Source organism: Mycolicibacterium xanthum (assembly GCF_019710635.1).
Classification (GTDB): Bacteria; Actinomycetota; Actinomycetes; order Mycobacteriales; family Mycobacteriaceae; genus Mycobacterium; species Mycobacterium xanthum.
In genome coordinates, this window is record NZ_JAIFZS010000011.1 from 1 (window position 1) to 57671 (window position 57671).

Below are 57671 nucleotides of genomic sequence, written 5' to 3' on the forward strand. Positions count from 1 at the left end.
TCCGTTGTGCACGGCCTGCGCCACCACCGCCAACTCGGCCGGCAGCGGCGGGCCGGCCAGTTGGCGGCGCGGGGTGATCCGGGCGGCGGTCTTGATGCGGCGTTTGACCTCGCGGGTCGGCACCCGCAGCCGGGCCGCCAGGCGCGGCACCAGATCCGGGACCGGGCCGGTCTCGTCGGGCGGGTCGGCCAGCTCATCGACCACCCGATACATCAGGGCGCGGTTGACCCGCTGCTGGCGCTCCAGGCGTTCGGCCATCTCGAGGCGAAACCCGTGACCGACCGCATCCGAGGGCACGGCCCGCAGCTCGGCCTGGGCGGCGTCGACCGCATCCAGCAACGCGCCGAGTCGCTGGCGCGCGGCCTCTGCAGTGACGAACTGACCCATGACCCCACGCTATCGAACACCTGTACGAACAGGAGCCTCCGAGGCTCGAACCCAGGCCGATCTGTGGATGAAACCGCAATTGGGGATAACTCGGGCCCGAGTGCCCCTGAGTGCCCCGGAGCCCCTGAGTGCCCCGGTGCCCCTGAGTGCCCCTTAGTGCCCCAACGCGTCCTCGATGCGGGCCACCTTGGCGGTGAGCTGACCGGTGTACCCGGGCCGGATGTCGGCCTTCAAGACCAGGCTGACCCGCGGCGAAGCGGCCGCTACCGCATCCACGGCCTGTTTGACCACGGCCATCACCTCGTCCCACTCGCCCTCGATGTTGGTGAACATCGCGTTGGTCTCGTTGGGCAGGCCGGATGCGCGCACGACCCGCACCGCCTCGGCGACCGCGGCGCCGACGCCGCCGGTCTCGTCCGCGCCGGAGGGGCTGATGCTGAACGCGACGATCATGCGCCCAGTGTGCCCGGACCGGGCCCTCTGCTCATCGCTTGGTGCCCGGACCGGGCCCGCTGCTCACTGCTTGCTGAACCCGGTGGGGCGTACGACCACGACCACCCGGTCGGCTTTGTCGGCGGGCGGTTCGGTCATCGGCCCGCCGTAACGGTTGTTGAGCTGCACGAAGAACTCACCGTTCGGATCCGGCACGATCTTGTCGACCACGCCGCGCACCTCCAGGTAGCGGTACGGGTTGTCCGGGTCGCTGACCGACATGGCCACATGCGGGTTGGCCGAGATGTTGCGGAACTTCTGCCGCTTGGTGGTATGGGTGAAGCGCAGCACCTCGCCGTCCCAGTCGAACCACATCGGATTGACCTGCGGATCACCATTCGGCCGGGCGGTGGCCAGGTGGCCGTAGAGCGGGCGTTCCAGCAGCGATGCGTATCCGTCGGGGATCGTCGTCATGCGAACAGACAACGCCGCGAGCCGCGCACCGCATTCCGGGTGCTTCGCGCAGCAGTAACGGCACCGGCCCGGATGGCGATAAACGTGCAGTTCAGTGCCCTCGGCCGGATCGGCCGGGCACGCTGGTCGGGAAATCGCGCTCGAACGCTGTGCCACACTGGGTACTGGCTGCTCAACGGGAGGTAGATCCATGCGGCAACGTAATCGAAGCTGGTTGGTCGCCCTGCTGACGGCGGCGGCCGTCATCACGGGCCTGACGCTGACCGCGCCGTCGGCACTGGCCCAGCCGGGTGTGCCGCCGGCGCCCGCCCCGGTCGATCCGGTGCCGCCGCCGAACCCGTTCGTCATCCCGAACCCGTTCGCGCCGCCGGCCGCCGATCCGCTGGCCGCCGCGCAGCCGTCCACCATCCCCGCAGGCACCCCCGCCGGCCAGAACCCGACACCCTACGTCGGCGAGCCGGTGTTCCTGCCGCCGTCGTTCAATCCGGTCAACGGATCCATCGTGGGCGCCGCGAAGCCGATCTACATCAACTTCCAGCGGCCCATCGCCAACCGGCAGCTGGCCGAGGACGCGATCCACATCTCGTCGGTGCCACCGGTGCCGGGCCGGTTCTACTGGACCACCGACACCCAGGTGCGCTGGCGACCCCAGGACTTCTGGCCCGCGGGCACGGTCGTCAACATCGACGCCGGTGGCACCAAGTCGAGTTTCACCGTCCCCGAGCAGCTGGTCGCCACCATCGACAACGACACCAAGCAGATGGAGATCATGCGTGACGGCGAGCTGGTCAAGACCTTCCCGGTCTCGATGGGCAAGGCCGGATACGAAACCAAGAACGGCACGTACTACGTGCTGGAGAAGTTCGCCGACATCGTGATGGATTCGTCGACCTACGGGGTGCCGGTGGATTCGCCGCAGGGCTACAAGCTCAAGGTTCAGGACGCCGTGCGCATCGACAACAGCGGCGCGTTCGTGCACAGCGCTCCCTGGTCGGTCGGTTCGCAGGGCTCCAGCAACGTCAGCCACGGCTGCATCAACCTGAGCCCCGAGGACGCCCAGTGGTTCTATGACAACTTCGGCAGCGGTGACGCGGTGGTGGTCAAGAACAACGCCGGCGGGTGGTACGACCAGCCCGACGGCGCGTCGGACTGGCAGATGTTCTGAGCGAAGCCCCGGCCGCCGGGGTGTGCGCCGTGCCACGATGTGAAAAGGCCGATGGCCGTTCCGGGCGTCGGCGCGCACGCCGAGGGTGGGTGGGATGCCCGGTGATGACAAGGTGGTTGGTCGCACGGTTGCGGTGACCGTGCTGATGCTGGTCGCCGTCGTCGCGCTGCGCGGATATCTGCCGGGAGCACAGCCCGCCGCCGAGCCCGCGGAGCCCCGGCCCAGTGGCGGGGCGGGCAGCCTGGTTGCCGTCATCGCGATGCTGGCGGTGTCGATGTCCGTCATCGCGATCGCGATCCTCACCCAGTCCCGCAGCCGGATGCCCGCCCCGGGCGTGCCGGAACGGCGCCGCCGAGGCGGGTGGGATACCGGCGGGGTGCCGTGGCGGATGCTGCTGATCGCCGCGACCGCCCTGTTCGCCTGGCTCACACTGCTGGCCTTCCTCGCGCGGTGGATGCCGCAGTTCGGCCCGGACGGGCTGGCCCCACCCGACGCGCCCCCGGACACGCCGACGGACGCCGGCGGGGTCGGGCCGCCGGAGGCGGCAGACGGACCGGCCGAAGGTGGGGATGTGTTCGGTTACCTGGCCGGCGCCACCGCCCTGCTGATCGTCTTGTCGGTGATCGCCACCGCGACCAGACGCCGGACGGCGCCCGGCGAGGCACCGCCCGACACCGCAGCCGCCGAGCCCGCCGAACCCGACCTGGCCAGGGCCACCGAGCGGGGCCTGGCCGAGATCGGCGACCCCAGCCGCGATCCGCGGGAGGCGATCATCGCGTGCTACGTGGCGATGGAGCGCGAACTGGAGAAGACGCCCGAGAGCATCCCGCAGGCCTCCGACACGCCGTCGGAGGTGCTGGCCCGGGCCGTGCGGAGCCAGACCCTGCACGCCGACAGCGCGCAGGTTCTGGTCGACCTGTTCGAGGAGGCCCGATTCAGCCCGCACGTGATGGACGAGGGACATCGAGCCGACGCGGTCCGCGCGCTGCGGCTGGTCCAACAGGATCTGCAGTGCGTACCGTGACGAAGACGATCGCCGTCGGCATCGCGCTGGTCGTGCTGGTGCAGCTGTTCGCCGTCGCGTGGCTCGACCGGGACGTCGTGATGGTGGTCTCGGGGGTGGCGCTGGCGGGCGTGCTGCTGGCGGTGCTGCGCAGTCTTACGCACCTGCCCATCGTCCACGAAAGCGCCGCCGACGACGGTGCGACGTCGTTGCGCCGCTGGTTGTCGCGGACCGAAACGACGATCTCCTGGTCGGAATCCTCACGCGCGGACTGGGACCGGCGGCTCCGGCCGATGCTGGCCCGCCAGTTCGAGCTCGCCGCCGGACAGCGCAGGGCCAAGGATCCCCACGCGTTCGCGGCCACCGGCCGGATGCTGTTCGGCGAGAAGCTGTGGCGGTGGGTGGACCCGGACAACATCTCGCGCTCCGGGACCCGCGAGCCCGGGCCCGGCCGCGACACCCTGCACGACATTCTGCAACGGCTGGACCAGCTGTGATCCTGCAACCAGCGGTGACGACGTCGAACTGCACGGCGGTGCTCGACGAGATCGGCCGCGTCGTGGTCGGCAAGCGCGCCGCGCTCGAGCTGATCCTGACCACCGTGCTGGCGCGGGGCCACGTGCTCGTGGAGGACCTGCCGGGGCTCGGCAAGACCCTGATCGCCAAGTCGTTCGCCGCCGCGCTCGGGCTGGAGTTCACCCGCGTGCAGTTCACCCCCGACCTGCTGCCCACCGATCTGCTCGGTTCGACGATCTACGACATGCAGACGGGGCGATTCGAGTTCCGCCGCGGCCCGGTGTTCACCAACCTGCTGCTCGGCGACGAGATCAACCGGACCCCGCCCAAGACCCAGGCGGCGCTGCTGGAGGCGATGGCCGAGGGACAGGTCAGCATCGACGGGGTGACGTACCGGCTGCCGGAGCCGTTCCTGGTGTTGGCCACCGACAACCCGATCGAGTACGAGGGCACCTACCCGCTGCCGGAGGCGCAGCTGGACCGGTTCGCGATCAGGCTCGAGCTGAAGTACCTGTCGCAGGACGAGGAGACCGCGATGCTGCGCCGCCGCCTCGACCGGGGCTCGGCCCGGCCGACCGTCGACCGCATCGTCGACGCCCACGACGTGCTGAACATGCAGGAGTCCGTCGAAGCGGTCACCGTGCACGACGACATGCTGCAGTACGTGGTGTCGCTGGCCGCGGCGAGCCGGCATCATCCGCAGGTCGCCGTCGGGGCCAGCCCGCGAGCCGAACTGGACCTGGTGCAGTTGGCCCGTGCGCGGGCCCTGCTGCGGGGCCGCGACTACGTGATCCCGGAGGACGTCAAGGCGCTGGCGGTTCCCGCGCTGGCGCACCGGGTCAGCCTGCGGCCCGAGATGTGGGTGCGGCGCGTGCAGGGCGCCGATGTCGTCGAGGATCTGCTGCGCCGCACCCCGGTTCCGCGGGGATCCCGGTGAGCCCCGAGCCTCCGGGCGGCGGGGCCGTCACCGAAATCAGCTGGCGCGCTTCATGGTTGACGACGGCCGCCGCGACCTGTGCCGCGGCGGCCGTCGTCGCGGCCGTGGCGGCCGGACGCTGGGAGCTGGTGGTGTTCGCCGCGCCGCTGCTCGGTGTGTTGTGCTCGCTGGGCCGGCAGCGGCCGGTGCCGGCGGTGACGGTCCACGGGTGGCCGGCAGTGCAGCGCTGCTTCGAGTCCGAACAGGTCACCGTCGGGGTCGACGCCCGCGCCGACGACGGCAGTGTGGTCACCGTGCGGTGCGCGGCGGTGCCCGGCATGGAGCTCATCGCCGGCGAGCACGGAACCGTCACCGTCGGCGCCGACCGGTGGGGCCGCTACCCGGTCCGGGCCACGGTCGGCGTCGCAGGCCGCGGCGGGCTGCTGGTGGGCACCGGCACGGTCGACGCCGCCGAGGTGTGCGTGTTCCCCGTCGCCGCTCCGCACCCCACACCGATCCCACGCACCGAACTCCTCGACCGCCTCGGCACCCACCTGACCCGGCACATCGGCCCCGGGGTCGAGTACGCCGACATCCGCCCCTACATACCGGGCGACCAACTGCGTGCCGTCAACTGGCCGGTCAGCGCCCGCCGCGGCGCCCTGCACGTCACCGAGCGGCTCACCGACCGGGCCGCAGACGTCGTCGTCCTGGTCGACACCCACCCGCAGCCACCCGGCCCGGCCAGCGTCGCCACCGAGCGAACCGCCCGCGGCGCGGTGCAGGTGGTGCAGAGCGCGTTGCGCTACGGAGACCGGGCCGGCCTGGTCACGCTCGGCGGCGGCGCCACCCGCTGGCTGGGCGCCGACATCGGGCAACGGCAGTTCTACCGGATCCTGGACACCGTGCTCGGCGGGGTGGGCGCCTTCGAGACCGCTGCGGGCACGCTGGCTCCGCGACCGGCGGTACCGGTCGGGGCGATCATCATCGGGTTCTCCACCATGCTCGACACCGAGTTCGCGCTGGCGCTGATCGATCTGCGCAAGCGCGGTCATCCGGTTGTCGCGGTCGACGTGCTGGAAGGCTGCCCGGTCGACGGCGAGCACGACGCGCTCGTCGAACGGATGTGGTCGCTGCAGCGTTCGTTCATGTACCGCGACATGGCCACCGTCGGCGTGGACATCGTCGGCTGGCCGGCGACGGCCACGCTGGACCAGGCGCTGGCCCCGGCGCCCGATCGGCGACGCGGGGCACGCCGGTGAGCGGGCCCGCGAAGATGCTGCTGCCCACCCTGTTCGGTGTCGGGATGGTCGCCGCCGCGGCCCGCGGCGCAGACGGCCCCGCGCTGGCGGTGGCGGCGTGCGCGCTGATCGCGGTGCCCATCGGCTGGTGGCTGCGGTCGGCGGCGGTCGCCGCGGTGCTGCTGGCGGTCGCGACGATCGCGCTGGCCGACCCCGCTCCGATGTTCACCGCGGTTGCCGGGCTGTGCGCGGCCGGCTACCTGGCGCTGCACCACGGCGCGGGCAGAACCACGGTGCCGACAGCGCTTTTCGCCGTCGGGTTCGCGGTGACGGCGGCGACCGTCGTGGCGTTGCCCGTCGCGCTGCCCTGGCTGCCGCTGGCCGCACCGCTGGTGCTGCTGGGCGCCCTGCTGGCGGCGTTGTGGCCCTACCTGGCGCTGGTCAGTTCCAGATCCGTACCCGCTGGTGCGGATCGAGATACAGCTCATCGGATTCGCTGACGTCGAACGCCTCGTAGAACGCGTCCATGTTGCGGATCACGCCGTTGCACCGGAACTCCGGCGGGGAGTGCGGATCCACCGCGAGTCGCCGGATCGCCTCGGCCTCACGGGATTTGGTACGCCACACCTGCGCCCACCCGTAGAAGACCCGTTGCTCACCCGTCAATCCGTCGATGACCGGACCGGCGGCACCGCCAAGCGACAGCCGGTAGGCCAGCAGCGCGATGGACAGCCCACCCAGGTCGCCGATGTTCTCGCCGACGGTGAACGCCCCATTGACATGGTGGCCGTCGGCATCGACATGGTCGCCGTCGGCCAACTCCCGCGGCACGAACTGTTCGTACTGCTCGATCAACGCCTTGGTGCGCACCCCGAACTCGGCGCGGTCGTCGTCGGTCCACCAGTCGACGAGGTTGCCGTCACCGTCGTACTTGGCGCCCTGATCGTCGAACCCGTGCCCGATCTCGTGACCGATCACCGCGCCGATGCCGCCGTAGTTCGCGGCGTCGTCGGCGTCGGCGTCGAAGAACGGGGGCTGCAGAATGGCCGCCGGGAAGACGATCTCGTTCATACCCGGGTTGTAGTACGCGTTGACCGTCTGCGGCGTCATGAACCATTCGTCGCGGTCCACCGGACCACCCAGCTTGGCCAGGTCGCGGTCGTACTCCAGCGCGTAGCCGCGCCGGTAGTTGCCGTACAGGTCGGCGCGGTCGATCACCAGCGACGAGTAGTCCCGCCATTTGTTCGGATAGCCGATCTTCGGGGTGAATTTGTCGAGCTTGACCAGGGCCTTCTCCCGGGTCTGCGGCGTCATCCAGTCCAGGGTGCCGATGCTGACCCGGTAGGCCTCACGCAGGTTGGCCACCAGCTCGTCCATGCGCGCCTTGGCGTGCGGCGGGAAATGGCGGGCGACGTAGAGCCGGCCCAGCGCGTCACCCATCAGGTTCTCGACCACCGACACGCCCCGCTTCCAGCGGGCGCGGATCTCCTCGGTGCCCGACAGCAGACGCCCGTAGAACGCGAAGTCCTCGTCGACCAGCTCGTCGGTCAGCAGCGCGGCCCTCGCATGGATGACCCGCCAGCGCAGCCAGTTCTTCCAGTCCTCGAGGTCTTCACCGGTCCACAGCCCGGCGAACGCGGTCAGGTAGTCGGGCTGGCGCACCACCAGCTCGGCGGCCCGTTCCGGAGTGCTGCCCAGGGCGGTCAGCCAGCCGGCCCAGGCGAAGCCGGGGGCCTGCTCGGTCACCTCGGCGAACGTGCGCAGGTTGTAGCTCTTCTCGGCGTCGCGGCGGCTGACCACGTCCCAGTGGGCGGCGGCGATCCTGGTCTCCAGCGCCACGATCGAGGCGGCGGTGGCGGCGTGCTCGTCGGCGGTGCCGCCGCAGGCCAGCCCGAACATCGCCGCGATGTGCCGGGGGTAGGCGGCCAGGATCTCGGCGTGTTTGTCGTCGCGGAAGTACGACTCGTCGGGCAGGCCGATGCCGGACTGGCTCAGGTGCAGCAGGTAGCGGCTGGAGTCCTTGGAGTCGGTGTCGACGTACGGGCCGACACCGCCGCCGACGCCGGTGCGCTGCAGCTCGCCCAGCACCTCGGCCAGCGCGTCGGGCCCGTCGGCGGCGTCGATCGCGGCCAGCTCGTCGATCAGCGGGGTCAGGCCGCGGTCGCGGATGCGCTGTTCGTCCATGAAGCTGGCGTAGAGATCGCCGATGCGCTGTTCGTCGCTGCCGGACCCGCCGCCCGAGGCCGCGGCCTCGGTGATCAGCTCGCGGATCTGCGCCTCGGCCCGGTCGTGCAGGGTGCGGAAGGCGCCGTCGGTGGCCCGGTCGGCGGGAATCCGGTACTCGGTCAGCCAGCGGCCGTTGACGTGACCGAACAGGTCGTCCTGGGGGCGGGCGGTGTCGTCGACGTAGCGCAGATCGATTCCGGAGACGAGGTTCGACACGTTCGATGTGGTTTCTACCGTCACCCCGACATCCTTCCAGAAACCCCCGGGTACCCTCACGCGCATGCCCGACGACGCGCGCGAAACGCCACGTGGCGGCGTGTTCAGGGGCGTCTTCACTGGCTATGGTGTGGTCTCGGCGGTGCTCGGGCTGATCGCCGTGGTCGCGGTGGCCGCGGCCGCGGTGATCTCGGTCCAGCACCGTTCCGACACCGACGAGCTGGCCTACCGAACCCGGGTGTTGCAGGCCGCTGCGGACTGGACCGGGGTGCTGATCAACATGACCGCCGACACCGTCGACGCCGACCTGGCCGCGCTGCACGAAGGCACCGTCGGCGCGCTCAACGCCGACTTCGAGGCCGTGGTCGGGCCCTACCGCAAGCTCGTGCAGACGCTGAAGTCGCGTACCACCGGCCAGGTCGACTCGGTGGCGCTCGAGACGCTTCACCACGACCTGCCGGGTGCCCCGCCGGCGGCGCCCCCGGAGGAGCTGTCGCGGTTGACGTCGCGCACCGACACCGTGCTGGTGGTCGCGACCTCGGTCAGTGAGAACGCCGGGACCGAGCAGCCCCGTACGGTGCGCTGGACGCTGCGCCTGGACGTCTCCGACGTCGACGGCAGGCTGCTGATCTCGCGGTTGGAGCCGATCCGATGAGGAACCGGTTGCGCGTCGCCGCATTCGACGTGCTGGCACCGATCGCGGTCGTCGTCGCGCTGCTCTACATCGGGGTGGCGCTGGCCTGGCCGCTGTGGTGGGTGTCGGTGTGCTCGGTGCTGTGCGTGCTGGTCGTCGAGGGAATCGTCGTCGACTTCGTGCTGGCCCGCCGCGACGCCGTCACCGTCGGCACCGACGACGACGGCCCGGGGCTGCGGCTGGCGGTGGTCGGCACCGCGGCCGGTGCGCTGGTGGCCGCTGCGGTGGTCGGCTACCTGCAGTGGACGCTGCCCGACCGGCAACTGCGCGACGACAGCGCCGAGGTGACCGGCATCGCCAGCAGCGTCGCCGAGGCGTCGGCCACGTTCACCCCGCAGAATCCGACGGCGTCGATCGACCGGGCCACGGCCATGATGAGCCCGGACAGCGCCGGGCGCTTCGAGGACGAGTTCGCCGGTGTGGCAAAGGACCTGGCCGGCCGCAACGTCTCCGCGCAGGCGAGCACCGTCTCGGCCGGCGTCGAGGCGATCGGCCCGCAGGACGCCAGCGTCGCGGTCATCCTGCGCGGCACCCAGACCTCGCCGGGCCGTCAACCGGACACCGCGGTGCTCGCGCTGCGGGTGCTGCTGGCCAAGACCGACGGCGGCTGGCTGGTCGAGGACGTGTCGCCGATCCACTCCCGATAGCCGCACATCGCGAGCGAGAAGCCAGGGCTGCGGCCGGGGTCCGATCGCGATCCGGAACGCTGTTCCGCGGGTCAGTCGCCTTGGGCGGCGCGCTGGGCGCGCATCTTCGCGAAGCGGTCCGACAGCCGGCGCATCCGGATCATCAGCGACGCCGACGGGCTGGTGGCGCCGCGTAGATAGGCGGCGAAGTCGTCGGCGGGCACCCCGATGCGCGACGCGAACTCCTGCTCACCGAGGCCGGAGCGTTCGAGCAGCAGGTGCACGTGTTTGGCGACCTCGGCGCACTCGTTGGCCTCGAGGTGTTCCCGGGTGCGGACCAGCACCTCCGACATGGCGCGCGACACCCCGTACGGACGGGCGGTCTCGAGGACCTCCTCGACCTGCCGCGCGGTTCTGCCGTAGGGGTCGCGCTTCATCGCCGCCACGATGCGCTGCCACACGCCGAGGTCGTCGCTTTCCAGCGCGGCGCGGATCGCGGCGGTCGGCCAGAACTCCACGGGACGGCCGTCGGCGGGGATCGGCGCGGCCGGGGCGGCGTTGCGGTCCAGCGCCTCCGCCGCCTTGAAAGCGTCGGAAGGGCCGGCAGTCCCATCACGGTTGGTGCCCCGCACGTCGGAGCTCACCGTCACCTCGCCTCCTCCAGCATCGCCACCGCCACCGACAGGCACCGCTGCCTCACCCCGGCCCACTCCGTCTCCGCACCGGCCCCCGACGCTGCGATGTCGGGTCCGTCGGACGGCTGCGGATCGGCCAGGCGGCGCACCAGTTGGGTGGCGACCCAGTGAGTGCGTGCCGATTGACCAGAGTAGTACCGGTCCATGCCCGCGAGCACTTCCGCGGCGGTGTGTGAGTCATCGGCGTCCATCAAATCCGCCAACTCGGCGAACTCGGTGTAGTCGTGCGTGCTGTTGCGCGCCAGGATCAGAAAGCCCTTCAGGCGCAGCGTCTCGGCGCCCGTCGGGATCTGCAACCGGTCCCCGGTGGGTAGCAGGACATTGGTGGTCTCCATCGGGCTGCTGCGCCGGATGCCGCCCGGCGACGCGTTCTGCACCGCCAGTGCGTCCAGCGCGACGTCGAGCCTGCCGCGCCACAGGGTCACCGGATGCTTGGGCAGCTTCACCGCGACGGTCTTGCCGTGCGCACGGTTGCCGACCACACCGTGGGCGCGGGCCTCCCGGCCACTGCTCAGCAACTTGGCGCATGGCTGGCAGCCGCTGAACGCCAGCGGGTCTGCCACCGTGATCGCCTGTGGGGCAAGAGTTTTGAGCTTAGCCGCGGATCTCACCACGGTGCGCAGGTCGGCGCCGGTCGGTGCGAGTGCGGAGATGTCGTCGGGGATGATCACCAGATCCCCGATGTCGGCCTTGGGCAGCGGCTTCTCGAAGTCGACCGACGGTAGGACGCGGTCCAGCCAGCGCGGCAGCCACCAGTTCCACTGGTCGAACATCGCCATCAGTGCGGGCACCAGCACCAGTCGCACCACGGTGGCGTCCACCGCAATCGCCACCGCGCATGCCACCCCGAGCTGGGCCACCAGCGGCATGCCGGCGAAGGCGAACCCGATGAACACCGCGATCATGATCAGCGCCGCGCTGGTGATGGTGCGCGCGCTCGTCGACACGCCGTAGCCGACCGCGTCGCGGGTGTTTCCGGTCTGCAGGAACCGCTCCCGGATCCGGGTCAGCAGAAAGATCTCGTAGTCCATCGACAAGCCGAAGGTCATCGCCAGCACCAGCGGCGGGATGGTGCTGTCCAGCGACGAGATCTGCTTGAAGCCCAGATCCTCGAGCCAGCCCCACTGGAACACCACCACCAGGCTGCCGTAGGCGGCCGCCACCGACAGCACGGTCATCAGCACGCCCTTGAGTGCCAGGAACACCGACCGGATCGAGATCAGCAGCATGACGAACGCGATCAGCGCGACGAAGCCGAACACCAGCGGCTGGGTGGTGGACACCCGGTCGTCGAAGTCCTTGATCAACGCGGTCGGGCCGCCGACGTCGATACGGGCGTTGCCGCCGGCCACCGCGGGCAGCTCGGCGCGCATCCAGTCCACGGTCTCGCGGGCGGGCAGATCCTCGGGGTCCACCGAGAGCACCGCCGACAGCAGCGCGCTGCGATAGTCGTTGCCGAACACCGGCGGTGTCACCGACACCGTGTTGGGTGCCTGGGTCATCTTCTGCCGGATGGCGTCGAGCACGGGCTCCTTGACCGGGGCCGAGGCGGGGTTGCCGTCGGGGAAGGTGACCAGCACCCGCACCGGGCCGAGCGCGCCGGGCCCGAGCGCCTCGGCGGCGGCGTTCACCCCGCCCCGGATCTCGTGGGTCGGCTCGAACTGACGCTGCATGCTGTTGCCGAGCACCATCGAGAACGCCGGCACCGCCAGGGTCAGCAGCAGCGCGGCCGCCGCCAGCGCCGACAACCACGGACGGCGCATCACCCATCCGGTCCAGCGGGTCCAGAACTTCGACTGGGTGGCCTCCACGCCGCGGCCCCAGTGCAGGTATGACGATCGTCTGGCGGCGCGGCGGCCGAAGGTGGCCAGCACCGCCGGGGTGAGCGTCGTCGACGTCAGAACGGCCACCGCGACGGCCAGGATCGCGCCGGTGGCCATCGACTGCAGCACCGGGGTGTTGATCAGGTAGATGCCGGTGACCGACGCGATGACGGTCAGGCCGGACAGCACCACCGCCAGTCCGGAGGTCGCCATCGCGGCGTCGACGGCGTCCTCGGGCTCACGTCCGGCGCGCAGTTCCTCGCGGAACCGCATCAGGATGAACAGCGAGTAGTCGATGGCCACGGCGATGCCGAACATCGACACCGTCGACGTCACGAACACCGACATCGTCATGTACATCGACAGCAGATAGACCACGCCCATCGTGACCACCACGGTGCAGATGCCCAGCAGCAGCGGCATCGCCGCGGCGGCCAGCGAACCGAACACCGCCAACAGCACGATCAGCACGATCGGCAGATTCCATTTCTCGGCCTGAGCGATGTCGTGTTTGGTGGCCAGCGTGGCGGCCGCCCCCAACGCGCCCTGCCCGATCACGTAGAGCCGGACCTTGCCGTCGGCGGTCTCTCCGGGCTCGTCGCCGTCGATACCGATCTTGTGCCGCAACTGCTTGGCCACGTCGACGGCGCCGGTGTTCTCGAAGTCCAACTGCAGGGTGACGACGTAGGGCCGGTCCGGCTGCGGGGGTGGCTGCGTGGGGTTGGGCGCCACCGACACGCTGGGCACCTCGGCGGTCACCCGTTCGAGGAACGACACGGCCTGGTTCATGTCGTCGAACGAGGCGTCCGGTCGTGGTGCGGCCACCAGCGCGAGCGGGGAAGCGCCCTGATCGGGGAACTGCGCCTCCAGCTCACGCTGGACGTACAACGACTGCGAGCCCTCGACCTCGAACCCGCCACCGGTCAGGTTGCCGGACTGGTTGAGGGCCAGAAAGACCGAGGGCACCAGGAGCAGGAGCCACGCCGCGAACACCGCCCAGCGATATCTGCGCAGGGTGGTGCTCACGCGCATCATGAACTGCTGGATGGGGACTCCCCACTTTCTGCCGGGGTTTCGTAGCGAGAGCGTACAGCAGCAAGCTACGGGTCGACGGCCCTCCGAGACGCCTGTGGAACTGCCTCATCCGGGCCTTATCCGGCTCTAACGGCCTGCGCGTTCATCCGCTGGATTGGTCAGCCGGCCACCTCCGATGACAGTATGTCCTCGACCGCATCGTCGTCGGGGATTTCTTTGCTGATGATCGCAGCGAGCTTGCGGATGCGTCAATTGGTTGGGCGGGCTGTTAGCGGTTCGTGATGCGCCCACTGTCAACATCCATCCCGGCCGCCCGGCGTTCGCGGTTTGCCATCGCATTAGCTGTGATCGCAGCATCCGGGGTCGGTGCGCTCATCCTGGGCGGTCCGTCGACGCCGGCGCCTGCCTCGACGCGCACCCGCAGACCAACCAGGCGCTGACCACGATCTCCCGACAGCAGGCCGGGCCGCAGCAGCCGCTGGCCTCGCTCTCCCCGCCGCCTTCCTGACCCTCCCCGTGCCCGACTTCTCATGAACGGTTAACCGTTGGGCAAGAAAGTGGGCAGCCATTCTGTTTAGCTTTCTAGGATGGTCGTGACCGGTGACCGCTTCGGGTCCGGTCTTGCCTACCTCTACGAAGGAGCCTCCATGTTGTTCACGGCCCCTACAGCGCGTCGCGTGGTCGCGGGTGCGCTGGGTGCGAGCGCGTTGGCCGGTGCGGCGCTGTTCGGCGTCGCGCCGATGGCATCCGCGCAGCCCCTCCCGCCGAACTGCACCGCTGCCGACTTCGCCGGTGTGGCCGCCGGCGTCTCGGCCGCCTCGTCGGCCTACCTGTTCACCCACCCGGACGTGAACGCGTTCTTCACCGGCCTGCACGGCAAGCCGCGGGACGAGATCAAGTCCGACGTCATCGGCTACATGGACCGCAACCCGCAGATCGCTGCCGAGATGACCGGCATCCGTCAGCCGCTGATCGACATCAAGAACCGCTGCGGGTTCGCCGGCCTCGGTAACCCCGACTCGCCCGCCGCATAGGCCCGGTGCGCGACAGGGTGGACGCTCCGCCCGATCGCGAGGGGGAGCTGTCCACCCAGGACGGCGCGGGTCGGACGGTGTTGATGGTCGACGATGACCCGGATGTCCGGACCTCGGTGGCCCGAGGTCTGCGACATTCGGGGTTCGACGTGCGCGTGGCGGCGACCGGTAAGGAAGCGCTGCGGCTGTTGTCGAGCGAAGCGCACGACGCGCTGGTTCTCGACGTGCAGATGCCCGAACTGGACGGCGTCGCGGTGGTGACGGCGCTGCGCGCGCTGGGCAACGACATCCCGATCTGCGTGCTGTCCGCGCGCGACACCGTCAACGACCGGATCGCCGGTCTGGAGGCGGGCGCCGACGACTACCTGACCAAGCCGTTCGATCTGGGCGAGCTGGTGGCCCGGCTGCACGCATTGTTGCGCCGGGCCCACAGCTCGGACCCGACCTCGGACACCCTGACGGTCGGTTCGCTGACCATCGACACGGCGCGGCGGCTGGTCTTCGTGGCGGGTGAGCGGGTCGAGCTGACCAAGCGGGAGTTCGACCTGCTGGCCGCGCTGGCCGAGAACGCCGGAGTCGTGCTGAGCCGGCAGCGCCTGCTGGAGCTGGTGTGGGGCTACGACTTCGACGTCGACACCAACGTCGCCGACGTGTTCGTCTCCTATCTGCGACGCAAGCTGGAGCGTGACGGCCTGCCCCGGGTGATCCACACCGTGCGGGGCATCGGCTACGTGCTCCGGGAAGAACCGTGACCAGCGCCGTGGTGCCGAACCCTTCGTGAAACTGCGACTTCCCAGGGCACTGCGGTCGGCGTCGCTGCGTACGCGGGTCGCCATCGCGTCGGCGGCCGCCGCATCGGCGGTCGTCGCGGCGTTCACCATCCTGACCTCGTTGGTGCTGGCCAACAACGACGCGGTCCAGCTGGACCGCCGGCTGGACGCCATCGTCGACGCCAGCATGTTTCCAGAGCAACTCTCCGATCCCCGCCGCGGCGTGCTGACCACCGGCCGGGACCGCTCCACCGGCCAGGTGGTGTTCCAGCGCGGGCTGCAGCTGCCGCCGTTACCACCCGGAACCGAGACCGCGCTGGTCAACGGCGTGGAGTACCGGGTGCGAACGGTCCCGGTGGATCAGGAAAGTGGGCTTCTGATGTCCATCGGGATCCGTGCGGACAGTGTGCTGCTCAACCGGGCCCGGATCCCGGCCTACATCGCCGTCGGTGTGCTGACGGTGCTGATCGCCGCCGGGCTGGGTTGGCTGCTGGCTGGTCCGGCGATCCGGCCGCTGCGCAAGCTGACCGAGCACACCAAACAACTACGCAGGGAATCCGAGGAGATTCCCGCGGTGCGTGGGGTGCGCGAGGCCGAGGACCTGTCCGAGGCGATGAGCGGGATGCTGAGCCGGCTGGCCGCCGCACAGCGTGCCACCTCGAACTCGCTGCAGGCCGCGCGGGACTTCGCCGCCAACGCCGCCCACGAGCTGCGCACGCCGCTGACCGCGATGCGTGCCGACCTCGACACCCTGCGCATCCACAACCTGCCCGACGACGAGCGCGACGAGGTGGTCGCCGACCTGTCCCGGGCCCAGCGCCGGGTCGAGGGCATCATCACCGCACTGGGGCAGTTGGCGTCGGGTCAGCTGGCCCAGGCCGAGGACCGCGAGGTCATCGATGTGGCCGACATGCTCGACCGGGTGGCCCGGGAGAACATGCGGGGCAGCCAGGATGTCCAGATCGACGTGGATTTCGACGACGACCTCGGTACCGTGCTGGGCTGGCCCAGCGGCCTGCGGCTGGCGGTGGACAACCTGGTGCGCAACGCCATCACGCACGGGCAGGCCAGCCGCATCCGGCTCGCCTCGCACCGGCACAACGGCGTGGTGACCATCGTCGTCGACGACAACGGCGGCGGACTGCCCGCCGACGAGCATGCGGCGGTGCTCGGCCGGTTCTCCCGGGGCAGCAACGCCGCACCGGGCGGTTCCGGGCTGGGCCTGGCGCTGGTGGCCCAGCAGGCCGAGCTGCACGGCGGCGCCATCGAGCTCTCCGACGGGCCGCTGGGCGGTCTGCGGGCGACCCTGACCGTCTCGGCGGTGCCCGCCGCGCCGCCGGATTCGGAGCTGTGAGAACGCCGCTCAGCGGCGGGTGACCGCCGCGGCCACGGCGCGCCAGCCGAGCAGCAGCGCCGCGGTGGTCAGCGAGGCGACCACGATGAAGCTCGGTGCGGTGCCCTGCGAGGTGGCCTTGCGCAGCACCATCGCCACCACCACGGTGGCGGCCCACACCACGATGCCGGTGGGCGCCAGCGAGGCCGGGCGGTGCCAGCCCCGCGCCAGCAGCCAGCCCACCCCGGTCCCGGTGAGGAACGGCCAGGCGGTTTCGGCGATGCCGCCGACGGTCAGGCCTTCGGCATGGCTGCGGCGCCCGATCGCGCAGAACGCCAGCACGCACACCACGTCGGCGCCGAGCGCCCACAGGGCGGTCCGGGCCGGCGGTCGGTCAACGGTCGGCATAGGTCATCACGTCGTCGACCAGTGGCGCGGTGTCGGTTTCGTCGCGCGGTGCGAACCCCGGCTCGAGTGCCGCGGGTTTGCCGTCGAAGAGTGGATCGAGGCCGTCGGTGATCCGCGAGTCCAGCCGGAACGACCGCAACACGAACGGCAGCCCGTTGGAGCGCAGCGGGTCGGGCGTGCTCATGACGTGGAAGTGCAGGTGCGGTGCGGTGGTGTTGCCGCTGTTGCCCAGCGACGCGATCGCCTGACCGGTGGTCAGCTGGTCGCCCGGCTTGACCTTGACCGATCCGGTCTGCAGGTGGGCGTAGAACGCGTAGTTGCCGTCACCGAGATCCTGCACGATGTAGTTCCCCCCGTACTCGTCGAGCGCCAGCCCGGTCGGCGTCGCGCCGGGAACCTGCTCGGGCCGGCCGTCCACGGAGCGCACCACCGGCCCGTCGCCGACCGCCAGGATGTCGGTGCCGAAGTACGGGAAACTGTCCAGCTTGCCGAGGTCGCCGGTGAAAAGCCGGCCGTCCGGGCCCAGCTGGATGTAGTCGACCGCGAATCGCTCGGCGGCCCACAGCTCGCCGTTGATCGGGTTGAGTGCCATCCGGTGGGGCGTCATGTCGCAGCACCCGTTGGCGTCCAGCCAGTTCGGCCCGGCCAGCGGCGGTGCGATCACCACCGGTGCGCGGGTCTGCACCGTGACCGGTGCGACGTCTTCGGTCAGGTCCTCCGGGATCAGCGGTGGCATCGGTTCGGAGACCTTGACGCCGACGGCGTGGGTCAGCTCGGTGGGCACCGGCTCGTCGGCGTCGAGCGCGACGTCCAACCACACGAACGCGGTCTGGGCCGGACCGATCGTGGTGGTCGGATCGTGGTTGCCGGCCAGCCTGGTCCAGTAGGCCAGCCGGTCACCGGGCAGGTCGAGCAGGGTGCGGTCACCGGCCCGCACGCCGACCGAGGTCAGCGTCACGTCGTGGGGCATCGTGTTGGTCAGCGCCAGCTCGTAGGCCAGGTGGGTCTTGCCGTCGGTGCCGGGCACCGGGATCGGCGCGGCGAGCACCCGAGCGATCACCGGGGTGGCGACCGACTCGGCCCCCGCCGACGGCGCGGGCGTCGTCGCAGGAGTCGAAGTGGCCTGCGCAGGTGCACTCTCGGTGGTCCCGTCTTCGGGTGCGTTCTCCGACGGCTTCTCCGATGGCGGCGAGCAGGCCGCGCACAGCGTGAGCGCGATCAGTGCGGCCGAGGCGATCAGGGGGCGAATCGGCATGCGGCGGTGACTCTTTCGATGTCAGTCGGACTGGCCGGGCGGGTGGGGTGCCTCGGGGTCGGGGCTGAACAGCGCGGGTGTGCCGGGAGGCTTCGGCGGCGCCGCGGCGGATCCGTTCGCATCGGGGTCGACGTCCTTCTCGGTGCGGAACATGAAGAAGAACACCACCCAGCCGATGGCGGCAATGAAGATCCAGCTGATCAGACGGTAGATCAGCATCGCCGAAATCGCTGCAGCCAGCGACATTCCGCTCGACACCAGACCCGGTACCAGGACCGCCTCGACGACCAGCAGCCCGCCCGGCATCAGGGGGATCGACCCCACCGCACGGGCGGCGGCGTAGGCGACGGTCACGCCGGCGATCGACGGGTGACCGCCGGTGGCGTAGCACGCCGCCAGCAGGCAGCCGACGTCGGCGATCCAGTTGAACAGCGACCAGCTGAACGCCACCCCGAGGACCCGTCGGCTGAGTTGCACCGACTCCAGCTGGGCGAGGGTCTCCCGCCACCTGGCCAGCCCGGTGTCGGGCGGCTTGCCCCGCACCGAGTTGACCCATGACAGCACCCGCACGCCGATTCCGTCGATGAGCTCGGGCCGGGTCGCCACGGCCTGCGCCAGCAGCACCAGCGCCACGAAACCGCCGAGCGAGAAGATCAGCGACAGCGGGTTCTTGCTCGCGCCGAGCATGAAGGCGCCGCCGAGGCCCAGCAGGGCCAGCCCGATCACCTGCAGCGCGCCCGACATCACCAGCTGCCACGAGGCCACCACCGGGGACGCGCCCCAGATCCGCTGCTGGCGGTAGATGAAGGTCGCCGAGAGCACCGGACCGCCGGGCATCGTGGTGGACAGCGCGTTTCCGGCGTAGAACGCGGCCTCCGAGCGCCACTGCCGCACGTGCACCCCGGCGGAGCGCAGCAGCGTGCGCTGGATCTGCGCGAAGCTGTGCATCGACGCCATCGCGGCCACGATCGCGACCCCCACCCACAGCCAGCGCGCCGAGTACATGCTCTTCCACGCCTTGGCGAGCTGGTCGTGCACCAGCACGATCTCGACCGTCAGCACGATGACCGCGAGCGCGATCACCACCCAGCGCAGCCACCAGTACTTTCCGCGGCCGTTGGGCACCCGTCCGGTGCCAAGGGCCCGGATGCCACTCGCGGGAGCGTCGTGTGACACGCCCTACAGGGTAAGCCGTCAAGCAAGGGATTCCGCAGATCCGGGGCCGTTACGCTACCGGGATGTCAGCCGGTCCGTCCCTTGGCAGCTCACTGGATTCCTTCGCCGACCGGTCGGTCAGCCCGCTGGTCCGCAAGACCGCTGCGTGGTCGTGGCGGCTGCTGGTGATCTTCGGCGCCGTCCTCGCGGTCGGGTGGGTCTTCTTCCGCCTGGAGATCCTGTTCGTGCCGGTCGCGCTGGCCACCATCGTCGCCGCGTTGCTGCTGCCCGTCGTCGACTTCCTGGACCGCCACGGCGCGCCGCGCAGCGGTGCTGTCGCGCTGGTCCTGCTCAGCGGGTTCGCGCTGTTCGGCGGGCTGCTGGCGTTCGTGATCACCCAGTTCGTCGACGGCGCGCCCGCGCTGGTCGCGCAGGTGTCGACCAGCATCGAGGGCGTCGGCACCTGGCTGACCGACGGGCCGCTGCACGTCAGCGAGCAGCAGATCAACCAGTTCCGCGACGCCGCGATCGAGGCGCTGCGCAGCAATCAGGAGAAGCTGACCAGTGGGGCGCTGTCCACCGCGGGCACGGTCACCGAGATCGTCACCGGTGCGCTGCTGGTGCTGTTCACGCTGATCTTCCTGCTGCACGGCGGCCGCAACATCTTCGGATTCGTCACCAGGGTCTTCCCGGCCGACGCGCGCGTGCGGGTTCGCGACGCCGGGCGTGCCGGGTTCCGCTCGCTGATCGGCTATGTGCGGGCGACGTTCCTGGTCGCCCTCGTCGACGCGCTGGGTATCGGGGTGGGCCTGGCGATCATGGGGGTGCCGCTGGCGCTGCCGCTGGCCTCGCTGGTGTTCATGGGTGCGTTCATCCCGCTGGTCGGTGCCGTGATCACCGGGTTCCTGGCCGTCATCGTCGCGCTGATCGCCAAGGGCTGGATCTACGCGCTGATCACCCTCGGGTTGATCATCGCGGTACAGCAGCTGGAGGGCCACGTGCTGCAGCCGCTGGTGATGGGGCGTGCGGTGTCGATCCACCCGCTGGCCATCGTGCTCGCCATCGCCGGCGGCGCCGTGCTGGCCGGCATCATCGGCGCGCTGCTCGCCGTGCCGGTGCTGGCGTTCCTCAACAGCGCGATCCGGGTGCTGCTCGCCGAAGACCCCGCCGCCGAGGAGGCGGCGCTGGAGGCCGACATCGGGCCGGTGGTGCTTGCCCATCCCGACGACGTCGATGCGCCGCCGGGGTGACGGGGAATTCGCGCCCCGAGATTGCGCGGAGAGGGTCGTCACCGGGTCGCACGGCGCGCCCAGCAATCTCGGCGTACCCGGTGGGCTACAGTCGTCCCTCGCGCCGCAGTAGATCCTGTGCGCTGACCCCGTTGCCGCCACGCCGCTGACGTTCCTCGTCGGCGCGGGTGTTCAGCTTCTCCGTGGCGGCCTCGGCGTCGGGCTGACGCGCGGTCGGGATCGCCCGGGTCTCCTCGGCGGAGCCGTCGGCCTGCGGAGCGGACTCCCGCTGTGCCGGGATCGCCGTGGTCGGCTCGTTGCCCGGACCCTGGCCGGGCATCGCGTGGGTCGGTTCGGCCGACGGCTTCGGCGGTGGCGGTGGCGGTGGCGTCGCCGCGCCGGTGCCGCGCAGGTCACCGAGCCAGGACTCGATGGCGCGGTCTTCGTGCCTGGGTGCGTGGGACGGCGGCTGGGGTGCCGCGCGCTGGGTGCGCTGCGTCACCGCGGCCGCATTGCTCACCACGTTGCGGACCGCGTTCTTAGCGATCGACAGCCGGGTGGTCTGCGGTTCGTCCCGGGGCGCGGCCGGCGGGACGGGAGGACGCGGCGGCGGGCCGGGCAGCCTGTTGGTCCCCGCGGCCGACGGCCCGGTGGGGCGTGGCGGGGCGCCACGGCCCGGCCCGGGTGTGGCCCCGGGAGCCGGATGGGTCGGATCGTGGGGCGGCGCCACCCGGCCGGCCGGCAGCATCGGGGGCCCGCCCGCGCCGACCAGCGCCTCCGGGTGGGACTCGTCCCGCTGATCGCGCACGGCCGGGCGCTTGCGCTCGTCGGGCAGTTCGGTCTCGCCGAGGCCGAGCTTCTCCTGGATGCGCTTCATCCACCGCGGCGCCCACCAGCAGTCGTCGCCGAGCAGCTTCATGATCGCCGGCACCAGGAACATCCGGACGATCGTCGCGTCCAGCAGCAGCGCGATGAGCAGGCCGAACGCCAGGTACTTCATCATCACCAGGTCGGAGAACACGAAGGCGCCCGCGACCACCGCCAGGACCAGGGCGGCACCGGTGATCAGCCGGCCCGTGGTGGCGGTGCCGATGCGGATCGCCTCGGCGGTCGACATCCCGCGCTCGCGGGCCTCGACCATCCGGGAGACCAGGAACACCTCGTAGTCGGTGGACAGACCCCAGATCACCGCGATGATCAGGCCGATCATCGGCGCCATCAGCGGCTGCGGGGTGTAGTTCATCAGGCCCGAGCCGTGGCCGTCGACGAACATCCACGTCAGGATGCCCATCGTGGATCCGAGCGTCAGCGCGCTCATCAGTGCTGCCTTGATCGGCAGCACCACCGACCCGAACGCCAGGAACATCAGGATCGTCGTGGTGGTGATCAGCAGCACCACCATCAGCGGCAGCTTCTCGAACAGGCTGTGGATGCTGTCCTGCTCGAGCGCCGGGGTTCCGCCCACCGAGATCTCCAGCCCGCGCGGCGGGTTGATGGACCGCAGCTCGGCGATCTTGGCCGCCGCGTCGTTGCGGTCGATGAGACCGTTCTGGATGACCCGCACCGATTCGTCTTCGTTGGCGCCGCCGCGCGGCTGCCACATCTTGGACGGCTCGCCGTCGGGCTCGATGAACCCACTGACGGCCATCGCCTTGGCCTTGATCTCGGCGACCTGCTGGTCGGTGACCGGCTGCCCGTCGGTGCTCTGGATCACCAGCGTGATCGGCTCGGTGCGGAACGTGGGGAAGGTCTTGTCGAACTCCTCCTGGGCCAACCGCACCGAATTGTCCGGCGGCAGGTACTTCTCGCTGATGCCGCCCAGTGCCAGCTGACCCAGCGGGATGACCAGCAGGATCATCCCGATCAGGATCGGTGCGGCGAACGCGATGGGCCGTTTCATCACGACGTTGACGAGCTTGCCCCAGAAGCCCTTCTCGACCTCGGCGCGCGTCTTGGTCTTCTGTGTCTTCTCGGCCAGCCAGTTGAGCCACCACACGATCGGCGTGCGCGCGAGCGGGACGTAGCGCGCCAGCACCATCCCGGCGACGACCACGGCGACGAAGATGATGATGCCGAGCAGCACCCAGTACAGCCCGGTGCCCAGGGTGTCCTTGTTGGTGACGACGAGGTACGTCAGTCCGCCGAGCGTGCCCAGGTAGCCGAGGGTCAGGCCGATGACCGTCAGCGGCAGACCCTGCTCGCCGGTGTAGCGGATACGTCGGCGCGCAACGTGTCCCAGCGCGATGCCGATGGGCGGAACCAGGAGCCCGGCCGGGATCGACGCGATGGCGAGGGCATTGGTCTTCCGGTTGGCCGGATCGGAGCCGCCGGGAAGATCGCGAATATCGTGAATATCACTGTCGGGCTGGGCGAACTTCAGCAGCCAGCGCACCCCGAGCGCGTCGACGCGGGGTCCGAGGATCGCCAGCGTGGCCGGTAGCACCGAGACCGACAGGAACGCCGCCAGCAGGACCGACGCGATGATCGCGTAGGTAATGGACTTCAGGAAGCCCTGCGGGAACAGCAGCAGCGGCAGCGACGAGGCCACCAGGATCACCGCGGAGAACATGATGGTTCGCCCGGACGTCATGACCGCGCGGCGCACCGCCGTCTCGCTGTCGTAGCCCTCGGCGAGCTCCTCACGGAAGCGGCTCACCATGAACAGGCCGTAGTCGACGGCGATGCCCAGGCCCATCAGCGTGACCACCGGCTGGGCGAAGAAGTGCACCGGCATGAACTCGGCGGTCATGCGCACGATGCCCAATGCCCCGGCGATGGTGAGGCCGCCGATGATGGCGGGCAGCGCCGCGGCGATCACGCCGCCGAACACGAAGAACAGCACGACGGCCACCAACGGGATGGCGGCCACCTCGGCGCGCCGCTGGTCCTCGCCGATGGTGCCGGTGAGCTCGCTGGCCAGCGGGTTGAGGCCGGCGAGCTTGATGTCGCCGCCGTTGACCTGCCGAAGTTCGGGTTCGATGGCCTGGTAGTTCTTCAGGATCGAATCGTCGTCGTCGCCCTTGAGCGGGATGCTGACGAAGGTTTTCGACAGGTCGTCGGTCTTCATCTGCTGGACGGTCTCGAGTGTCGTGGTGGGCGCCTTCAGCCAGCCCACCCAGGCTTCGATCTGGTCGGGATGATCGGACACCAGCTTGTCGAGTTCGTCGGTGGTCTTCTTCATCCACTCCGGATCGTCGACCTTCGTGCCGTCCGGCGGTGTGAGGATGGCGACTACGTGGCTGGTCCGGTCACGCCCGTACGCTTCGTCGGCCACGATCGACGCGTGCACCGACTGGCTGCCCTCGTCGTAGAACCCGCTCTGGGTGACATGCTGTCCCAGGCTCATGCCGTAGATGCCACCGCCAAGGCACAGCGCCACCATGACACCGATGACGATGTACCTGAACCGGTACACCGTTCGACCCCACCAGGCGAACACGTGTGCTCCTATCGGTCTTTGCGCGTCGTGGTCAGCGGCCGCACGTCAGCATCCGGGCTTCAGTTGTCTAGGCCCGTGAGGCCAGTAGCGAGGACAGCGGCCGGAACGGCTGTAGCCATGCCCCCTGCTCGGGCAGCGAATCGAGGTTGATCCGCGGTAGCGGTTCCCGGAAGACGCCGGGGATGTCCTCCAGGTCGACGAACTCCAAGGTATCCGACGCTAGCGCCCAACTGGCATGTTCGCGAAATCCCAGCACCGCGACGTCGACGCCCTCCGCGGCGATCTCCTCCAGGGGCTGTTTGAAGGCCTGACCGTCGGCGGAGGCGACCAGCAGGCCGGCCAGGCCTTCCGCACGCCGCACGGCGATGTGGTCGAGCATGTCGGAGTCGACGTCGCTGTCCTCGTCGATCTTGGGCTTGGCGAACACCGCGAAACCGACGTTACGCAGCGCCTCCACCCAGGGGCGCACGACATCGGCGCTGCCCGGGGCGATGTTGGTGAACACGGTCGCCTCGGGTTCCAGGGCCACCGAGTGTCCGGACCGGCCCAGTTCGGCCGACAGGTCCGCCGTGCGGGACAGCAGCCAGCGACCCAGGGCGTCGAACCGGGGGCGGTGCGCGGCCGTCGGGCGCCCGCCCAGGATCGAGCCGAGCCCCATGTCCAGGTTGGGGGCGTCCCACACCAGCAGCACACGTCGCGCGGTGCTGCCGGCCCCGTTTCCGTAGCCGTCGGCCTGGCCCGGGACGGTGCCGATCTCGGGCATGGCCGGCATGTCGTCGGTCAGGCTCATGGCGTCCGCTCCCAGAGCAGTTCGGCCACCTCGGTGCCGGCCAGCGCCTTCCGCTCGTACTTGGTCACCGGCCTGTCCGCCGACATCGGAAGGCGGTCGGCGGTGGTGACCCGGCGCAACCGGGGTTCGGCGTCGCCCACCTGCGCGATGTGTTCGGCGTAGCCCAGATGGTCGGTGGCCGCGTGCAGCACGCCGCCGGGGCGCAGCCTGTCGGCGATCAGCGCGACGGTGTCGGGCTGCAGCAGCCGGCGCTTGTGGTGGCGCGCCTTCGGCCACGGGTCGGGGAAGAACACCCGCACACCGGCCAGCGATGCCGGTGCGAGCAGATAGGTGAGCACGTCGACGCCGTCGCCGCGAATCATCCTGATGTTGGTGACCGGCGCCGAGCCGGACTCCGGCTGCGAGGTGCGGTCGATGGCACTGAGCAGCTGCGCCAGGCCGCGCCGGTACACCTCCACGGCGATCACGTCGAGGTCGGGCTCGGCCTGCGCCATCGCCAGGGTCGACGTGCCCGTGCCGCAGCCGATCTCGAGGATGAGCGGGGCATGGCGGACGAACCAGGCGTCGGTGTCCAGCGGTGCGGCGGGTGTGTCGCCGTGGCGGGCCTCGGTGCCCAGCAGGGGCCACAGCCGGTCCCAGGTGGCTCGCTGGCCGTCCGAGATGGTGGAGCGGCGGGCGCGGAAGCTGGTGACACGGCGGTGGAAGTGTGCGCCGTCGACCGGGCCGGACGTCACGTCTGGGGTGACGTCGCTGCCCGGGACATGCATTTGTCCATGGTCGCTCATCGAGGCTGGACTCCCTGCATCGTGTTACGGATTGATACCCAACAGTTGCCTTCCGCTGGTACACCGGGTGTCGACGGTGCGGGCCGCCGAAAAAGGTGTCCGGGGTGGCCTCGCACGGGTGTCAGGATTTCCGTCGGGGGACGGAGGCACCGCATGTTTGTCGACATTCTCGCGCAGTTCGCCGCCGAGACGCGAAACCCGCACGTCACCGCGGTACACGATCGGCTGCAGGCGCCGCTGCGGGTGGCCGTGGCCGGCCGGCCGGGGGTGGGGCGGGACACGGTCGCCGCCGCGCTGGCCGCTGCCGGGCTGTCGGTGGGCACGATCGGCGCCGGCGTGCGCGTGGTGGTGGCCGCGGAAAGCCTCAAACCTGAGGAGCGAAGCGCGCTCACCGAACCGGGCGCACCGGCGCTGGTGGTGCTCAACAAGGCGGATCTGGCCGGTGCGGATCCCGGCGGGCCGCTGGCCGTGGCCGACCGCCGGGCCGCGGGGTGGGCCGCATCGTTCGGCGTGCCCGTCGTCCCGATGATCGCCCACCTGGCCACTGTGGAACTCGACGCCGAAGACCTGGCGGCGCTGCGCGTGCTGCTGGCCAGCCCCGCCGACCTGACGTCGACCGACGCGTTCGTCGGGTCGGCGCACCCGCTGCTGGCCCGGACGCGATCGCGCCTGCTGCACCGGCTGGACCGGTTCGGCCTGGCCCACGCCCTGATGGCGGTCGCCGACGGCGCCGCGCTGCCGGACATCGTCGGGCGCCTGCGCGGCCTCAGCCGGGTCCACGCCGTGCTCGACGCCGTGGCGGCCGCAGCGGCCCCGGAACGCTACCACCGGATCCGGGACGCAGTCCGTGACCTGCACGTGGTCGCGGCCCGATGTCCCGATCCCCGACTGCCGGACTTCCTGGTCTCCGATGCGGTCGCCGTCGCGGTGATGGCCGCCGCGGCCGAGGTGGTGCGGGCTGCGGGCGGACGTGTCGAGACGGCCGACGACCCGGACGCGCTACTGGCCGCGGCGCGGCACTGGCAGCGGTTTGCGCGCGGCCCGGTCACCGGTACCCACCGCCGCTGCGCGCTCGACATCGCCCGCGGCTCGCTACGCCTGCTGAACCGGTCGCGATGAACCCGCCACCGGTGGTGCTGGTGATCGGACCGGCGCTGGCCGGCGTCACCAGCCTGATCGCCGCGCTGGCCGTCCGGGTACCGGAAGCGGTGTTCGTCGACACCGCGCCGGCCGCGACCCCCGTGGCGGTGTTGTTCGTGGTGTCGGCGATCGCGCCGATCACCGAATCCGATTGTGCGCTCATCGATCTCGCCGCCGCCGACACCGACGGGGTGGTCGGCGTCCTGGCCAAGGTCGACGACCACCGTGATTGGCACGGGGTGCTCGCCGTCGATCGGGAGCGCCTCGCACACCACGCCGCACGCTTCCGGGACATCACCTGGGTGCCCACGGCCGCAGCGCCGCGGGCCGGGCTGCCGCTCCTGGACGAGCTCGTCGCCGAGGTCCGGCGGCTTCTGCAACGGCCCGAATCGAGCCGGCGGAACCTGCTGCGCGGTTGGGAGACGCGGGTGCACCGCGCCGTCTCGCTGATCGATCGTGAATCCGGCCTCCGGTCGTACGCCGGGCAGCTGCGCCGGGAGCGCGCCGAGGTACTGCGGGACGACCGCCGCGCGGCTGCGGTGCGTACCGCCGGCCTGCGCGCCGACGTTCAACGGGCCCGGGTGGAGCTGTCCGGCGTGGTGCGGGAACGCTGCGCACTGGCGCGCGCCGAACTGCAGGACGCCGCGGCCACCGCGACCCGCGGGCGGGTCCCGGCCGGCGCGACCCGCGCGCGGGTGGACGATTTCGCGGCGCTGGTCCGGCGGCGGTGTGACGCGCTGGTCGCCGACGTCGATGCGGCGGCCGCCGCGCGGCGGCGGGATCTGTCGGCCGAGTACGGGGTCCACTGCCCGCCGACGGCTGTCGCTGCTCCCGGGATCACCCTGCGGGACCCGCCGCTGCGTGCGCGCAGGCTGGAGCGCCGGCTGAGCGTGGTGCTCGGCGCGGGCTTCGGGTTCGGTGTCGCGCTGATGTCGTCTCGGCTGCTGGCCGGGTTGGCTCCGGGGTTGGCGGGCGCCGGACTGGCGGCCGGCGGCATCGCCGGGCTGCTGCTGAGCCTGTGGGTGGTCGGCATGCGCGGGCTGCTGCAGGACCGCGCGGTGCTGGACCGGTGGGTCGCCGAGGTGACCGTGCAGGCCCGCGGCACGCTCGACGAGCGGGTGGCCGCCGGGATGCTGACGGCCGAGGTGGCGCTGACGGCGGCGACCCTGGCGGCCGCGGACGCGGCGCGCGAGTCGGCCGCGCGACAAGTGGCCGCCCTCGACGCCGAACTGGGCGAATCGGCCCGTGCCGCGGCCCGCGACGAAGCGCTGCGAAGCCAGATCCTGCCGACGCTGGAGGGTGTGTTGGCGGCCGTCCGGCGCCGTCTCGAAGGCCCGGAATCCCCCCGGATAGAGGTTACCGGCCAGTAGCACACCCGTTGGCGGCCTTCTGAATCGTTCCTGTGAGTGATCGGACACGGTCCTGGCTTACCGCGGCTATGTCACCCGCGTTAACCTCAGTGGATAGGGGGTAGCGCGGCTGCGCTGGATTTCGGGCCTCGGGTTTCGAGTTCGCGCGTCTGCGTCCCGGCAGACATCTCGCAGGAAGATTGCAGGAGACCACACAGCATGACCGCAGCGACCATTCCGGGACTGGATTCCGCACCGACCAAGCACGAGGGCCTGCTCGCCTGGGTGCGCGAGGTCGCCGAGCTGACACAACCCGACCGGGTCGCGTTCGCCGACGGCTCCGACGAGGAGTACGCGGCGCTGTGCGAGCACCTGGTGAACGCCGGCACCTTCAGGCGGCTCAACGAACACAGGAAGCCCAACTCGTATCTGGCTCTGTCCGACCCCTCCGACGTGGCTCGCGTCGAGTCGCGCACGTTCATCTGCTCCGAGAAGGAGATCGACGCCGGCCCGACCAACAACTGGATGGACCCCGCCGAGATGCGCACCCTGATGACCGGCCTGTACCGCGGGTCGATGCGTGGTCGCACCATGTGGGTCGTCCCGTTCTGCATGGGTCCACTGGGTGCCGAGGATCCCAAGCTCGGCGTCGAGATCACCGACTCCGAGTACGTCGTGGTGTCGATGCGCATCATGACCCGGATGGGCGCCGCGGCGCTGGAGAAGATCGGCGATGACGGCTTCTTCGTCAAGGCCCTGCACTCGATCGGCGCGCCGTTGGAGCCCGGCCAGAAGGACGTTCCCTGGCCGTGCAACGACACCAAGTACATCACCCACTTCCCCGAGACCCGGGAGATCTGGAGCTTCGGCTCCGGCTACGGCGGCAACGCACTGCTCGGGAAGAAGTGCTTCTCGCTGCGGATCGCCTCGGCGATGGCCCGCGACGAGGGCTGGATGGCCGAGCACATGCTGATCCTCAAACTGATCTCCCCGGAGGACAAGGCCTACTACATCGCCGCCGCGTTCCCGTCGGCGTGCGGCAAGACCAACATGGCGATGCTGCAGCCCACGCTCCCCGGCTGGCGGGCTGAGACGATCGGTGACGACATCGCCTGGATGCGATTCGGCAAGGACGGCCGGCTGTACGCCACCAACCCGGAGTTCGGTTTCTTCGGGGTCGCGCCGGGCACCAACTGGGACTCCAACCCCAACGCGATGAAGACCATCGAGGCGGGGAACAGCATCTTCACCAACGTTGCGCTGACCGAGAGCGGCGACGTGTGGTGGGAAGGCATGCCGCGCGAGCCGCACCACCTCATCGACTGGAAGGGCAACGACTGGTACGAGCGTGAGTCCGAGACGGTCGCCGCGCACCCGAACTCGCGATACACCACGCCGATGTCGCAATGCCCGACGCTGGCCCCGGAGTGGGACGACCCGCAGGGTGTGCCGATCTCGGCGATCCTGTTCGGCGGCCGCCGCAAGACCACCGTGCCGCTGGTGACCCAGGCCCGCGACTGGCAGCACGGGGTGTTCATCGGCGCCACGCTGGGTTCCGAGCAGACCGCCGCCGCCGAGGGCAAGGTCGGCACGGTGCGCCGCGACCCGATGGCGATGCTGCCGTTCATGGGCTACAACGTCGGCGACTACATGCAGCACTGGATCGACATCGGCAAGAGCGCCGACGAGGCCAAGATGCCGAAGGTGTTCTTCGTCAACTGGTTCCGCCGCGGCGACGACGGCCGCTTCCTGTGGCCGGGCTTCGGCGAGAACAGCCGGGTGCTGAAGTGGATCATCGAGCGTATCGAGCAGAAGGCCGGTGGCCACACCACCCCGATCGGTACTGTGCCGACCGCCGAGGATCTCGATCTGTCCGGCCTGGATGTCGATCAGGCCGATGTGGATGCCGCGCTGGCGGTCAACGCCGACGAATGGCGTGCCGAGCTCCCGATGATCGAGGAGTGGTTCGAGTTCGTCGGCGAGAAGTTGCCCACCAGCGTCAAGGACGAGTTCGACGCGCTCAAGACGCGGCTGGCCGAGTCCGACTGACATTTCTCCGCGAGCGCGCAACCTATTTCTCCCTTCTCGGCGCGCGCGTCTGTGCGTAGGCGCGCCGTAGAACGCGTGCACTGAGCGCGCGCTCGCCGTGAACCCGTCACCTCTTGACGGGTGTCAAACACGGCGTCGTAGAGTTCGGTCCATGCAGATCCGCGACATCGCCGTTGCCACCCCAGACAAGCCCGCGATCATCCTGTATCCGTCCGGGACGGTGGTGACGTTCGGGGAACTCGAGGCCAGGGCCAACCGGTTGGCGCACCTGTTCCGGTCGGCCGGCCTGGTCGAGGGCGACGCCGTCGCGATCCTGATGGAGAACAACGCGCACATCCACGCGGTGATGTGGGCCGCGCGCCGGGCCGGGCTCTACTACGTGCCGATCAACACCCACCTGACCGCCGCCGAGGCGGCCTACATCATCGACAACAGCAGCGCCAGGGCGATCGTGGGTTCGGGCAAGCTCAAGGACACGCTGGCCGGGCTGGCCGGCGAACTGCCCAACGGTCTACCGCCGCTGCTGGTGATCGCCGACGGAGCCGAATCGTCGGCGGCAGGCGCCTCCGGCGAACTCGACGGCTGGCTGAGCTACCCGGAATGTGTGGCCGATCAGCCGGACACCCCCATCGCCGATGAGATCGAAGGCGATCTCCTGCAGTATTCGTCGGGGACGACCGGCCGCCCGAAGGGCATCAAACGCGAACTACCGCACCTACCCCCGGCCGAGGTGCCCGGGCTGATGGCCATGCTGGTGTCGTTCTGGATGCGCCCCGACGCGGTGTATCTCAGCCCCGCGCCGCTCTATCACACCGCACCGTCGGTGTGGTCGATGCAGACACAGGCCGGCGGAATCACGACCGTCGTGATGGAGAAGTTCGACGCCGAGGGCGCGTTGGACGCCATCGCCAAGTACCGCGTCACCCACGCCCAGTTCGTCCCGGTGATGTTCACCCGGATGCTCAAGCTGCCCGAGGAGGTCAGGGCGTCCTACGACGTATCGAGCCTCGAGCGGGTCATGCACGCCGCGGCGCCGTGCCCGGTGGAGATCAAGAAGCACATGATCGACTGGTGGGGCCCGATCATCGACGAGTACTACGCCTCCTCGGAGGCACACGGATCCACGCTGATCACCGCCGAGGAGTGGTTGACCCATCCCGGGTCGGTGGGTAGACCGATGACCGGCGAGCTGCACATCCTCGACGAGGACGGCAACGAGCTACCGCCGGGCCAGGCCGGCGAGATCTACTTCGAGGGCGGCGTCGACTTCGAGTACCTCAACGACCCGGACAAGACCGCCTCATCGCGCGACGCGCGCGGCTGGAAAACCGTCGGCGACATCGGCTACGTAGACGACGAGGGCTACCTGTACCTCACCGACCGCCGGCACCACATGATCATCTCCGGCGGGGTGAACATCTACCCGCAGGAGGCCGAAAACCTGCTGGTCACCCATCCGAAGGTGATGGACGCCGCGGTGTTCGGCGTCCCGGACGACGAGATGGGCCAACGCGTGCAGGCCGTCGTGCAGACCGTCGACGCGGCCGATGCCACCCCGGAGTTCGCGCACGAGCTCATCGACTGGCTGCGTGATCGGCTGGCGCACTACAAGTGCCCGCGGTCGCTGTCGTTCGAGACGCAACTGCCGCGCACCGATACCGGCAAGCTGTACAAGCAGGAACTGATACAAAAGTATTCGTGAGTCTCAACGCGGCGGACACCGTAGAGCTGGCCGGGGGAGTCGTCGTCGGCATCGGATCGCCGTCGGACGCCGCGACGTTCACGCTGACCGAGGGCCCCACCGACGACCGGCGGGCGGTCAGCGTCGCCTCGGTGCCCGACACGCTCGCTGAGCTGACCGAGCGCTGCCTGCGCTGGCCCCAGGCAGTCGCCATCTGCGACGACGTGCTGCGGGCCCTGGACCCCGCGGCCCCCGCGTACGCCGGGGTGATCACCGAGTCCCTGGCGTATTCGACACTGCAGGCGGGTGACGAGTTCGCCCGCTGGCTCGCCGGCCGCGGCCCCGCCCAGGTCCCGGAGATCCCGGAACCCGTTGTCACGCAACGGGACGGTGATCGACTCTCGATCAGGTTCAACCGCGCGCAGCGGCACAACGCGTTCTCCACCGATGCCCGCGCGGCGCTGCTGGAGGCGCTGGAGGTGGTCCGGGTGGACCCCTCGGTCACCGAGATGGTGCTGGCCGGTAACGGTCCGTCGTTCTGCAGCGGAGGCGACCTCGCCGAGTTCGGCACGTTCGCCGATCCGGCCAGCGCCCACCTGGCGCGTACCCGGCACAGCCCGGCGCTGGCGCTCGCCGAGATCACCGCGCGCCTGGGCCAGGCCTGCCGTGCCGAGATCCACGGTCAGGTGCAGGGCAGCGGACTGGAGATGGCCGCGTTCTGTGGCTGGGTGACCTGCGACCCGGACACCGTGCTCGGGCTGCCCGAACTCGCCCTCGGCCTGATCCCGGGTGCCGGCGGGACGGTCAGCATCACCCGTCGCATCGGGCGCTGGCGCACGGCGTATCTGGTGTTGTCGGGCCGCTCCATCGATGCCCCGACCGCGCTGCGATGGGGTCTGGTCGACGCCGTCGGCTGACCCGTGGTCACCCGGACCGGCGCAACGTCACCCGGTAGGTGTACTGCTCGGGCTGGAACTGGCTGACCGCGAGCTCCACCGGACGGCCCGTGTCGTCGGTGTAGAGGCGGTCGACCCGCAGCATCGGATGGTCGCCCGCACAGCCCACCGCCGCCGCGGCCGCCGCGTCTGCGGCAGCCACCGTGATGGACTGCGCGGCCTCCGCGATCGGCGATGTCAGATGCGGCTCCAACAGCCCGATCACCGTATGGGTGCTGATGGCGCCGGTGGCCAGATGCGGCGAGGACGACACCAATACCGCCACCTCGGGAGGCAGATGAACGGTGGTGTGCCCGAACGCGACACCCTCGTGCAGCCGGCGGAACACCACCGTGTGGACGATGTCGTCGTCCAGCCGCAGCCGGCTCGCCGCCTCGACGTCGACGCGCCGGCGCAGGCCGTCGAGCACCTCCATCGTGGTGTCGTCCGACAGGCTCATCAGGTCCTCGATCGAGCCCAGCTGGCGCAGGTAGCGCCGGCTCTGTTCACCCGCGTAGGTGCCCCGGCCGGGTACCCGGAAGACCATGCCCTCGGCGACCAGATCCTGAAACGCGCGCCGGACGGTCTGGCGGGACAAGCCGTGCCGCGCCACCAGCTCGGACTCGGTCGGAAGCCGAGTCCCGTCCGGGTACCGGCCTGCGACGATCTCGTCCCGAAGTCGTTCCCGCAGAGCCTGATACGCGGGGGTCCGTTCGCTCCTCACGTGCGCGGGGGTCCTTTCGCTCCTCACGTGCGCGGGGGTCCTTTCGCTCCGCACGTGCGCGGGGGTCCTTTCGCTCCTCACGTGCGCGGGGGTCCTTTCGCTCCTCACGTCCGCGGGACCATCAGATACCGCCCCTGGCGACCAGCTGACCCGCGATGACGTTGCGCTGGATCTCGTTGGTTCCCTCCCCGACGATCATCAGCGGGGCATCGCGGAAGTATCGCTCCACGTCGAACTCGGTGGAGTAGCCGTAGCCGCCGTGGATCCGGACCGCGTTGAGCGCGATCTCCATGGCAGCCTCCGAGGCGAACAGCTTGGCCATGCCCGCCTCCATGTCGGCGCGCTCGCCGGCGTCGTAGCGGTCGGCGGCGTGCAGCGTGAGCTGGCGTGCCGCGGTCAGCTTGGTGGCCATGTCGGCCAGATAGTGCCCCACCGCCTGGTGCTTCCAGATGGCTTGCCCGAAGCTCTCCCGACTCTGCGCGTAGGCCAGCGCGTCCTGCAGTGCCGCGCTGGCCACCCCGAGCGCGCGGGACGCGACCTGGATTCGACCCGTCTCGAGCCCCTTCATCATCTGCGCGAAGCCCTTGCCCGGCGCACCGCCGAGGATCGCCGACGCCGGGACCCGGCAGTCGTCGAACATCAGCTCGCACGACTCGACGCCCTTGTAGCCCAGCTTGGGCAGATCGCGCGACACCGTCAGACCCGCAGAGGGGTTGTCGACCAGCACCACCGAGATGCCGGTATGGCGCGGCCGGGCCTCGGTATCGGTCTTGCACAGCAGCGCGATCAGGCCGGACCGGCGCGCGTTGGAGATCCACGTCTTGGCGCCGGCGATCACCAGGTCGTCGCCGTCCCGGCGGGCCACGGTGGTCATGTTCTGCAGGTCCGATCCACCGCCCGGCTCGGTCAGCGCCATCGTGGCACGAAGTTCCCCCGAAGCCATTGCGGGCAGATAGCGCAGCTTCTGCTCCTCGGTGCCGAACAGGTCCAGCAGCTTGGCCACCACCGTGTGCCCGCCCATCGCGCCGGCAAGGCTCATCCATCCCCTGGCCAGTTCCTGGGTGACCAGGACGTAGCAGCGGGTGGACACCGGTGTGCCGCCGTACGCCTCCGGGACGGCCAGCCCGTAGATGCCGATCTGCTTCATCTGCTCGATCCACGCCTCGGGGTAGGAGTTGGCGTGTTCGACCTCGCGCACCGTGGGCTTGATGTCGCGGTCGACGAAGGCACGCACCGTGTCGACCAGCATGGCCTCTTCGTCGTTGAGCCCGTCCGTCACACCACGCCTCCGTCGCTCGAAATGTACGGCCATATTCTGGCACGCCTTCGCATGTTGACACAGTCAGTCCGGCGCTGCCAGCATGACCAGCTGTGACTTTGTCCGGCCAAATTTCCGGTGGACCCTTTTTCGACGATCTGCGGGTGGGCCAGGTGTTCGACACCGCTCCGTCGATGACGCTGAGCTCCGGGGTCGCCGCGGCCCACCAGGCGATCCTCGGTGACCGGATGCGGCTGCCGCTGGACGCCGAGCTGTCCGCAGCGGTGACGGGCGCCTCGGCGCCGATCGCGCACCCGGCGCTGGTGTGCGACGTGGCGATCGGGCAGTCCACGCTGGTCACCCAGCGGGTGAAGGCCAACCTGTTCTACCGCGGATTGCGGTTCCACCGCTTCCCGGTGATCGGGGACACCCTGCACACCCGGACCGAGGTGGTCGGCCTGAAGCAGAACTCCGCCAAACCTGGGCGCGCACCGACCGGGCTGGCCGCGCTGCGCATGACGACCACCGACGGCGCCGGGCGGCTGGTGCTCGACTTCTACCGGTGCGCGATGCTGCCCGTCAGCGGGGCGGACGTCGAGACCGGCCACCGCGACGACCTGGCCGGCATCGGGGCCGCCGCCGGCGCGCCGCCGGACCCCACGGCGGACTGGGACGCCGCGGCCTACCGCACCCGCGTGCCGGGTGCGCACGCCGGGCCGTCGCCGGGCACGGTGCTGCACAGCACCGCCGACGTGGTGACCAGCGCCCCCGAGCTGGCCCGGCTCTCGCTGAACATCGCTGCCACCCATCATGATTCACGTGTCGCGGGCCGACGGCTGGTGTACGGCGGGCACACCATCGGTTTGGCGCTGGCCCAGGCCACCCGGCTGCTGCCCGACCTGGTCACGGTGCTGGGCTGGGAATCCTGCGACCATACCGGACCGGTGTACGAGAACGACACGCTGCACAGCGAGCTGAGCGTCGAGGGTGCCGATACCCTGCCCGACGGCCGCGGCACCGTCCTGCGGTTGCGCTCGACGGTCTATGCCGCCGACCCCGGCGACGATCGCCAGGTGCTCGACTGGAGCTTCACCGGCCTGATGTTCTGAGGCCGCCGTCGCCCACAATGGGGTGGTGATGCCCGTGGCCGTCCCCGCCGCCGTGTTGGCACACGCCCGGGTGACCGCGGCGGAGGTCGCGGCCCGCGCCGGCATCGACGTCGATGCCGAGGAACTGATCTGCGGGCGCGCCGCGCTGCTCGGCCTGACCGGTCATGGCCGGGTCTCCGCCGGTGGCGCCACCCGGTTGCTGGCCGCCCGCGACGGTTGGTGCGCGCTGACCCTGTCCCGGCCCGACGACGTCGACGCGGTGCCGGCGTTGGTCGAATCCGATGACGTGCCGCCCGACCCCTGGGCGGCCGTCGAGCACCGGGTGCGCGAGACCGGCGTATCGGCGTTCGCCGAGCGGGCCCGTCTGCTCGGCCTGCCGGTCGGGGTGCTCGGCGAGACCGCCGCCGCCGCACCCCGCGTCCGGCGACTGGGTCCCCGGCGAGACGGCGGCGGTGCGGCCGGCCTGCTGGTCGCCGACCTGTCGTCGATGTGGGCAGGGCCGCTGTGTGCAATGCTGCTCGCCCGCGCCGGTGCGATCGTGGTCAAGGTCGAGACCGCCGCGCGTCCCGACGGCACCCGGGCCGGACCCGCCGCGTTCTTCGACTGGGTCAACGCCGGAAAACTCTCGTACCGAGCCGATCTCGGCCGGCCGGCAGCGCTGCGACGGCTGCTGGCCGCCGCCGACGTGGTGATCGAGTCGTCCCGGCCCGCCGCGCTGGCGCGCCGTGGCCTCGGGCCGTCGGACCTGCCCGCCCGCAACGGGCGGGTCTGGGTGCGGATCACCGGGCACGGTGCGGTCGGCGACCGGGCCGACTGGGTGGCCTTCGGTGACGACGCCGCGGTATCGGGCGGACTGGTCGCGGGCACCACCGACGCGCCGGTGTTCTGCGCCGACGCGATCGCCGACCCGCTGACCGGTCTGCTCGCCGCGCACGCGACCCTGGCCGCGCTGTACCGCGGAGGTGGCGAACTGATCGACGTGGCGATGTCGGAGACCGCCGCCGGTTATGCGCGGCTGTCCCGCGGGGACGAGAGATGCTGTGCGGCAAGGCCGTCGACCCCGGCGCCGGCCGCCGAACTGGGCGCGGACAACGCGACGGTCGACGCGCTGGTGGCCCGGCGGGACGCGACGACATGCTGATCCGGCGGGCGGTGTTGCTCGACGGCACCCCGACCGACATCCGTGTCGACGAGCGCATCGTCGAGGTCGGTGACGGGCTGGCGCCGCGGGTGGGGGAGAGCGAGTACGACGCGGCGGGCGGCACCGTGCTGCCCGGGCTGCACGACCACCACCTGCACGTGCGGGCCGCCGCCGCGGCGCTGCAGTCGGTCCGGGTCGGGCCGGACGAGGTGGCCGGCCGGGCGCAACTGGCGCGGGTGTTGGCGGGCGCCGCCGTCGGCGAGGACGGCTGGATCCGCGCGGTCGGCTACCACGAGTCCGTGGCCGGTCCGCTCGACCGCGGTGTCCTCGACGAGGTCTGCCCCGCCGTACCGGTGCGGATCCAGCACCGCAGCGGCGTGCTGTGGACGCTGAACTCGCCGGCCCTGACCAGGATCGGGCTCGCGGACCACCCGGACGGCCGGCTGCGCAGTGCCGATGCCGGGTGGTCGAGCATGCTGCCGCGCAGCGAGCCCGGGCTGGCGCCACTGGGCGCGCTGCTGTGCGGGTACGGCGTCACCGGAGTCACCGACGCCACCCCCGACCTCGCGGACCACGACATCCGGCACCTGCGCGACGCCCGCGGACGCGGTGAACTTCCACAGTCCCTGCATTGGCTGGCCCCGGGAAAGCGCATCCTGCACGACGACGACCTCGACCTCGACGCGCTCACCGCATGGGTCCGCGACCGGCACGCGGCGGGCGGGCCGGTGGCGGTGCACTGCGTGACGGCCGCGCAATTGGTCGTCGCCCTGGAGGCGCTGCGCAGTGCCGGCCCGCACCCGATGGACCGGATCGAGCACGCCGCCGTCGTGCCGGACGGCAGCCTGGCGGATCTCGCGGCCAGCGCGGTCACCGTGGTGACCCAGCCCAACTTCGTCGCCGAACGCGGCGAGCAGTACCTCGTGGACGTCCCCGCCGCAGAACACGGCGAGCTGTGGCGGGTCGGATCGTTGCGGCGCAACGGGATTGCGGTGGCGCTGTCCACCGACGCGCCGTTCGGGGACGCCGACCCGTGGGCGGCGATGCGGGCCGCCGTGCACCGGAGCACCGCGGCCGGGTCGGTGCTGGGACCGGCCGAGCGGGTGTCGCCCGCCGAGGCGTTGGAGATGTTCCTGGGTGAGCCCGGTCGCCCCGCCGTCCCGCGCCGCATCGGACCCGGGCACCGGGCCGACCTGTGTGTGCTGTCGGGGCCGCCGGCTCAGGTGCTCGGCGAATTGGACGCGGGAATGGTGGCCGCCACCGTGATCGGTGGCGAGGTCGTCTTCGAACGCAGGTGAGGATCAGGTCGTGGCCGGCGCGAAGGACTTTCGCAGCATCGCGCACTGGCTGTCGAAGAACGATCGGGACACCTCGGTCTTCGGTGCCACACCGTCGAATCCGTGAAACGCGCCGTCGACGACCGTCACCTCGCAGGGAACCCCGGCGTCGCGCAGCCGGGCGGCGTAGGCCAGGTCCTCGTCGTGGAACAGGTCGAGGGTGCCCACACCGACCCAGGCCGGCGGCAACCCGGCCAGATCCCGGCGGCGCGCGGGCACCGCGACCTCGGGGTCGGCGCCGCCCAGATAGGAACGCCAGCCGAACCGGTTGCTCGACTGGTTCCACAGCCGATGCCCGGGGTTGTCCAGGCCGCTGCGCTCGACGGTGCGGTCGTCGACCATCGGATACACGAGAAGCTGTGCAGTCAAAGGGATCTCACCCCGGTCGCGGGTGTGCAACGCCAGCGCCGCGGCCAGGCCGCCGCCGGCGCTGGCCCCGCCGATCGCCACCCGGTCCGGATCGACGGCGGGCAGCGCGCTCAGCCACCGAAGCGCCGAGTAGCAGTCCTCCACCGGCGCCGGATAGGGATGCTCGGGAGCCAAGCGGTAGTTCACCGATGCGACGGTGACGCCCAGCTCCCTGGCGAACCGCCGGCACAGCACGTCGTCCTGTGCGGCGTCGCCGAGCACGTATCCGCCCCCGTGAATCCACAGCAGCGCCGGACCCGGGGTGGTTCCGCCGTCCGGCCGGTGAAGCCGCACGTTCACACCCGATCCCAGGGTGACCACCTCGACGTCGGCGCGAGTCTTCCGCCACATCAGCCGCGATGCCGCCCGGATGAACGGCAGGGTGACGGGGGTGACCAGCTGTCTGGGCAGCAGCCGTGCGCTGCGCCGCAGCTCGGGATGGAAGGCGGTCTCGGGCATCCGACCAGTATGCGTGGACGGCGTCCGGCCCAGGCGGGGTGTCCGCGAAACACCGGCCCGACCGACCCTGCTCAGCGCAGCAGCGGATCCCGCGGCAGCCCGAGGATCCGCTCGGCGATCGTGTTGCGGGTGATCTCCGAGGTTCCGCCGGCGATCGTCATCGCCCGGTTGCCCAGATAGCTGCGGGTGAGTTGGGGGGTCTGCCCGACCACCGCGGCGGTGCCGGCCAGCTCGAAGGCCAGCTCCGTCAGCCGCTGACCGGACTCGGCGACCAACAGTTTGGTCACGTTGCCCTCCGGTCCCGGCTCGGCGCCGGCGATCGCCCGGGTGGCGCGGCGCAGGTTGAGCAGCCGCAGCGTGTGGATCTCGGCGATCACCTCGCCGGCGCGGCGTACGTACATGGCGGCGGTTGCCGGTGAACTGTCGAGCAGTTTGATCAGATGATCGGGGGTGGTGCCCATCGGTGCCCCCGAACCGCCACCGATGGAGATGCGTTCGTTGCCCAGGGTCGAGCGGGCGACCAGCCAGCCCTTGTTCACGTCACCGACGACGTCGGAGTCGGGCACGAACACGTCGTCGAAGAACACCTCGTTGAAGTGTGCGTCACCGGTGATGCCCCGCAGCGGGTTGACCGTCACGCCGTCGGCGGTCATGTCGATCGCCATCATCGTCACCCCGGCGTGCTTGGGCGCGTCGGGGTCGGTGCGCACCGTGGCCAGTCCCCACTGGCACATGTGGGCCAGGCTGGTCCACACCTTCTGCCCGGTGACCCGCCAGCCGCCGTCGACCTTGACCGCCGACGTGCGCACCGCGGCCGCATCCGAACCCGCGCCCGGTTCGGAGAACAGCTGGCACCACATCACCTGCCCGCGCAGAACGGGTTCCACCCAGCGGTCGCGCTGGTCGTCGGTGCCGGCCTGCGCGATGGTCAGCGCCACCCAACCGGTGATCCCCATGTCGGCCCGCTCGACACCGGCGAACTCCTCCTCGATGACCAGTTGTTCGAGGACGTCGGCGCCGCGTCCCCACGGCAGCGGCCAGTGCGGCACCAGATAGCCGGAGTCGACCAGGAAGTCGCGCTGCTGATCGGTGGGGAGCGCGCGCACCCGGTCGGCGGCCTCGCGGGCCTGATCGCGGTAGTCGGCGGCCTCGGGGGGAAGGGTGAACGACGCGCCGTGCGCCTGACCGCTGCGCTGGCCGTCCACCACATCGAGCAGCGGATCGGCGCCGTCGGTCATCAGGGCCGCCAGCGTGCGGGCCCGTCGCAGGTAGAGATGGGAGTCGTGTTCCCAGGTGAAACCGATACCGCCGTGCAGCTGAATATTGTTCTGCGCGTTGAACACCTGGGAGCGGATCGCCAGCGCGGAAGCCACCGCCGCGGCGAACCACGCGCTGTCGAGGTCGTCGGCGCGGGCGGCGTCCCAGGTGGCCGCCGTCGCGACCTCGGCGTCGACCAGCATGTTGGCGGCGTGATGCTTGACCGCCTGGAACGTGCCGATGGTGCGACCGAACTGCTCGCGCACCTTGGCGTACTCGACGGCCATCTCCAGCGCGGCCCAGCTGACGCCGACCGCTTCGGCGGCGGCCAGGATGCGAAACACCGTGCGCGCCTTGCGCGCCGCCCCCCGCAGCACCCGGTCGGCCGGGACGCTGACCCCACGCAGTGCCACCGCACCGATGCTGCGGGTGGTGTCCAGCGCCTCGAGGGGGGTGACGGTGACCCCGTCGGCGCCGAGGACCACCACGTCCTCCCCGGCCGTCAGCACGAGAATCCCCGCGTCCGGGGCGCCCAGCACCGTCGGATGCTCGCCCGTCGCGACCAGGTCCGAGTCCAGCGAGACGGTGCCCGACACGCCGAGCGCGGCGACGGTCTCACCGGCGGCCAGCGCGGGCAGCAGGAGGCCCCGGACGGAATCCGGTGCGCACCGGTCGATGACCACCGACGCGGCCACGCTCGGCAGCAGCGGTCCCGGGCACAGCTGACGGCCCTGGCACTCGAGGACCACGGCCAGTTCGGCCAGGCCGAAGCCCGATCCGCCGGCGTCCTCGGCGATGGCCAGCCCGGTCCAGCCGAGTTGCGTTGCCGCCGACCAGATATCGGCGGGGTGCGTTGCCCCGCCGTCCAGGGTGGCTCGGGACTGGTCCAGCGCCCGCAGCCGGTCGAGCTGCCCGGATGCGGCCTCGGCCAGGGCCTGGTGGTCGTCGGAAATGGCAAGCGCGGACGCACGTACGGTCTTGCTCACGGTGGCAGCCCTCTTCGGTCCGATTTGACGGTCGTCAATGACGCTAGCGTGCCGAGTCGGACAACGGAATCTGTGATAGCGATCATAGTTCGGCCACGGGCCGAATATGACAACAACTTCGCTACGAGTGTCGTTTGCGAAGCCGTGAGCGGAGTACGGTTGCCGCCATGACGGAACGGCCGGACATCCGGCATCCCGGACCTACTCTCACGACTCGCCTCGAGTGGCTGCTGAACGCAGGACCAGCGGACTACCTGCTGGCAATGAGCGTGGCCTCGGCGTCGCTGCCGGTGATCGGCAAACACCTCAAGCCGCTGGGCGCGCTGACCGCGATGAGTGTCTGGGGCGCCCGGCACGCGCCGGATTTCATCGGTTCGGCGGTGCGGTCGCTGACCGATCCGGGTGACCCCGAGGTAAAGCGCCGGGAGCGTGAGGCCACCAGCGCGGTTGCCGAGGCGGCACTGCGGGGCGTCGTGACGGCCAAGGACCTCGAGGTCGAGTGGCCCGCCGGCGAGCGCACGCCACCGGTGTGGAAGCTGCGCGAACACCGCCGCAGCGTGCGCCGCACGTCGGTGCGCTACGGTCCGCGGCCGACGCAGCTGCTCGACGTGTGGCGGCGCGACGACCTGCCTGCCGAGCCGGCGCCGGTGCTGCTGTTCGTCCCCGGCGGGGCCTGGGTGCACGGCAGCCGCTTGCTGCAGGGCTACGCGCTGATGTCCCACCTGGCCGATAAGGGCTGGGTGTGCCTGTCGATCGACTACCGGGTCGCACCGCACCATCGCTGGCCGGCCCACATCACCGACGTCAAGACCGCGATCGCGTGGGCCAGGGCCAACGTCGACAAGTTCGGCGGCGACCGCAACTTCGTGGCCGTCGCCGGCTGCTCGGCGGGTGGTCACCTGGCCGCGCTGGCCGGGCTGACCGCCAACGACCCGGAGTTGCAGCAGGAGCTGCCGGAGGGCTCCGACACCTCGGTGGACGCCGTGGTCGGAATCTACGGCCGCTACGACTGGGAGGACCGCTCGACCGAGGAGCGGGCGCGCTTCGTCGAGTTCCTGGAACGCGTGGTGGTCGGGCGCAAGATCGTCAAGCACCCCGACGTGTTCCGCAAGGCCTCGCCGATCGCGCGGGTACACCGCGAGGCGCCACCGTTCCTGGTGATGCACGGCAGGGGCGACAGCGTCATCCCGGTCGCTCAGGCCCGCAGCTTCGTCGAACGACTCCGTGATGTGTCCCGATCGGTGGTCAGCTATGTCGAACTGCCGGGCGCCGGCCACGGTTTCGACATGACCGACGGAGCTCGCACCGGGGCGGCATCGACGGCAATCGGCCTGTTCCTCAACCACATCCACCGAAACAGAAGTCTCATCGGGGCCAGAGAGGTTATATAGACGCCTCCGGACGGGAGGTGCCGCGGTGAAGAGGCTTCGCGGGTGGGACGCTGTGCTGCTCTACAGCGAGACCCCCAACGTGCACATGCACACACTGAAGCTGGCGGTGATCGAACTCGACGATCTCGGCGGTGCGACGTTCGGCGTCGAGGAACTGCGCACGGTCATCCACGGCCGGCTCTACAAGCTCGACCCGTTCCGCTACGAGTTGATCGACATCCCGTTCAAGTTCCACCACCCGATGTGGCGGGAGAACGCCGAGGTCGATCTCGAATATCACGTGCGGTCCTGCCGGGCCGAGGCGCCCGGCGGCCGGCGCCAGCTCGACGAGGCCGTCGGCCGGATCGCCGGCGTTCCGCTGGACCGCAGCCGGCCACTGTGGGAGATGTACCTGATCGAGGGGCTCGCCGGCGGCAGGATCGCGGTGCTCGGCAAGATCCACCACGCGCTCGCCGATGGTGTCGCCTCGGCGAACCTGTTGGCGCGGGGCATGGATCTGCAGGAGGGTCCGCAGGCCGATGGCGACTCCTATGCCACCGATCCGGCGCCGACGAAGGGTGAGCTGGTGCGTTCGGCGTTCGCCGATCACTTCCGCGAGATCGCCAGGTTGCCCGGTGTCGTCCGCTACACCGCGCAGGGAGTGCGTCGGGTGCGGCAGAGTTCGCACAAGCTCTCGCCGGAGCTCACCCGGCCGTTCAGCCCGCCGCCCACGTTCATGAACCACCTGCTGGACTCGACCCGCCGATTCGCCACCACCACACTGGCGCTGGCCGACGTCAAGCAGACCGGTAAGCACCTCGGCGTGACCATCAACGACATGGTGCTGTCGATGTCGGCGGGAGCGCTGCGAAAACTGTTGCTGCGCTACGACGGAAGCGCCGACCACTCGTTGCTGGCGTCGGTGCCGGTGAGCTTCGACTTCTCACCGGACCGCATCTCCGGCAACTACTTCACCGGGGTGTTGATCGGGCTGCCGGTGGAGATCGAGGATCCGCTGGAACGGGTCCGTGCGGCGCATGAGTCCGCGGTGGCCGGCAAGGAGAGCAACGAGCTCGTCGGGCCCGAACTCGTCAGCCGCTGGTCGGCGTACCTCCCGCCGGCCCCGGCCGAGGCGATGTTCCGGTGGCTGTCCGACAAGGACGGTCAGAACAAGGTGATGAACCTGCCGATCTCCAACGTGCCGGGTCCGCGCGAACGGGCCCGGGTCGGCGGCGCGCTGGTCACCGAGATCTACTCGGTGGGGCCGCTGACCGCGGGCAGCGGTCTGAACATCACGGTGTGGAGCTATGTGGACCAGCTCAACATCTCGGTGCTGTCGGACGGCAAGACGCTCGAGGATCCCCATGAACTGACCGACGCGCTCGTCGAGGCCTTCATCGAGATCCGGTTCGCCGCAGGGCTTTCCGCCGAGCTGACGGTGGTCGAGACCGCGATGGCCCCCTGAACCGGCCACCCGTGCCACCTTCGATTCCCCCCACCCCCGATTCCCGCCGAAATGGCATTCCAGCATGCCCGTTCCGCGATTCAGGCTGCTGGAATGCCATTTCGGCGGGATGTCAGGCGAGGGCGGCGTCGATTCGCCGGGGATCGAAGATGTGATCGGTCAGGGTGGCGGCGAGGCCGGCGATGCCGGAGCGGTCTCCCAGTCGGGCCGGCACCACCTGCAGCCGTCGGCTCGCCAACGGTGCGGAGTGCGCGTAGACCCGTTCCCGGATGCCGGCGATCAGGTCGGGGGTGGAATCGGCCAACTCTCCGCCGATGACGACCACCGACGGGTTGAGCAGGCTGACCACGCTGGACATCGCGCCGCCGATCAGTCGTCCGGCACGGCGCGCCAGGCTGATGGCGACCGGGTCGCCCGACACCACCAGGCCGACGACATCCTTCACGGTGCGAAGCTGACGGCCGTCGCCGTTGAGATCCCGGATCAGGGCCCACCCGCCGGCGTAGGCCTCCAGGCAGCCGGCGTTGCCGCACCGGCACACCGGCACAGCCGCACCGAACTCGCCGTCGGGAGGACTGATGGGAATGTGCCCGATGTCGCCGGCCGCCCCGTCTGCGCCCCGATAGATGGCTCCATGCGCGATGATCCCGGCACCGATGCCGGTGGCGACCTTGACCGTGACCAGCGAGTCGCTGTCGGCGAAGTTCGCGTTGTGTTCGCCGAGCGTCATCGCGTTGGCGTCGTTGTCGACCAGGACCGGGCAGGAGAAGTGCTGGGCGAACCACGTCCGGATGGGGTAGCCGTCCCATCCGGTCATGATCGGCGGGCTGACCACCGTGGCGCTGGCGAAATCCACCGGGCCGGGCACACCGATCGCGATGCCGCGTACGAAATCGCGTGATCTGCCGGTGCTTTCGAGGAGCGCGTCGAAGATCGCGAGCAGGGACTGCAGCCACGCGACCGGGCCGACTGTGATGTCGAGCGACTCCCGGCGTTCTTCCAGCACAAATCCGTTCAGGTCGGTGAACGCCGCACGCACTCCGGTGGCCCCGGCATTGGCGATCAGCAGCGCGCCCTGGTCGGCGCGGAAGTAGAAGTGGCTGGGCGGGCGTCCGCGTGCGGCGGTGCTCTGCCCGCTGGACACCAGTCCAGCCAACTGAAGTGCGTCCAGGCGCGCGGCGACCGTGCTCCGCGACAGCCCGGTGAGGTCCAGGATCTCGGCGCGAGTCAGCCCCGCTGACCGCCGAATCAGGTCCAGTACGTGACCGGCAGAGCCGGCCGGCGATGCCGCCACCGGCTGTTTCTCACCACTACGAACACCGTCGGCGGGTGCTGCCGCGAATGCCTGCCCCATGGCCTGCCACCTCCTCCGACCTATTTTTACCAGACGATCCGCCCTTTTTGATTGACAGTAGGCATATTTATGCTCTCTACTAGACAGAAGTTGTTACCTGGTTCATCCAACTGAAAGCGAGAGGCCCATGTCACACCCTCAACGTCGACTTCCGCGGCGATTTGCCTGTGCAGCTGTAGCCGGCGGCGTGGCTGTCGCGTTGACAGCCTGCGGTGGCGGTTCCTCGGAGTCGGGAGCGACCAGCGTCGCCGCCGTGGTCAAGGGGCTTGACAATCCGTTCTTCCAGACCATGGAGTCCGGCATCGAGGATCAGGCGTCGACCAGCGACACCTCGGTCACCGTGCAGGCCGCCAACTCCATCACCGACACCACCGGCCAGGCCGACAAGCTCAACGGCCTGGCCGGGCAGGACTTCGGCTGCTTCATCGTCAACCCGATCACCGGCACCAACCTGATCCAGGGCGTCGCGCAGTTGTCGGCCAAGGACATCCCGATCGTCAACATCGACAGCCCCATCGACCCCGAGGCCGCCTCGGCCGCCAACGCGACCATCGCCACCTACATCGGCACCGACAACAACGACGCGGGCCGCCAGGGCGCCGAGACGATGGCCGCCCTGCTGCCGCAGGGCGGCAAGATCGCACTGATCGGTGGGATCGCCGGGGACGTCACCAGCGGAGCCCGGCTCGACGGATTCACCGAAGGCGCGCCGGACAACCTTCAGATCGTCGCGACCGTCGCGGCTGACTGGGACCGTCAGATGGCGCTGACCAGGGCCACCGACCTCATGACGGCGAACCCCGACCTGGCCGGGTTCTTCGTCGCCAACGACGACATGGGCCTCGGCGTGGCGCAGGCGATCGCCAACAAGGGCCGGACCGGACAGCTCAAGGTGATCAGCGTCGACGGCAACAAGGATGCGTTCGAGGCGGTCAAGTCCGGTGGCATCGACGCGGTGGTCGCACAGTTCCCCTACGTGATCGGCGCGATGGGCGTCGAGGCGTGCGTGGCGGCGATGGCCGGAAAGGACCTGCCCGACAATGTGAACGCCCCGGTGCAGGTGGTCACCAAGGAGAACGTGGACGCCGCACTGTCGGCGGCCCCCAAGCCGGCCGAGCCCTATGAGGATCCGTTCGCGGAGCTGAACAAATGACGACCACCACCGCATCGAGGGTCGGGGCCGATACCGCGGACCATCCGCCGGTATGGCGCACCCTTCTCGACCCGGCCAACCTGGCGACCTGGGCGGCTCCGATCGCCCTGGTGGTTCTCACCATCGTCTTCCAGTCCCTGAACCCCACGTTCCTGAGCCTGGGCAACCTGGAATCGATGCTCACCTCGGCGGCGATCCTCATCGTGCTCGCGATCGGGCAGACCTACGTGGTCGCCACGGCCGGCATCGACCTGTCGATCGCATCGTCGATGACGTTGGCGGCGGTGATGTTCGGCGTGTTCTTCGACTCCGGCCTGCTGGTGGCGATCATCGCGGCGCTGCTGACCGGGCTGGCCGTCGGCCTGATCAACGGTCTGCTCATCTCCCGGGGTCGCATCACCGACTTCATCGTGACCCTCGGGACGTTGTCGGCGGCATCGGGCGCCGCCCTGATCTTCGCCGACGGCAAGCCCAAGACCATCATCAGTGGCCCGCTGCTGGAACTGTCCACCGGCACGGTGTGGATCTTCGGCTACGCCTTCATCATCGCCATGATGCTCGCCGGGATCGCCCACGTCGTGCTGTTCCACACCCGGTTCGGCACCTATGTGCTTGCCACCGGCGGCAACCCGGAGGCGGCGGCGGCGACGGGCGTATCGACGAAACGGATCAAGACGGCCGTCTATGTGATCGCCGGCCTGATGGCGGGGATCGCGGCGATCCTGCTGGTCGCCCGAGTTGGTGCGGCCGAACCCGCGGCCAACACGGCGTTCCTGCTGAACTCGGTGGCAGCTGTCGTGCTCGGCGGAGTGAGTCTGTTCGGTGGCCGCGCGACCATCGCCGGTCCGGTGATCGGTGCCCTGCTTCTCACGGCGTTGGTCAACGGCTTGACGCTGCTGGGCGTATCCCAGTTCTACCAACCGCTGTCGGTCGGCATCGTCGTGGTGGCCGCGGCATTCCTGACGAGGTTCCAGAAATGACGCAATCCACCACCCGCCGACCGCTGGCCGAGGATGTCCCCACCGATGCGCTGCTCAAGGTCGACTCGGCAGCCCTGTCCTTCGGCCAGGTCCGCGCCCTGAAAGGGGTGACCATGCACGCCCGCCGCGGCGAGGTCACCGCGATCGTGGGCGACAACGGCGCCGGCAAGTCCACGCTGATCCGCTGCGTCAGCGGCGTGCACAGCCCGGACTCGGGATCGATTGAATTCGACGGTCAGAAGGTACGTTTCGCGTCGCCGCATGAGGCACGTGACGCCGGCATCGAAACGGTCCACCAGAACCTGGCCCTGGTCGAGGACCTCACCGTATGGCAGAACCTGTACCTCAACCGCGAAATCGTCCACCGCATCGGCCCGCTCGCGGTGCTGAACCGCCCGGCGATGCGCGCCGGGGCCCAGGAGATGGTGTCGGCCCTGGCGGTCAACGTACCCGCCGTGGGCTCGCGGGTGCGCCGGCTGTCGGGTGGGCAGCGGCAGGCGGTCGCCATCTGCCGTGCCGCCGGCTTCACGTCGAAGATGATCATCATGGACGAACCCACCGCTGCACTCGGTGTCCAGGAGACGGCGCGGGTGGAGGAGCTGATCACCCGGCTCCGAAGTGAAGGCCACGCAATCATCTTGATCAGCCACAACTTCGCACAGGTGCTGCGACTGTCCGACGCGGTATGGGTGATGCGCGCCGGGCACTGCGTCGCCGGGCGCCGCACCGCCGACACCGACGGCGACGAGATCGTCGCCCTCATCACCGGCGCCCGTCCCGGCGACTACGACACGAAATCGGAGTAGAACAGCAATGACCGAATCTGACCGGATACCTGGCCCGATCAACCCGATCGGCGTGCACGCCCTGGTGTGGGTCGGGGACACCGCACCGAACAGCGTCGACAGCGCGGTCTCGCAGACCGTCGAGGCTGGATACGACCTGATCGAGTTCTCGCTGCACGACTCGGCCAACCTCGACCGCGCCAAGACGCGAGAGCTGTTGACCGCCAACAATCTCGCCGCCGCATGCTCGCGCGGGCTGGCCCGGGACGCCGACATCTCCAGCGACGACCCCGCCGTGGTCGCCAGGGGTGCGGAGTTGCTTCGTGAATCGCTGGAGGTGACCGCAGGCATCGGCGCCACCGTCCTCACCGGAGCGTTGTACAGCGCCTTCGGTAAGGCGCCGCATGCCCTGACCGACGACGGTCGCGCGAATGTCGTTGCAGTGCTGCGGGATCTGGCTGCACAGGCGCAGCCCCTGGGTGTGACGCTGGGGCTGGAGATCTGCAACCGTTACGAGACCAACGTGGTGAACACCGCGCGCGACTGCCTCGCACTAGCCGACGACATCGGTGCCGACAACGTGATCATTCACCTCGACACCTACCACATGAACATCGAGGAGGATGACTTCGTCACGCCGGTGCACGATTGCGGCGACCGATTGGGTTATGTCCACATCGGCGAAAACCACCGCGGCTACCTGGGATCGGGACACATCGACTTCCGGGCGTTCTTCGGCGCGCTGGCCGACATCGGCTACACCGGACCGCTGACGTTCGAGTCGTTCTCCTCGGCGGTCGTCGCCCCGGGGCTGTCCAACGATCTGGCGATCTGGCGCAACCTGTGGGACAACGGCTTCGACCTGGCCAGCCATGCCCGCCGTTTCATCGCCGACGGGCTGCACGACGCGCGGGCGCATGCCGCCGTACGTCCGTGATCGAAGCGCTGGCGCGCGAGGCCATCACCCTTACCCAGGGTCGTCCACGCGCGATCCTGGGGATCACCGGACCGCCCGGTGCAGGCAAGACGACCCTGGTGGAGGCGCTGATCACGGCCATCGAGCGGCTCGAAGGCCCCGGCTGGCTGGCGCACATACCGATGGACGGCTTCCACCTTGCCGACAGTCAACTGCGGCGACTCGGCGCGCTCGGCCGAAAGGGGGCGCCGGACACCTTTGACGCCGCCGGTTACGCACACCTGCTGGCACGGGCCCGCACCGAGACCGAGGAGCCGGTGTATGCACCGGGATTCGAGCGCACTCTCGAACAGCCGTTGGCGGCGGCCCTGGTGGTGCTGCCGCAGGCGCGGCTCGTCGTGACCGAAGGAAACTACCTGCTGCTGGACGACCCGGCCTGGGTCCGCGCGCACGCAGCGATGGACGCGGTCTGGTACGTCACGGCCGAGGAGAGCACCCGGGTCCAACGGCTGGTGGCACGGCACATCGAGTTCGGCAAGGAGCCCGACGCCGCGCGCGCGTGGGTCGCCGGCACCGATCAACCCAACGCCGAGCTGGTGTCTTCGACCCGTGCCGGCGCCGACCGCGTCATCGTCAACGGATCGCACGGGTGGGTGTTCGAGGGATGACCGCTCTCCGTGCCGAAACGGGGTTCCAACCGGCACTTTTCGGCTCAAGAGCGGGTGGAATACAGTTTCGGCGAGAAGTTCAGTCGGGCACCGCTGCACCGCGGGTGGCCCGCACCCAGGACAGGAACTCCTCCACCGACTGCGCGGTGTAGTGCGCGCGCGGGGAGCCGTAGTAGAAGTCGAAAGCGTGCTGCGCGTGCGGGATCTCGGCGTACACCACCGGTGACGTCGAGACGGCCTTGAGCGACGCGGCGAACTCCCGGCCCTCGGCCACCGGGATGATCGAGTCGTCGCGGCCGTGCAGAATGAAGAACGGGGGCGCATCCGGCCGCAGGCGGTAGCCCGGTGACGCGTCGACGAACACCTGCCGGTCGCTCGAGATCGGTTTCTTGACGACGAACTTCTCCAGGAACCCCACGAACTCCTTGCGCCCATCGCCGAGGGTGGACACCCAGTCATAGCGTCCGTAGATCGGCACGGCGGCCGCCACCGTGGTGTCGGCCTCCTCGAAGCCGGGCTGGAACTGCGGGTCGCCGGCGGTGAGCGCGGCCAGCGCGGACAGGTGCCCGCCGGCCGAGCCGCCGGTGATCGTCACGAAGTCGGGGTCACCGCCGTACTCGGCGATGTGCGCCTTGATCCAGGCGAGTGCCCGTTTGACGTCGACGATGTGGTCCGGCCAGGTGTGTCGGGGGCTGACCCGATAGTCGATCGACACGCACACCCAGCCGTGCTCGGCCAGATGGCTGAGCAGCGGATAGGCCTGGGGGCGCCGCACCCCGATCGCCCATCCGCCCCCGGGCACCTGCAGCAGCACCGGCGCCTTCCCGTCGCGGGGAAGGTCGGCGCGGCGCCAGATGTCGGCGCGGTTGACCCGCCGGTGCGGCCCATACTGGACGGTGTCCGCCCTTTCCATGTAGCGGCGGCGGACGACGTCGTTGGGCGGAACCCCGACCCGGCGTCGTCGGCCGGGCCGCGCGGCCTCCGCGATCGCCTGGTAGTCGTCGCCGAGCGCCTCACGCAGCGGGTCCTCGAAGAACGGCTGAGCGGCGACGTTGCGGCGGTGGATCAGCCACAGCAGCGCCCACGCGACCGCGGTCAGCAGCAGGGCGATCCGGCCCCGGGTGCCGCGGAAGTCGCCGCGGGTGCCGCGGCGGACCGCGTCGGCCATCGACCCGGCCATGTACAGCGGGGACATCTCCGATGTCGGCCACCCGAACGCGAACACCAGGGTGCTGGCATAGCCCTCCCGGCCGAGAGGGCGTAGCCCGTTGGCGGCGTTGAGCAGCTCCGCGGCGGCGCGAAGCAGTGGTCGGCGTTTAACCATTCTGAGCCCGCTCCTGCAGTTCCATCCGGAAGATCTTTCCGGTGATGCTACGGGGCAGCTCATCGAGCACCGTGATCGACCGGGGCACTCTGTAATTCGGCAGGTTTGCGCGGACGAACTCCTTGAGGGTCGCCACCGCGACGAATTTGCCGTCGCCCTCCCGTCCCATCACCTCGGCGAGAGCGGGCCCGGCGAACGAGGTGTTCAGCAGCAGCACGTCGGCGCCGATCCGGTTGGCGGCGATCAGCGTGTCGACGAACCGCCGTTGGTTGCCGGCCATCAGGCCGATGACCTCGGGCTGCCCGCCCGGCAGCGCTGCGCCGAGGCCGCGAACCCGGAGGTGATGGCCATGTTGGTCAGTGGGTCGGCGATCCCCATCTCTCAGCCCAGTACCGGCAGCCGGCGCTCCTGAGCGAGTTTGCCGAGGGCGCGCTGCATCACCCGGCGGACGTGGGCGTCGACCTCGTCGATGTCGGGGTTCTCACCGAACTGCTCGACGATGTGGATCGGCTCGAGGGTCTGCATGGTGATCTTGGCCGGCAGCGGGACGTTGATCGGCAACACCATGGACAGGCCGAACGGGAAGCCGAGGGAGACCGGCATGATCTTGGCCCGGAACATCCCTGCGATCGGGCCGAGCGCCTTGGCGACCTCGGTCCCGCGGGTCAGGAACAGTTGGGTCTCCTGGCCCCCGATCGCCACCGTCGGCACGATCGGCACCCCGTTGTTCAGGGCCGCCCGCACGTAGCCGGTACGCCCGCCGAAGTCGATCTTGTTCGCGCTGAGCGTCGGCCGGTAGACGTCGTAGTCGCCGCCGGGGAAGACCACCACCACGCCGCCGGAGCGCAGCGCCTCGTCGGCGTTCTCGTGGTTGGCCGGGATGAAGCCGGTCTTCCTGAAGAACGCTCCCGGCGGCCCCACCATGAGCATGTCGTGGGACAGCGTGTACACCGGACGGTCGTAGCCGAACTTCTCGTAGAAACCGCTGGCGAACACCGGCACATCCACTGCGAACATCCCGCCCGAATGGTTCGACACCACGAGCGCGCCGCCGGCCGGGAACGAATCGAGACCGCGCACCTCGGCGCGGTGATAGCCCTTCAGGAACGGCTTGAGGATCCCCATCACCCGCTCGGTCAGAACCGGATCCCACTTGGTGATCTCGGACGGCTTGATATCGGTCGCGCTCACGGCGGCCTCCTTGCGGACTTCGGCATCAGATTGGAACATGTTCCAGTTTTGCGAGTCTACCCACTGCTCACGGCCGTCGACCCGGGCGGCCGGACCGGCCTGGTCACATCCTGCCATCGCGATCGCAAACCGACCGCCTCGTTTCCGCCGATCCGCCGGTCGGCGGAAACGCCACCCCACGGGCCCGGTGGCCGGTAGCCTCGTCCAGGCTATGGCGGGACCTGGTCGGGGATTCCGCCATAGCGCTGAATCCGACCCGGACGGCGATTGACGCCGCACGATTGCACTATGGCCACCGATCTCGCCGCCTACCTCACCCGCATCGGCCACACCGGTGCGCGGGACGCGACACTGCAGACGCTGTGCAACGTCATGGCCGCGCACAATCGGTCGATCCCGTTCGAGAACCTCGACCCGTTGACCGGAGTCCCGGTCGGGGATCTGTCGGCGGAAGCGCTGTCCGGCAAGCTCGTGCACCGTCGCCGCGGTGGGTACTGCTTCGAGCACAACGGGCTGCTGGGCTACATGCTCGAAGAGCTGGGTTTCGGGGTGCAGCGCCTGGCCGGGCGGGTGGTGTTCATGCACGAGGGTGACGACCTGCCGGCCCAGACCCATCAGGTGCTGGCGGTGACACCGTCCGACGGCTCCGGCCCCTATCTGGTCGATGTCGGATTCGGCGGTCAGACGCCGACGGCCCCGCTGCGGCTGGAGGCCGGCCCCGCGCAGCACACCCGCCACGAGCGCTACCGGCTGCTCGACCACCCCGAGGGGTTCGAACTGCAGGTGGAACTCCGCGGGCAGTGGCTACCGCTGTACCTTTTCAGCCTGCGCCCGCAACCGCGGATCGATCTCGAACTCGGCAGCTGGTACGTCTCCACCCACCCGGCGTCGAGGTTCGTGGTCGGCTTGTCGGCGTCACTGGTCACCGACGGCGAACGGTGGAATCTGCGGGGCAGGCACCTATCGGTGCACGGTCGAACCGGGACGGTGAAGACCAGCTTCGACACCGCCGCGCAGGTGCTCGACGAGCTCGCCGGGCGGTTCGGGATCAACCTGGCCGATCTCGGCGACCGGGATGAGCTGGAGGGGCGGGTCGCGCAGGTACTCGACACCTGAGCGATTCGCCGCAACCAGCGACGACGAGGAAGGGAAGGCCGACATGGCGACCGTCTACTACACCGCCTCCAGCCTGGACGGCTACATCGTCGACGACAACGCCAGCCTGGACTGGCTGACCAGCCGCGACATCGACCAGGCCGGACCGTTCGGCATCGATCCGTTCCTGGCGACGGTGGGCGCGCTGGTGATGGGCGCCGCCACCTACCAGTGGCTGCTGGCCAACCACCCCGGTGAGTGGATGTACACCCAGCCGTCCTGGGTGATGACCCACCGGCCGGAGATCATCGCGGCCGAGCACGACGTGTGGACGTTCGACGGCGACGTGATCGACCTGTTTCCCACCCTGGTGGCCGCCGCCGGCGACAAGGATGTCTGGGTGGTCGGCGGAGGCGATGTCGCCGCTCAGTTCGTCGCCGCCGGGCTGATCGACGAGATGGTCGTCGCCTACGCGCCGTGTTCCCTGGGCGCCGGGTCCCCGGTGCTGCCGATCCGGTCGGAATGGACGTTGGCCGAATCTGCGGTCAACGGTGAGTTCGTGTGCGCCCGCTGGAAGAGGAGTTGAACCGCGGCGTCGCCGGCGGTGCGGGGTCGTAGTCTGTCGGCTAACCGACGAACAGAAGGGCGCAGCATGGGCCACTACAGGAGCAACATCCGCGACCTGGAGTTCAACCTCTTCGAAACCCTCGCCTTGGAGGAGGTGCTGTCCGGCGGCGCCTTCGGGGATCTCGACGGCGAATCGGTGCGGCAGATGCTGCACGAGGCGGCCAAGCAGGCCGAGGGCCCGCTGGCCGAGGCATTCGCCGAGACGGACCGCCACCCGCCGGCGTTCGACCCGGCCGCACACACCGTCAGCATCCCCGAGCCGTTCAAGAAATCGTTCCGGACCTGGCAGCAGGGTGACTGGTTCCGCGTCGGGATGCCGGAGGGCATCGGTGGGGTGCCCGCGCCGTCGATGGTGGAGTGGGCGATCAACGAGTTCGCCCTCGGCGCCCAGCCCGCGGTGTTCATCTATTTGGCGGGGCCGAAGATGGCCGAGATCATCTACGGCATCGGCAACGAGCAGCAACAGCACTGGGCGTCGCTGATGATGGACCGCGACTGGGGCGCGACGATGGTGCTCACCGAGCCCGACGCCGGTTCCGATGTGGGGGCCGGCCGCACCAAGGCGGTCGCGCAACCCGACGGGACATGGCACATCGACGGGGTCAAGCGCTTCATCACCAACGGCGACACCGACGATCTCTTCGAGAACCTCATCCACGTGGTACTGGCGCGCCCCGAAGGCGCCGGGCCGGGCACCAAGGGGCTGAGCCTGTTCCTGGTGCCCAAGTTCCATTTCGATCCGCAGACCGGTGAACCCGGCGAGCGCAACGGCGTGTTCGTCACCGGCCTGGAGCACAAGATGGGGCTGAAGGCCTCGGCGACCTGCGAGCTGACCTTCGGCCAGCACGGTGTGCCTGCGGTCGGCTGGCTCGTCAACGACACCCACGACGGCATCGCGCAGATGTTCAAGGTCATCGAATACGCCCGAATGATGGTGGGCACCAAGGCCATCGCGACGTTGTCGACCGGCTACCTCAACGCACTGGACTACGCGAAGAGCCGCGTACAGGGTGCCGACATGACGCAGATGACCGACAAGTCGGCACCGCGGGTCACCATCATCCACCACCCCGACGTGCGACGCGCCCTGCTCACCCAGAAGGCCTACGCCGAGGGGTTGCGGGCGCTGTACCTCTACACCGCCGCGCACCAGGATGCCGTGGTCGCCCACGCCGTCTCCGGCGCCGACGCGTCGATGGCCGAGCGCGTCAACGACCTGCTGCTGCCGGTCGTCAAGGGCGTCGGCTCCGAACGGGCCTACCAGTGCCTGACCGAGTCGCTGCAGACCCTGGGCGGATCGGGGTTCCTGCAGGACTACCCGATCGAGCAGTGCATCCGCGACGCCAAGATCGACTCGCTCTACGAGGGCACCACGGCGATCCAGGCGCAGGACTTCTTCTTCCGCAAGATCGCCAGGGATCAGGGTGGCGCGTTGATGCACGTGGTGGGCAGGATCACCCGCTTCCTCGAGGACGGTGAGGGCCACAAAGAACTCGCCGAGGGCCGCGGACTGTTGGCCACCGCCCTGACCGACGTGCAGGAGATGGTCACGACCATGACCAAGTTCCTCGTCGACTCGCAGCAGGATCCCCGGCAGCTCTACCGGCTGGGCCTGCAGTCGGTGCCGTTCCTGCTGGCCGTCGGCGACCTGTTCATCGGTTGGCTGTTGTTGCAGCAGGCCGAGACCGCACTGACCGCGCTCGACGGTGAGCTCGGCGAGCGGGACCTTGATTTCTACACCGGCAAGGTCGCCACCGCGAAGTTCTTCGCCAGGAACATGCTGCCCATGCTCACCGCGCAGCGCGAGGTCCTGCAGTCCGTCGACCTGACCGCGATGGAGCTGCCCGAAGCCGGGTTCTGACCCCGATCAGGCCGGGGCCTTCTGCTCGGCCCCAGTGACACGGGCGGATCAGGCCGGGGTGTAGCCGAACGGCAGCAGGATGCTCTTCGGCTCGCAGTAGGCCTCGATGCCCTCCGGGCCGTTCTCGCGGCCGATGCCGGAGTTCTTGAAGCCACCGAACGGGGCACCCGGGTCGAACGCGTACATGTTGACCGCGTAGGTGCCGGTGCGGATCTTGCGGGCGATCTGCAGGGCCTTGTCATTGTCGGTGGTGTACACCGAGCCGGCCAGCCCGTAGACCGAATCGTTGGCGATGCGCACCGCATCGTCCTCGTCCTCGTACGGGATCACCGCCAGCACCGGGCCGAAGATCTCCTCCTGCGCGATGGTCATCGAGTTGTCGACGTCGGCGAACACCGTGGGCTGGACGAACCAGCCGCCGTCGAGCCCCTCGGGCCGGCCACCGCCGGTGACCAGGCGGGCGCCTTCCTCGACGCCTTTCCTGATGTAGCCCTCGACGCGATCGCGCTGCCTCTCGCTGATCAGCGGCCCGATCGCGGCGCCGGGATCGTCGGGCAACCCGACCGGCATGTTGCGGACAGCTTCCCCGAGTTTTTCTACGACCTCGTCGTAGCGCGACCGGGGTGCCAGGATGCGGGTCTGTCCCACGCAGGCCTGGCCGCAGTTCATCAGGCCGGAGAACACCAGCATCGGCAGCGTGGAATCCAGGTCGGCGTCCTCGAGGATGATGGCGGCCGACTTGCCGCCCAACTCCAGGGTGCACGGCTTGAGCTTGTCGGCGGCGATCTTGCCGATCTCCCTGCCCACCGCCGAGGACCCGGTGAACGTGAACTTGTCCAGATTCGGGTTGGCCGTCAGCGCCCGGCCGGTCTCCGGTCCGCCCGGCACGATCGACAGCACCCCCTCGGGAAGCCCGGCCTCGGCGAACATCTCGGCCATCGCGAACACCGACAGGGGGGTCTCGGCGGCCGGCTTGAGCACCATCGTGCAGCCGGCCAGCAGGGCCGGGCCGAGCTTGTTGGCGGCCAGGAAGAACGGCACGTTCCACGCGGTCACCGCGCCGACCACACCGATCGGCTCGCGCACCACCAGGGTCTGGCCGTAGATGCCGTCGCGGATCTCCTGCCAGGTGAACTTGTCCGCGGCCGCGGCGTAGTACTGGAACGCCGACATCGCGGCGCCGTACTGCATCATGTCGACGATCATCAGCGGCTGGCCGGTCTCGGCCGACAGCAGGAACTTCAGCTCGTCGCCGCGCTCCTCCATGATCTTCACCGCACGGCCCAGGACCTCGGCGCGTTCGGCGGGCGACATCCGCGGCCACGGACCCTCGTCGAAGGCCCTGCGGGCGGCCGCGCAGGCTGCGTCGACGTCGGCGGCCGAGGCCAGCGGCACCCTGCCG

50 protein-coding genes and 1 pseudogene (1 of these 51 running past the window's edge) are annotated in these 57671 nt (G+C 69.9%); 30 read left to right on the plus strand and 21 right to left on the minus strand.

All coding sequences use genetic code 11. The annotated features are described in order from the left end of the window. The 3 genes from JDV09_RS06185 to JDV09_RS06195 form a co-directional block, all read right to left on the minus strand. A partial coding sequence (locus JDV09_RS06185) for a DUF222 domain-containing protein (RefSeq protein WP_221368247.1) occupies nt 1–387 on the minus strand: 387 nt, incomplete at its 3' end. A gap of 153 nt (nt 388–540) precedes the next feature. Beyond that, a complete protein-coding gene (locus JDV09_RS06190) occupies nt 541–840 on the minus strand; it encodes a thiamine-binding protein (RefSeq protein WP_221368248.1) in 300 nt (99 codons plus the stop codon). A 63-nt stretch (nt 841–903) separates the two neighbouring features. Continuing rightward, nucleotides 904–1293 carry a PPOX class F420-dependent oxidoreductase gene (locus tag JDV09_RS06195; protein WP_221368249.1) on the minus strand — a complete coding sequence of 130 codons (390 nt, stop codon included), beginning with the start codon at nt 1291–1293 and terminating at the stop codon, nt 904–906. 190 nt (nt 1294–1483) lie between these two features. Here JDV09_RS06195 and JDV09_RS06200 point away from each other — a divergent pair, with 190 nt between their 5' ends. From JDV09_RS06200 to JDV09_RS06225, 6 genes are all read left to right on the plus strand, one after another. Next, nucleotides 1484–2458 carry a L,D-transpeptidase gene (locus tag JDV09_RS06200; RefSeq protein WP_221368250.1) on the plus strand — a complete coding sequence of 325 codons (975 nt, stop codon included), beginning with the start codon at nt 1484–1486 and terminating at the stop codon, nt 2456–2458. A 94-nt stretch (nt 2459–2552) separates the two neighbouring features. Continuing rightward, entirely contained in the window at nt 2553–3482 is a 930-nt protein-coding gene (locus JDV09_RS06205) for a DUF4129 domain-containing protein (protein ID WP_221368251.1), read from the plus strand. Continuing rightward, complete coding sequence (locus JDV09_RS06210; RefSeq protein ID WP_221368252.1) at nt 3479–3958, plus strand: hypothetical protein; 480 nt, start codon at nt 3479–3481, stop codon at nt 3956–3958. Before JDV09_RS06205 ends, JDV09_RS06210 begins: the two co-directional genes overlap by 4 nt. Next, nucleotides 3958–4914, plus strand: coding sequence for an AAA family ATPase (locus JDV09_RS06215; protein ID WP_308124050.1), 957 nt, complete (start codon nt 3958–3960; stop codon nt 4912–4914). Before JDV09_RS06210 ends, JDV09_RS06215 begins: the two co-directional genes overlap by 1 nt. Next, nucleotides 4911–6155, plus strand: a complete 1245-nt coding sequence (locus JDV09_RS06220) for a DUF58 domain-containing protein (protein ID WP_221368254.1) — start codon at nt 4911–4913, stop codon at nt 6153–6155. Before JDV09_RS06215 ends, JDV09_RS06220 begins: the two co-directional genes overlap by 4 nt. Beyond that, a complete protein-coding gene (locus JDV09_RS06225; RefSeq protein WP_308124028.1) occupies nt 6152–6634 on the plus strand; it encodes a hypothetical protein in 483 nt (160 codons plus the stop codon). Before JDV09_RS06220 ends, JDV09_RS06225 begins: the two co-directional genes overlap by 4 nt. Here the strand turns inward: JDV09_RS06225 and JDV09_RS06230 are convergent. Continuing rightward, the gene (locus JDV09_RS06230) at nt 6576–8600 is read right to left on the minus strand and encodes a M13 family metallopeptidase (RefSeq protein WP_308124029.1); all 2025 of its coding nucleotides are present in this window, start codon (nt 8598–8600) and stop codon (nt 6576–6578) included. The genes JDV09_RS06225 and JDV09_RS06230 overlap by 59 nt on opposite strands. A gap of 40 nt (nt 8601–8640) precedes the next feature. Between JDV09_RS06230 and JDV09_RS06235 the strand changes: the two genes are divergently transcribed. Together JDV09_RS06235 and JDV09_RS06240 are read left to right on the plus strand one after the other, a co-directional pair. Then, the gene (locus JDV09_RS06235; RefSeq protein WP_221368256.1) at nt 8641–9231 is read left to right on the plus strand and encodes a hypothetical protein; all 591 of its coding nucleotides are present in this window, start codon (nt 8641–8643) and stop codon (nt 9229–9231) included. After that, on the plus strand, nt 9228–9917 hold the full coding sequence (locus JDV09_RS06240) for a hypothetical protein (protein WP_221368257.1): 690 nt from the start codon (nt 9228–9230) through the stop codon (nt 9915–9917). The genes JDV09_RS06235 and JDV09_RS06240 overlap by 4 nt, the downstream gene beginning before the upstream one ends. Nucleotides 9918–9988: 71 nt before the next feature. Here the strand turns inward: JDV09_RS06240 and JDV09_RS06245 are convergent, their stop codons facing one another. Together JDV09_RS06245 and JDV09_RS06250 are read right to left on the minus strand one after the other, a co-directional pair. Next, a complete protein-coding gene (locus tag JDV09_RS06245) occupies nt 9989–10465 on the minus strand; it encodes an XRE family transcriptional regulator (RefSeq protein WP_255604950.1) in 477 nt (158 codons plus the stop codon). 77 nt (nt 10466–10542) lie between these two features. Continuing rightward, the gene (locus JDV09_RS06250; protein ID WP_221368259.1) at nt 10543–13449 is read right to left on the minus strand and encodes an MMPL family transporter; all 2907 of its coding nucleotides are present in this window, start codon (nt 13447–13449) and stop codon (nt 10543–10545) included. A gap of 647 nt (nt 13450–14096) precedes the next feature. On the opposite strand from JDV09_RS06250, the gene JDV09_RS06255 reads away from it, so the two are divergent. From JDV09_RS06255 to JDV09_RS06265, 3 genes are read left to right on the plus strand one after another with little or no spacing between them, the layout of a single operon-like run. Beyond that, nucleotides 14097–14483: a heme-binding protein gene (locus JDV09_RS06255; RefSeq protein WP_221368486.1), complete on the plus strand. Its 387-nt coding sequence runs from the start codon at nt 14097–14099 to the stop codon at nt 14481–14483. A gap of 5 nt (nt 14484–14488) precedes the next feature. Next, entirely contained in the window at nt 14489–15235 is a 747-nt protein-coding gene (locus JDV09_RS06260) for a response regulator transcription factor (RefSeq protein WP_308124030.1), read from the plus strand. 31 nt (nt 15236–15266) lie between these two features. Continuing rightward, nucleotides 15267–16607, plus strand: a complete 1341-nt coding sequence (locus JDV09_RS06265) for a sensor histidine kinase (protein WP_221368488.1) — start codon at nt 15267–15269, stop codon at nt 16605–16607. A 9-nt stretch (nt 16608–16616) separates the two neighbouring features. Here the strand turns inward: JDV09_RS06265 and JDV09_RS06270 are convergent, their stop codons facing one another. The 3 genes from JDV09_RS06270 to JDV09_RS06280 are packed head-to-tail and all read right to left on the minus strand — an operon-like array spanning nt 16617 to nt 19425. After that, nucleotides 16617–16994, minus strand: a complete 378-nt coding sequence (locus tag JDV09_RS06270; protein ID WP_221368260.1) for a DUF3054 domain-containing protein — start codon at nt 16992–16994, stop codon at nt 16617–16619. After that, the gene (locus JDV09_RS06275) at nt 16981–18249 is read right to left on the minus strand and encodes a M23 family metallopeptidase (protein ID WP_221368261.1); all 1269 of its coding nucleotides are present in this window, start codon (nt 18247–18249) and stop codon (nt 16981–16983) included. Before JDV09_RS06275 ends, JDV09_RS06270 begins: the two co-directional genes overlap by 14 nt. 21 nt (nt 18250–18270) lie before the next feature. Next, complete coding sequence (locus JDV09_RS06280) at nt 18271–19425, minus strand: lysylphosphatidylglycerol synthase transmembrane domain-containing protein (RefSeq protein ID WP_221368262.1); 1155 nt, start codon at nt 19423–19425, stop codon at nt 18271–18273. Nucleotides 19426–19487: 62 nt separating this feature from the next. Here JDV09_RS06280 and JDV09_RS06285 point away from each other — a divergent pair, with 62 nt between their 5' ends. Next, entirely contained in the window at nt 19488–20654 is a 1167-nt protein-coding gene (locus tag JDV09_RS06285) for an AI-2E family transporter (RefSeq protein ID WP_221368263.1), read from the plus strand. 85 nt (nt 20655–20739) lie between these two features. Here the strand turns inward: JDV09_RS06285 and JDV09_RS06290 are convergent, their stop codons facing one another. The 3 genes from JDV09_RS06290 to trmB form a co-directional block, all read right to left on the minus strand. Then, entirely contained in the window at nt 20740–24072 is a 3333-nt protein-coding gene (locus tag JDV09_RS06290) for an MMPL family transporter (RefSeq protein WP_221368264.1), read from the minus strand. A 67-nt stretch (nt 24073–24139) separates the two neighbouring features. Then, nucleotides 24140–24862 (minus strand): NYN domain-containing protein, encoded by a 723-nt coding sequence (locus JDV09_RS06295; protein ID WP_221368265.1) that lies wholly within the window; start codon nt 24860–24862, stop codon nt 24140–24142. Next, entirely contained in the window at nt 24859–25647 is a 789-nt protein-coding gene (gene trmB / locus JDV09_RS06300; RefSeq protein ID WP_221368266.1) for a tRNA (guanosine(46)-N7)-methyltransferase TrmB, read from the minus strand. Before trmB ends, JDV09_RS06295 begins: the two co-directional genes overlap by 4 nt. A 153-nt stretch (nt 25648–25800) precedes the next feature. On the opposite strand from trmB, the gene JDV09_RS06305 reads away from it, so the two are divergent. The 5 genes from JDV09_RS06305 (at nt 25801) to JDV09_RS06325 (ending at nt 32783) form a co-directional block, all read left to right on the plus strand. Further along, the gene (locus tag JDV09_RS06305) at nt 25801–26766 is read left to right on the plus strand and encodes a hypothetical protein (RefSeq protein WP_221368267.1); all 966 of its coding nucleotides are present in this window, start codon (nt 25801–25803) and stop codon (nt 26764–26766) included. After that, nucleotides 26763–28157 (plus strand): GTPase Era family protein, encoded by a 1395-nt coding sequence (locus tag JDV09_RS06310; protein ID WP_221368268.1) that lies wholly within the window; start codon nt 26763–26765, stop codon nt 28155–28157. The genes JDV09_RS06305 and JDV09_RS06310 overlap by 4 nt, the downstream gene beginning before the upstream one ends. A 198-nt stretch (nt 28158–28355) precedes the next feature. Then, nucleotides 28356–30185 carry a phosphoenolpyruvate carboxykinase (GTP) gene (locus JDV09_RS06315; RefSeq protein ID WP_221368269.1) on the plus strand — a complete coding sequence of 610 codons (1830 nt, stop codon included), beginning with the start codon at nt 28356–28358 and terminating at the stop codon, nt 30183–30185. A 151-nt stretch (nt 30186–30336) separates the two neighbouring features. Continuing rightward, nucleotides 30337–31887, plus strand: a complete 1551-nt coding sequence (gene fadD4 / locus JDV09_RS06320; RefSeq protein WP_221368270.1) for a fatty-acid--CoA ligase FadD4 — start codon at nt 30337–30339, stop codon at nt 31885–31887. Continuing rightward, nucleotides 31884–32783: an enoyl-CoA hydratase/isomerase family protein gene (locus JDV09_RS06325; protein ID WP_221368271.1), complete on the plus strand. Its 900-nt coding sequence runs from the start codon at nt 31884–31886 to the stop codon at nt 32781–32783. Before fadD4 ends, JDV09_RS06325 begins: the two co-directional genes overlap by 4 nt. A 7-nt stretch (nt 32784–32790) precedes the next feature. On the opposite strand, the gene JDV09_RS06330 is transcribed toward JDV09_RS06325, so the two are convergent. Next, nucleotides 32791–33525, minus strand: coding sequence for a GntR family transcriptional regulator (locus JDV09_RS06330; RefSeq protein ID WP_221368272.1), 735 nt, complete (start codon nt 33523–33525; stop codon nt 32791–32793). Nucleotides 33526–33646: 121 nt separating this feature from the next. After that, nucleotides 33647–34804, minus strand: coding sequence for an acyl-CoA dehydrogenase family protein (locus JDV09_RS06335; protein WP_221368273.1), 1158 nt, complete (start codon nt 34802–34804; stop codon nt 33647–33649). Nucleotides 34805–34896: 92 nt separating this feature from the next. Here JDV09_RS06335 and JDV09_RS06340 point away from each other — a divergent pair, with 92 nt between their 5' ends. From JDV09_RS06340 to JDV09_RS06350, 3 genes are read left to right on the plus strand one after another with little or no spacing between them, the layout of a single operon-like run. Beyond that, nucleotides 34897–35892, plus strand: a complete 996-nt coding sequence (locus tag JDV09_RS06340; RefSeq protein ID WP_221368274.1) for a MaoC family dehydratase — start codon at nt 34897–34899, stop codon at nt 35890–35892. A gap of 28 nt (nt 35893–35920) precedes the next feature. Continuing rightward, nucleotides 35921–37033: a CoA transferase gene (locus JDV09_RS06345; protein ID WP_221368489.1), complete on the plus strand. Its 1113-nt coding sequence runs from the start codon at nt 35921–35923 to the stop codon at nt 37031–37033. Further along, nucleotides 37027–38331 (plus strand): amidohydrolase family protein, encoded by a 1305-nt coding sequence (locus JDV09_RS06350; RefSeq protein WP_221368275.1) that lies wholly within the window; start codon nt 37027–37029, stop codon nt 38329–38331. The genes JDV09_RS06345 and JDV09_RS06350 overlap by 7 nt, the downstream gene beginning before the upstream one ends. Nucleotides 38332–38334: 3 nt before the next feature. Here JDV09_RS06350 and JDV09_RS06355 read toward each other — a convergent pair whose 3' ends face one another. Further along, nucleotides 38335–39237, minus strand: a complete 903-nt coding sequence (locus tag JDV09_RS06355; RefSeq protein WP_221368276.1) for an alpha/beta hydrolase — start codon at nt 39235–39237, stop codon at nt 38335–38337. Between the two features lie 71 nt (nt 39238–39308). Then, entirely contained in the window at nt 39309–41480 is a 2172-nt protein-coding gene (locus JDV09_RS06360) for an acyl-CoA dehydrogenase family protein (protein WP_221368277.1), read from the minus strand. Nucleotides 41481–41647: 167 nt separating this feature from the next. Here JDV09_RS06360 and JDV09_RS06365 point away from each other — a divergent pair, with 167 nt between their 5' ends. Together JDV09_RS06365 and JDV09_RS06370 are read left to right on the plus strand one after the other, a co-directional pair. Beyond that, nucleotides 41648–42871, plus strand: coding sequence for an alpha/beta hydrolase (locus JDV09_RS06365; protein WP_221368278.1), 1224 nt, complete (start codon nt 41648–41650; stop codon nt 42869–42871). Between the two features lie 25 nt (nt 42872–42896). Further along, nucleotides 42897–44315, plus strand: coding sequence for a WS/DGAT/MGAT family O-acyltransferase (locus JDV09_RS06370; RefSeq protein ID WP_221368279.1), 1419 nt, complete (start codon nt 42897–42899; stop codon nt 44313–44315). 112 nt (nt 44316–44427) lie between these two features. On the opposite strand, the gene JDV09_RS06375 is transcribed toward JDV09_RS06370, so the two are convergent. Beyond that, nucleotides 44428–45669: an ROK family transcriptional regulator gene (locus JDV09_RS06375; RefSeq protein WP_221368280.1), complete on the minus strand. Its 1242-nt coding sequence runs from the start codon at nt 45667–45669 to the stop codon at nt 44428–44430. 253 nt (nt 45670–45922) lie between these two features. Between JDV09_RS06375 and JDV09_RS06380 the strand changes: the two genes are divergently transcribed. Genes JDV09_RS06380 through JDV09_RS06400 form a run of 5 tightly spaced genes read left to right on the plus strand, consistent with a single transcriptional unit; the run spans nt 45923 to nt 50171 of the window. Further along, entirely contained in the window at nt 45923–46822 is a 900-nt protein-coding gene (locus JDV09_RS06380) for a sugar ABC transporter substrate-binding protein (RefSeq protein WP_221368281.1), read from the plus strand. Further along, a complete protein-coding gene (locus tag JDV09_RS06385) occupies nt 46819–47802 on the plus strand; it encodes an ABC transporter permease (RefSeq protein WP_221368282.1) in 984 nt (327 codons plus the stop codon). Before JDV09_RS06380 ends, JDV09_RS06385 begins: the two co-directional genes overlap by 4 nt. Beyond that, nucleotides 47799–48608: an ATP-binding cassette domain-containing protein gene (locus JDV09_RS06390; protein WP_221368283.1), complete on the plus strand. Its 810-nt coding sequence runs from the start codon at nt 47799–47801 to the stop codon at nt 48606–48608. Before JDV09_RS06385 ends, JDV09_RS06390 begins: the two co-directional genes overlap by 4 nt. A gap of 7 nt (nt 48609–48615) precedes the next feature. After that, the gene (locus JDV09_RS06395; RefSeq protein WP_221368284.1) at nt 48616–49524 is read left to right on the plus strand and encodes a sugar phosphate isomerase/epimerase family protein; all 909 of its coding nucleotides are present in this window, start codon (nt 48616–48618) and stop codon (nt 49522–49524) included. After that, a complete protein-coding gene (locus JDV09_RS06400) occupies nt 49521–50171 on the plus strand; it encodes a nucleoside/nucleotide kinase family protein (protein ID WP_221368285.1) in 651 nt (216 codons plus the stop codon). The genes JDV09_RS06395 and JDV09_RS06400 overlap by 4 nt, the downstream gene beginning before the upstream one ends. A 79-nt stretch (nt 50172–50250) precedes the next feature. On the opposite strand, the gene JDV09_RS06405 is transcribed toward JDV09_RS06400, so the two are convergent. From JDV09_RS06405 to JDV09_RS06415, 3 genes and pseudogenes are all read right to left on the minus strand, one after another. After that, complete coding sequence (locus tag JDV09_RS06405) at nt 50251–51495, minus strand: alpha/beta hydrolase (protein ID WP_221368286.1); 1245 nt, start codon at nt 51493–51495, stop codon at nt 50251–50253. After that, nucleotides 51488–51811, minus strand: a pseudogene (locus JDV09_RS27410) (hypothetical protein); the annotation flags it as partial. The pseudogene JDV09_RS27410 and the gene JDV09_RS06405, both read right to left, overlap by 8 nt. Nucleotides 51812–51876: 65 nt before the next feature. Beyond that, nucleotides 51877–52686: a 1-acyl-sn-glycerol-3-phosphate acyltransferase gene (locus tag JDV09_RS06415; protein WP_221368288.1), complete on the minus strand. Its 810-nt coding sequence runs from the start codon at nt 52684–52686 to the stop codon at nt 51877–51879. Between the two features lie 288 nt (nt 52687–52974). On the opposite strand from JDV09_RS06415, the gene JDV09_RS06420 reads away from it, so the two are divergent. From JDV09_RS06420 to JDV09_RS06430, 3 genes are all read left to right on the plus strand, one after another. Continuing rightward, nucleotides 52975–53802: an arylamine N-acetyltransferase family protein gene (locus JDV09_RS06420; protein ID WP_221368289.1), complete on the plus strand. Its 828-nt coding sequence runs from the start codon at nt 52975–52977 to the stop codon at nt 53800–53802. Between the two features lie 43 nt (nt 53803–53845). Further along, nucleotides 53846–54367: a dihydrofolate reductase family protein gene (locus tag JDV09_RS06425; protein WP_221368290.1), complete on the plus strand. Its 522-nt coding sequence runs from the start codon at nt 53846–53848 to the stop codon at nt 54365–54367. A 66-nt stretch (nt 54368–54433) separates the two neighbouring features. Beyond that, nucleotides 54434–56269 (plus strand): acyl-CoA dehydrogenase, encoded by a 1836-nt coding sequence (locus JDV09_RS06430; RefSeq protein ID WP_221368291.1) that lies wholly within the window; start codon nt 54434–54436, stop codon nt 56267–56269. Nucleotides 56270–56317: 48 nt separating this feature from the next. Here JDV09_RS06430 and JDV09_RS06435 read toward each other — a convergent pair whose 3' ends face one another. Continuing rightward, on the minus strand, nt 56318–57671 hold the 3' portion of the coding sequence (locus tag JDV09_RS06435; RefSeq protein WP_221368292.1) for an aldehyde dehydrogenase. It continues 119 nt past the right edge of the window; only the last 1354 of its 1473 coding nucleotides appear in the window; the start codon falls outside the window, past its right edge; it ends in the stop codon at nt 56318–56320.

What these genes read in the sequence shown, in the direction of transcription:
- JDV09_RS06405 (WP_221368286.1), bottom strand. Translation starts at nt 51,495, where the DNA reads ATGGTTAAACGCCGACCACTGCTTCGCGCCGCCGCGGAGCTGCTCAAC.
- JDV09_RS06315 (WP_221368269.1), top strand. Translation starts at nt 28,356, where the DNA reads ATGACCGCAGCGACCATTCCGGGACTGGATTCCGCACCGACCAAGCAC.
- JDV09_RS06295 (WP_221368265.1), bottom strand. Translation starts at nt 24,862, where the DNA reads ATGAGCCTGACCGACGACATGCCGGCCATGCCCGAGATCGGCACCGTC.
- JDV09_RS06355 (WP_221368276.1), bottom strand. Translation starts at nt 39,237, where the DNA reads ATGCCCGAGACCGCCTTCCATCCCGAGCTGCGGCGCAGCGCACGGCTG.
- JDV09_RS06365 (WP_221368278.1), top strand. Translation starts at nt 41,648, where the DNA reads ATGACGGAACGGCCGGACATCCGGCATCCCGGACCTACTCTCACGACT.
- JDV09_RS06390 (WP_221368283.1), top strand. Translation starts at nt 47,799, where the DNA reads ATGACGCAATCCACCACCCGCCGACCGCTGGCCGAGGATGTCCCCACC.
- JDV09_RS06235 (WP_221368256.1), top strand. Translation starts at nt 8,641, where the DNA reads ATGCCCGACGACGCGCGCGAAACGCCACGTGGCGGCGTGTTCAGGGGC.
- JDV09_RS06190 (WP_221368248.1), bottom strand. Translation starts at nt 840, where the DNA reads ATGATCGTCGCGTTCAGCATCAGCCCCTCCGGCGCGGACGAGACCGGC.
- JDV09_RS06270 (WP_221368260.1), bottom strand. Translation starts at nt 16,994, where the DNA reads ATGCCGACCGTTGACCGACCGCCGGCCCGGACCGCCCTGTGGGCGCTC.
- JDV09_RS06420 (WP_221368289.1), top strand. Translation starts at nt 52,975, where the DNA reads ATGGCCACCGATCTCGCCGCCTACCTCACCCGCATCGGCCACACCGGT.
- JDV09_RS06200 (WP_221368250.1), top strand. Translation starts at nt 1,484, where the DNA reads ATGCGGCAACGTAATCGAAGCTGGTTGGTCGCCCTGCTGACGGCGGCG.
- JDV09_RS06430 (WP_221368291.1), top strand. Translation starts at nt 54,434, where the DNA reads ATGGGCCACTACAGGAGCAACATCCGCGACCTGGAGTTCAACCTCTTC.
- JDV09_RS06205 (WP_221368251.1), top strand. Translation starts at nt 2,553, where the DNA reads ATGCCCGGTGATGACAAGGTGGTTGGTCGCACGGTTGCGGTGACCGTG.
- fadD4 (WP_221368270.1), top strand. Translation starts at nt 30,337, where the DNA reads ATGCAGATCCGCGACATCGCCGTTGCCACCCCAGACAAGCCCGCGATC.
- JDV09_RS06350 (WP_221368275.1), top strand. Translation starts at nt 37,027, where the DNA reads ATGCTGATCCGGCGGGCGGTGTTGCTCGACGGCACCCCGACCGACATC.
- JDV09_RS06275 (WP_221368261.1), bottom strand. Translation starts at nt 18,249, where the DNA reads ATGCCGATTCGCCCCCTGATCGCCTCGGCCGCACTGATCGCGCTCACG.
- JDV09_RS06375 (WP_221368280.1), bottom strand. Translation starts at nt 45,669, where the DNA reads ATGGGGCAGGCATTCGCGGCAGCACCCGCCGACGGTGTTCGTAGTGGT.
- JDV09_RS06345 (WP_221368489.1), top strand. Translation starts at nt 35,921, where the DNA reads ATGCCCGTGGCCGTCCCCGCCGCCGTGTTGGCACACGCCCGGGTGACC.
- JDV09_RS06250 (WP_221368259.1), bottom strand. Translation starts at nt 13,449, where the DNA reads ATGATGCGCGTGAGCACCACCCTGCGCAGATATCGCTGGGCGGTGTTC.
- JDV09_RS06195 (WP_221368249.1), bottom strand. Translation starts at nt 1,293, where the DNA reads ATGACGACGATCCCCGACGGATACGCATCGCTGCTGGAACGCCCGCTC.
- JDV09_RS06285 (WP_221368263.1), top strand. Translation starts at nt 19,488, where the DNA reads ATGTCAGCCGGTCCGTCCCTTGGCAGCTCACTGGATTCCTTCGCCGAC.
- JDV09_RS06305 (WP_221368267.1), top strand. Translation starts at nt 25,801, where the DNA reads ATGTTTGTCGACATTCTCGCGCAGTTCGCCGCCGAGACGCGAAACCCG.
- JDV09_RS06310 (WP_221368268.1), top strand. Translation starts at nt 26,763, where the DNA reads ATGAACCCGCCACCGGTGGTGCTGGTGATCGGACCGGCGCTGGCCGGC.
- JDV09_RS06395 (WP_221368284.1), top strand. Translation starts at nt 48,616, where the DNA reads ATGACCGAATCTGACCGGATACCTGGCCCGATCAACCCGATCGGCGTG.
- JDV09_RS06255 (WP_221368486.1), top strand. Translation starts at nt 14,097, where the DNA reads ATGTTGTTCACGGCCCCTACAGCGCGTCGCGTGGTCGCGGGTGCGCTG.
- trmB (WP_221368266.1), bottom strand. Translation starts at nt 25,647, where the DNA reads ATGAGCGACCATGGACAAATGCATGTCCCGGGCAGCGACGTCACCCCA.
- JDV09_RS06425 (WP_221368290.1), top strand. Translation starts at nt 53,846, where the DNA reads ATGGCGACCGTCTACTACACCGCCTCCAGCCTGGACGGCTACATCGTC.
- JDV09_RS06385 (WP_221368282.1), top strand. Translation starts at nt 46,819, where the DNA reads ATGACGACCACCACCGCATCGAGGGTCGGGGCCGATACCGCGGACCAT.
- JDV09_RS06240 (WP_221368257.1), top strand. Translation starts at nt 9,228, where the DNA reads ATGAGGAACCGGTTGCGCGTCGCCGCATTCGACGTGCTGGCACCGATC.